The sequence below is a fragment of the Streptomyces sp. NPDC033180 genome, from assembly GCF_055577645.1.
Genome location: NZ_JBVIPU010000007.1, coordinates 1 through 56,459 on the forward strand (window position 1 = coordinate 1; position 56,459 = coordinate 56,459).

A 56,459-nucleotide genomic window follows, 5' to 3' on the forward strand; every position below is an offset into this window, starting at 1 on the left:
CATGACCACCGGGTCGTTGTGCTTCACCGAGATCTTGATGTCCCTGAAACCATGCTCCTCGAAGAGCGACGCCTCCCACAGAGCCGACTCCACCAGAGCCTCCGGAGTCGCCTTCCCGTACTTCTTGAGGAGGCGCGCATCCAACGAACCCGCGTTCACGCCGATCCGGATCGGCGTACCCGCGTCGTTCGCGGCCCGCGCGATCTCCTTCACCTTGTCGTCGAACTGCTTGATATTGCCCGGGTTCACCCGCACCGCGGCACAACCGGCGTCGATCGCCGCGAAAACATACTTCGGCTGGAAGTGAATGTCGGCAATCACCGGAATCTGCGACTTCCGCGCAATCGTCGCCAGCGCGTCAGCGTCATCCTGCGTCGGACACGCCACCCGCACGATCTGGCAACCCGACGCGGTCAACTCCGCGATCTGCTGCAACGTCGCCCCGATATCGGACGTACGCGTCGTCGTCATCGACTGCACCGACACCGGTGCGCCGCCCCCCACGGCCACCGAGCCGACCTCGATGCGCCGCGAGAGGCGGCGCTGCGAGATCGGCCGGACCGGCAGCTCGGGAAGGCCCAGTGCGACAGGCGTTCCGAGACTCATGACGTCACCCCGCGCGGTTCGCGGAGACCGTTTCGCGGGCGGCGCGGATGGACTCCTTCAGGGAGCCCATGGTGGCGAGGACGGCGGTGGGCTCGTAGCCGCAGTGCGCCATGCAGTTGGCGCACCGCGGGTCCTTGCCGCGGCCGTACTTGCTCCAGTCGGTCTCCTCGATGAGCTCCTTGTACGTCGGGACGTACCCGTCGCTCATCAGGTAGCAGGGGCGCTGCCAGCCGAAGAGCGAGTAGTTCGGGATCGCCCAGGCGGTGCACGGGAAGTCCGCCTTGCCCTCCAGGAAGTCGAGGAACAGCGGCGAGTGGTTCAGGCGCCAGCGCCGCCTGTTGCCGCCCGCGAAGGCCTTCTTGAACAGCTCGCGGGTCTGCTCGACGCCCAGGAAGTGCTCCTGGTCCGGCGCCTTCTCGTAGGCGTAGGCGGGCGACAGCATCATCTCGTCGACTTCCAGCTCGTCGTTGAGGAAGTTGAGGACCTCGATGATGTTCTGCGGCGTGTCGTTGCTGAAGAACGTGGAGTTGGTGGTCACCCGGAAACCGCGCTTCTTGGCTTCCTTGATGGCCTCCACCGCCTCGTCGAACACGCCCTCCTTCGCGACGGATTCGTCGTGCCGTTCCCGCATTCCGTCGATGTGCACGGCGAACGCGAAGTACGGGGAAGGCGTGAACTTCTCCATCTTCTTGCGCAGCAGCATGGCGTTGGTGCAGAGGAAGACGTACTTCTTCTTCGCCACCAACTGCCGCACGATCTCGTCGATGTGAGGGTGCATCAGCGGCTCACCACCGGCGATGGACACCATCGGCGCACCGGACTCAAGGACGGCGCCCACGGCCTGGGCCACCGGCATGCGCTGCTTGAGCACCCCGGCCGGGTGCTGGATCTTGCCGCACCCTTCGCACGCGAGATTGCACGCGAAGAGCGGCTCCAACTCGACGATCAGGGGAAACTTGTCACGCTTGCGGAGCTTCTGTTCAAAGAGATACGTCGCGACCTTGATGGTCTGGCGCAGCGGCATGGCCATCTGGCTCACCTCCGGGGGAGCAAAGAAGAACGGTGCCATTCGAAAAACGCGGGAAGCACGGAACGGAGAACACGGAAAGCTGATATTCCACCGCGCACCGTGCCGATGCGGACGAGTTCGTGCTGTGGGGCGTCCACGACCACCCGGACGGCGGCAACAGGACGGTCTCCCGCCCGCAGCGCGCTGTGCAGCGTCGCGGCGGATTCCATGTCCGCCGCGATCGCGCCCGTGGCGAGCAGAGCGGCCCTTTCGTGGCCGCGGATGACATGGTCGGAGCCGGTGAGCGGGCCGGTGTGCACGGTGCGGCCCGGTACGGCCCGCTCCAGCTCCTTGACCAGCAGATCAGTGCGGACACAAGGCGTGTGGCCGTCCGCGTGCCGGGTCTCGTCGGCGACGACCAGATCGCCGGGGTGCATGCCGGGGGCGAGCCCGGCACAGAAGCCGGTGGCCACGACGGCGGCGTGGCGCAGCGGTTGCCTGCCGAGGGCGCCGGTGACGGCGCGCTCGGCGTTCTTGGGGCCCATGCCCGTACGGAGCACGGTGAGCCGCCCGTGCGCGTTCCCGCGGTCGCCCATGCGCAGGGCGAGGTGCTCGATGCCGAGCGCGCAGGCGATCAGCAGCGGTGCGGGGTCCGGCGCGGCCGGGGTTCGGTCCATCAGCCCCCCTTGGTGGAGAGGCCCGCGAACGGCTCCCCGTTGACGTACCGGCCGAGCGCGGTGAGTGGGAACACCTGCCGGTAGAGGTGGTAGTTGATGGAGAAGTCCCAGGGGAAGCCGGTACCGGTGAAGTACGGCTCGTTCCAGGAGCCGTCGTCCCGCTGTGTCTCGGCGAGCCAGGCGATGCCCCGCTCCACGGCCTTGGAGTCCCGCTCGCCCGCCGCGAGCAGCGCCAGCAGCGCCCAGGCGGTCTGCGACGCGGTGGAGGCGCCGTGGCCCCGCCACTCCTCGTAGCGGTAGGAGCGCAGGTCCTCGCCCCAGCCTCCGTCGTCGTTCTGCACCGACTCCAGCCAGCCGACGGCGCGGCGCAGCGCGGGGTGCGAGGCCGGCAGCCCGGCCACGGTCAGCGCGGGCACCACGGACCCTGTCCCGTATACGTAGTTGACGCCCCAGCGGCCGAACCACGAGCCGTCCGGCTCCTGTTCGGCGAGCAGCCACTCGATGCCGCGCCGGGTGCGCGGGTCGTGCGCCTTGCCCTCGATGGCGAGCATCTCCACGACGTGCCCGGTGACGTCGGCCGACGGCGGATCGATGACCTCGCCGAAGTCGCAGAACGGCAGCCGGTTGGGGAACGGACTGGTGTTGTCGGCGTCGAAGGCGGCCCAGGCGCCGCCCCTCGACTGCATGCCCAGGGTCCAGCGCATGCCCCGCTCGACCGCGTTCTCCAGGCGCGGGCGGTCGGGGTGTTCCACCCGGCGCAGGGCCAGGATGACCTCGGCGGTGTCGTCGATGTCGGGGTAGTTGTCGTTGTGGAACTCGAACGCCCAGCCGCCGGGCGCGAGCCCGGGCCTGCGGACCGACCAGTCGCCGGGCCGTACGATCTCCTCACCGAGCATCCAGTCCGCCGCCTTGATGAGCTGCGGGTGGTCGGCGGGCACGCCCGCGTCGGCGAGCGCGATGGTGGCCAGGCAGGTGTCCCAGACCGGCGACTGACACGCCTCGATCATCCGGGCGCCGTCCTCGCGCCAGACCGCGAACCGGTCGAGCGACTCAAGGCCCGCCTTGAGAACCGGGTGTTCCAGGTCGTAGCCCAGCAGATGCAGTGCGATCACGGAGTAGACGGCCGGGGGCTGGATGCCGCCCCAGCAGCCGTCGTTCTCCTGGCGTTCGATGATCCAGCGAGCGGCACTGTTCATCGCGGCCTTGCGCACCCTGCGCGGGGCGACCTTGCGGTAGAGGTGCAGCGCCTTGTCGAGCCTCTGGAAGACACCGTCCCAACTCCCCATGGGAGCAGAGGGCTTGCTCGGGTTCGGTACGCGCGCGTCGCTGTGCAGCTCGTCCAGCGGGAAGGGCGCGGGGCGGACGGGGCGCTTGGCGGAGACGACCGTGAGCGGCACTATCGTCTGCCGCGCCCAGCACCCGAAGTCGTAGATGTTGAGGGGCAGCCACTTGGGGAAGTACATGAGTTCCGGCGGGAGTTCGGGGAGGTCCTCCCACTTCCACCAGCCGAAGAGCGCGAGCCAGATACGGGTGAAGACGCGGCTCGCGGCGATGCCGCCCTGGTCGCGGATCCAGGCGGAGGCCTTCGCCATGTGCGGGTCGTCGGGGGCGTCGCCCGCCAGACGCAGCGCGACGTACGCCTCGATGGTGGTGGAGAGTTCGCCGGGGCCGCCGAAGAAGGTGGCCCAGGTCCCGTCCTCGCGCTGCTCGCCGCGGATGAAGAGCGCGGCGGCGCGGGTGGTCTTCTCGTCGCGGATCCCCAGGAACTGACGGAGCAGCAGGTCCTCGGCGTCCATCGTCACGTTCGTTTCGAGGTCGCCCTTCCACCAGCCCTGGGCGTCCTGCTGCGAGAGCAGGAATTCGGTGGAGCGTTGTATGGCGCGCGCGGCGGTGTCACGTGGCCCTGCTGTCGTCACCGCGGGCCGGTCGAGTGGCTGGCTGGCCGAGGTTGCCCGGGGCGTCACCGCTCCGGTGCTTCCGTCGGTCGTCGCTGTCATGGCTTCCCCTTCGTGCAGTCGTCTTCTCTGCTGTGGGTCCGCCGTCGGCCGACGCGCTGGGCGCCGGCCGGCGACTGCGAGTCCTATATCTGCTCGATAGTGATCATCTCTTTCGTACGACGACGAAGTCGGCGAGCGCGACGAGCTGCGCCCGCACCCGGTCCGGCATCTGGACGGTGTCGAGGGCCTCGATGGCGATGGTGTGCTGGCGCCGGGCCTCCTCGGCGGTCCACTCGCGGCCACCCGCCTGCTCGATCAGGGCGGCTCGTGCGGCGAACTCCTCCTCGGAGAAACTGTCGAAGTCATTGCTCTTGGCGTCGGCCGCGAGCAGCTCGGCGAGCTGCTCGGACGCGGGTCCGCCCGCCGCGAGCGCGGCCACGACGGGCAGTGACTTCTTGCGCTGGCGCAGATCGCTCCAGGTCTGCTTGCCGGTGGACTCCGGATCGCCCCAGATGCCGAGCAGATCGTCCACGGCCTGGAAGGCGAGGCCGAGGTGGTAGCCGTACTTCTCCAGGATGTCGGCGGTGCGGTCGTCGGCGCCGCCGAGGACCGCACCGATGGAGACCGCGCAGGCGAGCAGGGCGCCGGTCTTGTTGCCCTCCATCTCCAGGCACTCCTCGACGGTGACCCGCTCGCGGTGCTCGTAGGAGATGTCCTGCGCCTGGCCGTCGATCAGGGCGCGGGTCGCGGTGGTCAGGCGGCGCGTGGCACGGCCCGCCTCGACGGTGCCGATCTCCAGGAGGATCTCGTTGGCGAGCGCGAAGAGGGCGTCGCCGACGAGGATGGCCTGGGCCGGGCCGTGCACCTTCCACACCGTGTCGCGGTGGCGGCGCTGCTCGTCACCGTCCATCAGGTCGTCGTGCAGCAACGAGAAGTTGTGCACCAGTTCGACCGCGACAGCTCCCGGTACGCCGACCTCCGGCGCGGCGCCGGCCGCCTCCGCGGAGAGCAGGGCGAGGGCGGGGCGCACGGCCTTGCCGCCGTCACCGTCCGACGGGTTGCCCTCGGCGTCGATCCAGCCGAAGTGGTAGGCGGCGACGGTGTCCATGGGCGGCGCGAGGCGGTCCACGGCGGACCGCAGCACCGGGGTGGCCAGCGTCCTTCCGCGCTCGAGCAGTGAGGTCACGTCCACCGTGTCGGCAGCCGATTCGGCCGAGGGCACAGTCGGCACAGTCTCTCCTCTTGTTCCGGTACTGGTTGTTCCGGTGCTGGTTTCCTGGGGACCTGACCCCAGAAGGGCTGGCTTCACGCGGCCTCCTCGACGTCGAAGAGGTGGTCACGTGGGCGGTCTAGTGCGGAGAGAGCTTCCCTTGCGGCGCTGATGCCGCTGCGGACGGCGCTCTCCATGGTCGCGGGCCACCCGGTGGCGGTCCACGCCCCGGCCAGGTACAGGCCGGGGGCCTTGGTGCGAGCACCGGGCCGCAGCCGGCCCACACCGGGAGTCGGCGCGAACGTCGCGGTGCGCTCCCGGGTCACGAAGAAGTCCCGCACTTCGGCGCCGTGCGCGGCGGGCAGCAGTCGCTCCAGCTCCGGCAGGTAGCGCTCGCGCAGCGCGGCGACGGGGGCGTCGATCTCGTCCTGGGCGGCGGACTGGGACAGGGCGACGTACTGGCCCTCGGTGAGCCCGGAGGCGTCGGTCCGGTCGAAGACCCACTGCACCGGTGAGCCGATGGCTGCGAAGAAGGGCCGCTTGAGCACCTTGCGGTCGTAGACGACGTGGATGTTGAGGATCGGCGCGGTGTCGATGTCGAGCAGCCGGTCGGGCTCGTCCAGGGCGCCGTCCGGGAGCAGATCGTGGGTCTCGTGCTGCGGCACCGCGAGCACGACGGTCTGTGCCTCGATCGTCTCGCCGGGAACTTCGACCTTCCAACCGCCGTTCTCCGTACGGGAGATGGAGGTGACTCGTGTCCTCAGTTCGGTTCGCACGCCCGCGGAGTCGAGCGCCTTGCGGGCGAGCGTGTCATGGAGATCACCGAGGGGCACATGCGCCCAGCCGATGTCGGCGGCGCCCGGCTGCGAGAGCAGCCCGGTCTTGAAGACCATCGCGGCGAGCCCCAGCGAGGAGTCCCCCGCGACGGCGTTCAGCGTGGCCACGCCGACGAGGTCCCACAGGGCCTCGATGGCACGCGCCGACTGACCGTGCGCGGCGAGCCAGCTGCCGAAGTCCTGGCCGTCCAGCTTGGGGTCGGCCGGGTCGAGTCCCTTGAGGGCGAGCGCGGCACGCCCCACGTTGGCGCGCTCCGCGAGCGACAGATGCGGGTACGTGGCGAGGCTCGCCGCCAGGTGCAGCGGCACGGGCAGCGCGGTGCGGCGAAGGCGTCCGAGCCGATTGCGGTCGGCGTCGAGGACGGGCACGTCGAGACGTTCCTGCAGGGGCGCGAGGGCCGCGCCGTCGACGCGGTCCAGGAACCAGCGGTAGGCGGTGCAGCAGCGCAGATAGACGTGCTGGCCGTTGTCGACGGTCAGCTCGCCGCGCTTGAAGGAGAAGGCGAGCCCGCCGAGGCGCGGCCGTCCTTCGAGCAGCGTCACGCGCAGCCCCGCGTCGGCGAGGGACAGCGCCGCGGTGATGCCGGCGAGGCCGCCGCCGACCACCACGGCGGCCCCGCGGCCATCATGGCCGTCGGCCTCCGCGGTCGATGGCGTGTCGTCGTCTCTCATGCGCTTTCCCCCTCGGCGGTTGCAGTCTGGGACGCCGGGGCGGAGCGGAGGGTTGCCCACCGGTCGCAGGAGGTTGCCCTACGTTCTCCGCATTCGCCTCGGATGCCCATCAAATACGCCTCCTGACGGTCTGCCGGGAGATGGTGCGCGCATCGAGACCGGAGAGACCGCGCACGGCGACGTACGCCTTTTCGCGGCCCGGCAGCGAGACACGACCGCGCAGGACCGCCTCCGGCTCCCGCTCGATGCGGTCGAGAAGCCGCCGGTAGATGCCCGCCATGGCGGCGACACAGGCCCCGCTGCGCCGGTCGAGCATGGGGAGCAGTCGATACCCCTCGGCGAACAGCGCCCGCGCCCTGCGCACCTCGAAGTGCACGAGCCCGGCGAAGTCGGAACCGGCGGGCGGCTGTGAGCCCGAGAACCCGGCGGAGCAGCCGAACTTGGCGAGATCGTCGGCGGGCAGATACGTACGGCCGCCCTCCGCGTCCTCGCGAACGTCACGGAGAATGTTGGTGAGTTGGAGTGCGAGGCCGAGCGTGTCGGCATACTCCGGCGCGCGCTCGGCATTGAGCGCCCCCCGCTCCGTGCCGAACACGCCCAGCGAGAGCCGCCCGATGGCACCCGCCACGCACCGGCAGTAGACCTTGAGGTCCTCCCACGTCTCGTACGTCTCACCGCGGACGTCCATCAGGACCCCGTCGATCAGCTCGTCGAGCCCGCCGAGCGGGATGGGGAAGTGTGTCGCGGCGTGCGCGAGCGCCACCGCCACGGGGTCGGTGTCGTCCTCGTCCACCTTGCCCTCGCGGATCCGGGCGAGCAGGGCCCGGGTCTCGTCGAGGCGCTCGGCCTTGACGTCCGGCGCGAGCGCCCCGTCGCCGATGTCGTCCACGCGCCGCGAGAGGGCGTAGAGCGCCGACATCGCGCGGCGCTCGGGCAGCGGAAGCAGCCTGATGCCGTACGCGAAATTGCGTGCCTGCTGCCCTGTGACGGCCTCGCAGTAGCTGTATGCGGCGAGTACCGGCGCGGACACGTTCGGGCCTGACTCCACGGTCCGGCTCACCCCTCTCCTCGCAGAACCGCCCCCGCCTCGCGCAGCAAACGCGGTTTGGTGGGCTTCGGCGGTCCAGGAAGTACGTCGTATCCGGCGGCGGCGATCGCAGAGACCGCCGCCCTCCCCCCAGCCACGAAACCTGCAAGCAGCACCTTCAGCCTGCCGTGGACGCTACCCACCAGGGGGGTGCCTTCATTCAGGAGGCAGCGGGCGCGTTCTGCTTCATATGCAACCAGTGCGCGCACCGACGCGCCTGCTGTCGGTGCGGCCAGATCCCGCTCCTGGACATGGAATCGCTTCATGTCCTCGGCGGGCAGATAGATGCGCCCTTGGCCCAGGTCCTCGGCGACGTCCTGCAGGTGCTCGACGATCTGGAGGCCGGTGCACACCGCGTCCGAGCGGCGGATCCGCTCCGGGGTCGCGGTGCCCGTGATACCGAGGACGAGTCGGCCCACGGGGTTCGCGGACAGCTCGCAGTAGGCGAGGAGATCGTCGTACGTCTCGTAGCGGGCGACGAGCTGGTCCTGGCGGTTGGCCGCGATCAGGCCGAGAAAGGGCTCGGGGGTGAGGTGGCAGCGCCGCACGGTGGGCTGGAGGGCACGCATCAGCGGGTGCCGCGGCGTGGAGTCGAAGACCCGGTGCAGGTCGGCCTCGAAAGCGTCCAAGAGGGTGAGCCGGTCCTCCGCGGCCTCGGGGTCCACACCGAGGTAGCGGGCGTCGGCGCCGCCGGGGGCCAGATCGCCGTCGCCGATGTCGTCGACGAGGCGGGCATAGCCGTACACGGCCATGAGATCGTCGCGCCAGGCGCGGGGCAGGAAAAAGGGCGCCACGGGGAAGTTCTCGTCCGCGGCCTTCGCGAGGACGGCGGATGCGTCGCGCAGCTGGAGATCATCCGTAGCCATTGCCGTCACATCTCCCGTTCTACACTGCCGATCCAATACATCCTATTTCGGACACGCCGCCCGGCCCTCCGCGTGGCGGACCGTGCCGCGAGCCGGGGCGCCGCGCGATTTCGCCCCACTTGCCGCGAATCAGCACCGGTACAGCTTACGTTGTACAACGCGGCGTGCATCGTCGGGGTGTTCCGCGCATCACAACAACACACCGATTGGCGTCAATCTTCCCTGGACCCAAGGGACTTGAGGCAACCAGAGGGGCAGCCGAGGACTCAGGACGCGCCAGGGCCCCGCCGGGTCGACTCCGGCGGGGCCCTGGCGCGTTCGGGCGTACGCGATGGGCTATTTGCCCGTGAACTTCTCGTACTCCTTGATGACCTCGTCGGTCGGCCCGTCCATGCGCAGCTCACCGCGTTCCAGCCACAGCACGCGGTCACAGGTGTCACGGATGGACTTGTTGTTGTGACTGACGAGGAAGACCGTGCCGGCCTCCTTGCGGAGCTCGCGGATGCGGGCCTCGGAGCGCTTTTGGAACTTCCGGTCGCCCGTGGCGAGCGCCTCGTCGATCATCAGTACGTCGTGGTCCTTGGCGGCCGCGATGGAGAAGCGCAGGCGGGCCGCCATGCCCGACGAGTAGGTGCGCATCGGCAGGGTGATGAAGTCGCCCTTCTCGTTGATACCCGAGAAGTCGACGATCTCCTGGTAGCGCTCCCTGATCTGCTCGCGCGTCATGCCCATCGCGAGCCCGCCGAGTATGACGTTGCGCTCGCCCGTCAGGTCGTTCATCAGGGCCGCGTTGACGCCGAGCAGCGAGGGCTGACCGTCGGTGTAGACCTTGCCCTTCTCGGCGGGCAGCAGGCCCGCGATGGCACGGAGCAGGGTCGACTTGCCGGAGCCGTTCGAGCCGATCAGGCCGATGGCCTCGCCGCGGTAGGAGGTGAAGCTGACGCCGCGCACGGCGTGCACCTTGCGTACGCCCCGCTCCTCGCCGCGCCTGAGGATGCGGCTCAGTGCGGAGGTGGCGCTGCCCTTGCCCGTCTTCGCGCCGTTCACGCGGTAGACGATGTGCAGCTCGTCGGCGATGACGGTGGGGATGTGCCCCTTGTCGGTGATCTTGCCTTCGTCAGCCACGGCCGTAACGCTCCTCAGCCTTCCAGAAGTACACGAAACCGACCACGCCGAACAGGACCGCCCAGCCGGCGGCGATGAACCACACGTGTTCCGGCAGGTACGACCTGCCGTAGTCGTCGATCATGGCGAAGCGGATGAGGTCCATATAGACGGCGGCCGGGTTCCACTGGAGCACGTCCCCGATCCAGCTGGGCACGCTCTCCTTGGTCGCGAGCATGGCGGGGATGCTGAACATGACGCCCGAGGCGTACATCCAGGTCCGCATCACGAACGGCATCAGCTGCGCCAGGTCGGGCGTCTTGCTGCCCATCCGGGCGAAGATCAGCGCCAGGCCCATGTTGAAGACGAACTGCAGGAGCAGCGCGGGCAGGACCAGGAACCAGGACAGGGCGGGGAAGATCCCGAACGCGCACATGATGATGACCAGCACGATCATCGAGAACAGCAGCTGCTGGAGCTGCTGCAGCGCGAAGGAGATCGGCAGCGAGGCCCGTGGGAAATGCAGGGCCCTGACCAGGCCGAGGTTGCCGGAGATCGCCCGCACGCCCGCCATGACCGAGCTCTGCGTGAACGTGAAGACGAAGACACCGGTCACCAGGAACGGCACGTAGATGTGGTGCGGAATACCCTCCCTGGCGCCGAGCAGCAGTCCGAAGATGAAGAAGTAGACCGCGGCGTTGAGGAGCGGCGTCGCCACCTGCCACAGCTGGCCGAGCTTGGCCTGGCTGTACTGGGCGGTCAGCTTCGCCTGGGAGAAGGCGAGGATGAAGTGGCGCCGTCCCCAGAGCTGGTTGACGTACTCGAAAAGTCCGGGCCGTGCGCCACTGACGGTCAGACCGTACTTGGCGGCGAGATCGGCCCGGGAGAGCCCGTCATCGGGCGACGGAGGCGCGGTCACCGCGACCCCGCCGTCATGCGTTGTCTCACTCACGAGTGGAAACTTTCGTCTTCAGATGCGCAGCCGGTCGGGCGTAGGCGTGGGCCAGGGACCGGAGTATGGCCCAGATGTTCTCAGACCCGAGCTTGTCAGATGACAGGAGGTCGGCCCAGTCGGGTCAGGCGCCACACCGTACGCCACTTCATCGGTCTGCGAGGTCCGCAGGGCGTCGTCCAGCCCTCCTTGAAGCCGCCGAACCAGGCCTTGAGCGCGGGGCGCGAGGGCTTCCTGGCCAGGGTCAGGAGCATCCACACACCAAGGTAGACCGGGACCAGGAGCGCGGGCAGGTTGCGGCGGGCCAGCCAGACGCGGTTGCGGGCGACCATCCGGTGGTAGACCGCGTGCCGCGAGGGGGCGGTCGTGGGGTGGAAGAGCACCATGTCGGCGCGGTAGTCGATCATCCAGCCCGCGTTCAGGGCACGCCAGGCGAGGTCGGTCTCCTCGTGGGCGTAGAAGAACTCGTCGGGCAGGCCGCCGACCTCGGCCATGACCTGCGTACGGACGGCGTTGGCGCCGCCGAGGAAGGTCGTCACGCGCGAGGAGTGCATCGGGTCGGAGGCGCGCAGGCGCGGCACGTGGCGGCGCTGGGTCTCCCCGGTGTCCGGGTCGGCGATGCGGAAGCTGATGATGCCGAGCTTCGGGTCGGCGGCGAACGCCTCGCGGCACAGCTGGGCCGTGTCCGTGTTGGCGAGCAGGCCGTCGTCGTCGAGGAAGAGCAGGACGTCGACGTCGGTGCCGCCGGGTCCGAAGGCCTCGATGCCGACATTGCGACCGCCGGGGATGCCGAGGTTCTCCGGCAGCTCGACGGTGCGTACGCCATTGGGGACCTCGGGCACGGGGGCGCCGTTGCCGACGACCACCACCTCGACCGGGTCGCCGTCCTGCTTGGCGACCGAGTCGAGGAGGGCGCGCAGCTCCTGCGGCCGGTTGCCCATGGTGATGATGACCGCGCCGACCTTCAGGGGCCGGCTCCCCGCCGCACTCACTTGAGCCTGCTGGAGGCGAGGATGGACACGAGGTGCAGCAGGGTCTGGAGGAGTGCGATACCCGCGAGTACGGCGACACCGATCCGTGAGAAGAGCAGGTCACCGCGGACCGAGTCCACGATCGCGAGGACCAGGATGAGCAGGGACGCCTCGATGCCGAGCACGAGCCGGTGGAACTTGAGCGCGCCCGCGGCCCTGCGGGCCAGGGCCATGCCGGAGGAGCGCGGCTCGGCGGCCGACTCCTTGACCGGCGCGAGGCCCTGCTGGTGACGGGCGACACCGACGAGGTCGGTCTCCGCCTTGATCAGGATGGCACCGAGCGCGGCGAGGGTGCCGAGGAAGGCCCACAGCCAGTCGATGCGCCCCGAGCCCCACAGGTCGGCGGCGCGCAGGCCGAAGCCGACGAGCACCGCGGCGTCGCAGAGGTAAGCGGCGACGCGGTCCAGGTAGACCCCGGCCATGGAGTACTGCTTGCGCCAGCGGGCGATCTCGCCGTCGACGCAGTCGAGCAGGAGATACAGCTGGACCATGATCACGCCGAGCACGGCGCCCGTGATCCCCGGCACCAGAAGCGCCGGGGCGGCGAGGGCGCCGGCCACGGTCATCAGATACGTGAGCTGGTTGGGCGTGATCCTGGTGTTCACCAGGTAGCGGTCGCAGCGCAGCGAGATCTCTCGCATGTACAGGCGTCCCGCCCAGTGCTCACCGCTGCGCCGGTCCTTCACCCCTGCGGGGTGAACGACGGGGCGGAGTTCAGCTACCGATGGCCTTGGCATAGTCGGCGTATGCGTCCTTGATCTGGTCGGAATTCAGATTGAGGTGCTCGAGGATCGTGTAGCGCCCGGGGCGCGTCTGCGGGGCGTACTCCACGACCTGGACGAACTCGTCCACGGTGAAGCCGATCTCCTCCGGCGTCACGGGGAGGCCGTGCCTGCGCAGGACCTCCACCATGTACAGCGACTCCTCGCGCGCTCCACGCAGGAACATCGCGAAGGCCGCGCCCAGGCCGCACTGCTCGCCGTGGCTGGCGGCGCGCTTGGGGAAGAGGAGGTCGAAGGCGTGGTTGATCTCGTGGCAGGCGCCGGACGCCGGGCGGGAGTCGCCCGACACGGACATCGCGATGCCGGTGAGGACCAGACCCTCGGCGAGGACCTGCAAAAAGCTGTCGTCGCCGACGCCGCCGGGGTGGCGCAGGACGGCCTCGCCGGCCTGGCGTGCCATCGCGGCCGCGAGGCCGTCGATGTCCTCGCCGCGTTCACGGGCGGCGAGCTCCCAGTCCGCGATCGCGGAGATGTTGGACAGGGCGTCGCCGATGCCGGAGCGCACGAACCGTACGGGGGCCTCACGGATCACGTCGAGGTCGATGACGACCGCGATGGGGTTCGGCACTCCGTACGAGCCGCGGCCCGCGTCGTTGTCGAGCGTGGCGACCGGCGAGCACAGACCGTCGTGCGACAGGTTCGTCGCTACGGCGACCAGCGGGGCGCCGACGCGCGCGGCGGCGAACTTGGCACAGTCGATGATCTTGCCGCCGCCGAGGCCGACGACCGCGTCGTAGCGGCCCTTCTTGATGGCGTCGGCGAGCTTGATGGCGTCATCGAGCGTGCCGCCGCCGACCTCGAACCACTCGGCGGTGGGCAGCGACGGTTCGAGCCGCTGGCGCAGCACGGCGCCGGAGCCGCCGCTGATCGCGATGGCGAGCTTGCCGGTGGACGAGCAGATCCGCTGGTCCGCGAGGACACCGGCCAGGTCGTTGAGCGCCCCGGGCCGGATGTCCACGACGACCGGCGAGGGGATGAGCCTCGTCAGTACTGGCACGCGATCTCCCGCCCCTTGGCGAGGTCGTCGTGGTTGTCGATCTCGACCCACTTGACGTCGCCGATCGGCTCCACGTCGATCTTGAAGCCGCGGTTGACGAGCTCCTGGTAGCCGTCCTCGTAGTACAGGTCGGGGTCGCGCTCGAAGGTCGTCTTCAGGGCGTCGGCCAGCTGCTCGGCGGCGTCGCCCTCGATGAGCGTGACACCGATGTACTCACCGGTGGCCGTCGCCGGGTCCATGAGCTTGGTGATCTTCTGGACGCCCTTCTCGGGGTCCACGATGACCTTCATCTCCTCGTCGGCGAGGTTCTTCACCGTGTCGAGGGCGAGGATGATCTTCTTGCCTTCGCCGCGGGCGGCGAGCAGCGTCTTCTCGACGGAGACGGGGTGCACGGTGTCGCCGTTGGCGAGGATCACCGTGTGCTTGATCGCGTCACGACCGCACCAGAGGGAGTAGGCGTTGTTCCACTCCTCCGCCTTGTCGTTGTCGATCAGCGTGAGCTTGAGGCCGTACTTCTCCTCGAGCGCCGCCTTGCGGTCGTAGACCGCCTCCTTCTTGTAGCCGACGATGATCGCGACCTCGGTCAGACCGATCTCCGCAAAGTTGCCGAGGGTCAGGTCGAGGATGGTGGTGTCACCGTCGACCGGCACCAGGGCCTTGGGAAGCGTGTCGGTGTAGGGGCGAAGACGCCGTCCGGCGCCGGCCGCCAGCACGAGGCCGATCATGCGGGTTCTCCTTCATCGTGTACGGCGGGTGCTCCACGTTTGTGAGCGGTCACCCAGTAGCGGATGCTCTCGACGAGCACCACGAGTGCCACGGCCACGGCGAGTGCCGTGAGCGCGACGGTGAAATCTGTGTCGGTGAGCAGAGCGGCGGCGAGAGCGACCGCCAGCGTCCTGCCCTCATGCCCGCCGATCGCCCGCACCAGCCAGTGCGGCGGCGCTCCCGCGTCGCCGCGAATGCGGTACACCGTGTCGTAGTGATGGTAGGCGACAGCGGACACCAGTCCGAAAGCCGCCGGCAGGGCACCGTTCACGTCCGCGTTGGCGGCCAGCAGCAGGATCGTGCCGTACTCGGCCGCGCGGAAGAACGGCGGAACGAGCCAGTCGAGGGCGCCCTTGAGGGGGCGGGCCACGGCGAGACCCGAAGTGATGACGTAGATCACCGCGGCGACGATCACCCACGGGCTGCCGTACGACGTGAGTCCCGCCACGCAGGCGATCACCGCACCGCCGACGAAGGCGAGGGCCGGCGCGGGCAGCGACGGACCGCGGAACCTGAGTGCCGCGAAGGCGGAGGCGAGCGGTCCGGTGTCGGCGAGGTCCGCGAGTGCCTGCGCCGCGCGGTCGGTGCGGGTCGCCCTGCGGGTCAGCGAGCGCAGAACGCGGCCCGCCGTGGTGTAGCAGGCGGCGAGGCCGCAGCCGATGAGCAGCACGATCAGCGTGATGCGCGGGGTGGTCACGGCGGTGAGTACGGCGATCAGCGCCCAGCGCTCGCCGATCGGCAGCACGATCATCCGGCGCAGCCAGACCGTCCAGCCGACACTGTCGAGCTTGTCCGAAAGGGCGGCCGTGGGGCTGGTGTTGGCCGTCGCGTCGTGGTTCGCCTCGTTGAAGGAGAAGTCCACGACGTGGCGGCAGGTCTGCAGGACCATCGCACCGAGCGCGAGCGCCCATACGTCGTCTCCGCCGCGGGCCGCGCCGAGCGCGAGGCCCGCGTAGTAGGCGTACTCCTTCGCGCGGTCGAACGTCGCGTCCAGCCAGGCGCCCAGCGTCGAGTACTGCAGGGAGTAGCGGGCGAGCTGCCCGTCCGTGCAGTCCAGGACGAAGGAGAAGAGCAGCAGGAGACCGGCCGCGACGAAGCCGCCCCGGGTACCGGTGGCCGCGCAGCCCGCCGCGATCAGGGCGACAAGGAGCGAGGCGGTGGTGACCTGGTTCGGGGTGAGGCCCCGGCGCGCGCACCAGCGGGCGATGTGGCGCGAGTAGGGAGAGATGCAGTACGTCGTGAAGAAGCCGTCCCGCGACTTGACGGCCGTGCGCAGGCGTACGGCTTCGTCGTCCACGGCGGCGACGGCCTGGCGTGCCTCGTTCCGCGTCTGCGGGTCGCTGGGCACGGTGGCGACGAGGGTGCCGAGTTCGGGTCGGTGGAGCGCGCGGCCCTCGGCTTCGATCGCCTCGGCCACGTGGTCCGCGAGTGCCTCGACCGTCACGGTGGAGCCGCCGCCGTTGCCGGAGCCGGCGGTGGCGCGCAGGGCGCGCGCCAGGTCGGCTCGGGCCTCGGGCTGAGCGGTGACGGCGCCGGGGACGGCCGACGCGGCGAAGCGCGGGTCCGTCAGGCCGAGTCGGAGCGCGTGGACGTGGCCCACGAAACGCGCGTCGACGACCGCGACCCGCTGCCCGCCAGGTACGGCGGCGAGCAGCGTTTCGGTGTCCGCGGCGTCGGATGCGACCCGGACGTCAAACCCCAGGGACCGCAGATCGCCTTCGAGCGGCGACCCGGGGACCGGCTGACCGGTCAGGATGGCGGTCGACAGACGAACTCACTCCTTGATTGCCGGCGCGGCTCGCGCCGGGCACGTGCGTGATGAGGGGCGCCCCTGGCCGGCAGCGGCCGGGCGGCACGTCGGCAGAGGCTATCGGATGATGGGAAGCGGGCGTTCACCGCCCGTTTACGGCCCGATAAGCACGGCCTGCGAGGGCCAACGCCGACTCGATCATCATGGTCGATCGGAGGCGGCGGCCACAAACCGCGCTTCATGCGACCGGCACAAACGACATAAAGTCGACGCCCATGACATGGATGATCACAGGTGGAGCGGGTTATATCGGGGCACATGTGGCGCGGGCCATGGCCGGTGCCGGGGAGCGGGTCGTCGTCCTTGACGACGTCTCGGCCGGGGTGCCGGAGCGACTCCCCGCGGACATCCCTCTCATTAGGGGCTCATCACTCGACGGCGATCTGCTGCGGCGGGTCTTCGCCGAGCACGAGGTGACGGGTGTGGTGCATCTCGCGGCCCGCAAGCAGGTCGGCGAATCCGTGGAGCAGCCGCTGCGCTACTACCGGGAGAACGTCGGCGGCCTGGTGACGCTGCTCGAAGCGGTGGCCGAGGCCGGCATCAAGCGGTTCGTCTTCTCCTCGTCGGCCGCGGTGTACGGCAACCCGCCCGCCGTGGATCTGGTGACGGAGGCCACGCCCTGCGTACCGATCAACCCCTACGGCGAGACGAAGCTCGCCGGGGAGTGGCTGGTGCGGGCCGCCGGGCGGGCGCACGGCATCGCGACCGTGTGCCTGCGCTACTTCAACGTGGCGGGCGCCGCGGCCCCCGAGCTCGCGGACACCGGGGTCTACAACGTGATCCCGATGGTCTTCGACCGGCTCACCCATGACGAGGCGCCGCGGATCTTCGGTGACGACCACCCGACCCCGGACGGCACCTGCGTCCGCGACTACATCCACGTCGCCGATCTCGCCGACGCCCACCTCGCGGCGGCCCGCCGCGTCCAGGCCCGCCCCGAGGGCGACCTGACGGTGAACATCGGCCGCGGCGAGGGCGTTTCCGTACGCGAACTCGTCACGCTCATCGGCGAGGTGTCCGGTGACGGCCGCCCGGCGCTCGTCGAGCCGCGCCGCGAGGGCGACGCCCCGCGCGCCGTCGCGGACGCCGGCCTGGCCGCCGACGAGCTGGGCTGGAAGGCGCGGCGCGGGGTACGCGAGATGGTCGAATCCGCGTGGGCGGGTTGGTGCCTCCACCACCCCGACGCGCGCCGCTCCTGATCGCGTCAACGCTCTGACCTGCGGTCATTTCCGCAGGTCAGAGCATATGACAACGGTGTTCAGTGCCGTGTTGCCGGATACCCCCCACCCGTAGTTCACTGTGGTCGCGACAGACACGCGACCGGGGAACAGAAGACCGATACCGAGCACACGGAGGCGGCTTCCATGGGGGCTGGGCACGACCACGGACATACGCACGGGGGAACGGCGACGGCGGCGTACCGAGGGCGGCTGCGCATCGCGCTGTCCATCACGATCACCGTCATGGTGGTCGAGATCGTCGGCGGCATCATGGCGGATTCGCTCGCGCTCATCGCTGACGCGACGCACATGGCGACGGACGCGTTGGGCCTCGGCATGGCACTGCTCGCGATCCAGTTCGCGAACCGCCCGGCGACGGAGAACCGCACCTTCGGCTACGCGCGCGCCGAGATCCTCGCCGCGCTCGCCAACTGCCTGCTGCTGCTGGGCGTCGGCGGCTACGTCCTGTTCGAGGCGATCCAGCGGTTCATCACGCCCGCCGAGACCGAGGGCGGCCTGACCATCGTCTTCGGCGTCATCGGCCTGGTGGCGAACATCGTCTCGCTCTCGCTCCTGATGCGCGGCCAGAAGGACAGTCTGAACGTGCGCGGCGCCTTCCTCGAGGTCATGGCCGACGCGCTGGGCTCACTGGCCGTGATCGTCGCCGCGGTGCTCATCCTGACGACCGGCTGGCAGGCGGCCGACCCGATCGCCTCGCTGGTCATCGGCCTCATGATCGTCCCGCGTACGGTGAAGCTGCTGCGCGAGACCCTGAACGTGCTCCTGGAGTCCGCGCCGAAGGGCGTCGAGATGGGTGAGGTCCGCTCGCACATACTGGATCTGCCGGGCGTCGAGGACGTCCACGACCTGCATGCCTGGACCATCACTTCGGGAATGCCGGTCCTCTCCGCACATGTGGTCGTCAGTACCGAGACGCTGAACGCGATCGGCCACGAGAAGATGCTGCACGAACTGCAGGGCTGCCTGGGCGACCACTTCGACGTCGAGCACTGCACCTTCCAGTTGGAGCCGGTCGGCCACGCGGAGCACGAGACGAAGCTCTGCCACTGACACCGGTGAGGGTGGCTTCCGGTGGTTCCTTGCCTGCGGGGCCGGTCGCGTACGGCAGACTTGAGGCTCGAAGACCGAAGCGAAGGATGGGTATGCCGACCACACCTGCCACCGCGGCGAACAGCTCGTCGAACGGCACCGGAGAAGCGATCTTGCTGGAACTCGTCGACGAGGACGGCAGGACGATCGGCACAGCGGAGAAACTCTCCGCGCATCAGGCGCCCGGGCAGCTGCACCGGGCGTTCTCCGTCTTCCTCTTCGACGAGCAGGGGCGGCTGCTGCTGCAGCAGCGCGCCCTGGGCAAGTACCACTCCCCCGGCGTCTGGTCGAACACCTGCTGCGGCCACCCGTACCCGGGTGAGGCTCCGTTCGCGGCCGCCGCGCGCCGCACGTACGAGGAGCTGGGCGTCTCGCCCTCACTGCTCGCGGAGGCGGGCACGGTGCGCTACAACCACCCGGACCCCGACTCGGGCCTGGTGGAGCAGGAGTTCAACCACCTCTTCGTGGGGATGGTCCAGGCGCCGCTGCGGCCCGACTCGACCGAGGTCGGCGAGACCGCGTTCGTGACGGCCGCGGAGCTGGCGGAGCGGCATGCGCAGGGGCCGTTCTCGGCGTGGTTCATGACCGTCCTCGACGCGGCGCGGCCCGCGATCCGGGAGCTGACGGGGTCTTCCGCCGGTTGGTGAGAGCCCGCTGGTGGAGCCGACCCGGTGAGAACCGGTTGGCGCGTCAACTCCCGTCAGGGGACACGCCGTTGGGCTTCAGGGGCAGGGCGGCCCAGATGACCTTGCCCCCGCTCGCGGTGTGCTCGACGTCGCAGGCACCGCCCGCCTCCTGGGTGATCTCGCGCACGAGGAGCAGGCCGCGGCCGCCGGTCTGGCCGTGGTCGGCCACCAGGGCGGTCGGGCGGTAGGGGTGGTCGTCCTCCACGGAGACCCGCACCCACTCGGCGCCGACCGCCACCTCCACCGCGAGCATCGGCGAGAGCAGGGCCGCGTGCCGCACCGCGTTGGTGACCAGTTCGGAGACGATCAGGAGCAGGCCCTGCACGAGGTCGTCCGACACGGGCACGCCCTGCCGGGCCAACAGGTCACGTACCGCGTGCCGGGCCTGGGGCACCGAGGCGTCCACGGCGGCGGCGGTGAACCGCCACACGCCTTCGTAGGGCACCTTTGCGGGCTCCCGGGGGAGAGGGCCGGGCCCGCTCCCGTCGTCGCCCATCGTCGGGTCGCCACCCTTGCGCTCGATTGTCACCACGCATCGAGTGTTGGGAATGTCCTGGTCCGGACCGTAGCACTGACCAGAAGTCAGCGACTATCGACGGAATTTGATCACTGCCGCCCGAGCGGTGTCAGTTGTGCGACTGCTCCTGCTCTCACGGTTTCGCTTCACGCGTTCTTCGGCTTGTACGGGTTGTTCGGGCCGCTCGGGCCGTCCGGGCCGCTCGGGTCCTTCGGGTCGTCCGCCGGCCGGTCCTTTGCGACCATGCTCACGATCCGGCGCCCGCCAAGGCCCGCGGCGAGCAGACCGAGACCGTCGAAGAGCAGCGCCAGCGAGAAGAAGCAGCCGATCACGTACTGGCTGCTGCTCGGCCAGTTGGCGAGCACCAGGATGCCGAGCAGCAGCCCGAAGGCGCCCTGCACGAGCGTCCAGCCGAACTGCGGGCCGCGCACCACCAGGCTGCCGACCAGACGGAAGACACCACCGGTCAGGAAGAGCAGCGCGGCGAACATCGTCAGCGCCTCCGCCGCCACATCAGGCCTGCGGATGATCACGACTCCGGCGGCGAGATTCAGGGCTGCCACGACCACGCCGAGCCAGAAGAAGTTCGTGCCGCGCGACTGCACCGCGTGCAGCAGCCCGACACAGCCGCCGATCAGGAGCAGCCAGCCGAAGAGGAGCATGGAGGTGAGGGTGGCGACGCCCGTGTAGACGAGGCCGACGATCCCCGCCAGCGCGAGGATCGCCCCCAGCAGGGCGAGCAGGCCCAGACTGCGGCTGAGCTGCCTGGCGCCCTGGGTGTCGGTCGTGGCGCTCTCGGATCGGGCCATCAGCGTCTCCGTCCTGCTTCCCCCGCTGCGCAGAGTTCTCAGGGCCGCCCCTTCTTGATCGTACGTTCGAGTAGTGCGGATAGCATCCTGCGCATGAAGCCCCAGCTGAGGCAGGCCGTCACCCACGGCGTCGCCACCGTCGTCATCGACCATCCGGCGAAGCGCAACGCCATGACGGCGGACATGTGGCGCCAGGTGCCGCCGCTGCTCGCCGGGCTCGCCGCCGATCCGGCCGTGCGGGCGGTCGTGCTGACCGGCGAGGGCGGGACCTTCTGCGCGGGGGCCGACATCTCCTCGCTGCGCGAGGCGCCCGGTGAGGCGCAGGATCTGGCGGTACGGGCGGAGGAGGCGCTCGCGGCCTTCCCGAAGCCGACGCTGGCCGCGGTGCGCGGCTACTGCGTGGGAGGGGGAAGTCAGCTGGCCGCCGCCTGCGATCTGCGGTTCGCGGATGAGGGCGCGCTGTTCGGGATCACCCCGGCGAAGCTGGGGATCGTCTATCCCGCGTCGTCCACCCGGCGGCTGGTGTCGCTCGTGGGGCCCGCGTCCGCCAAGTACCTGTTGTTCTCCGGGGAGTTGATCGACGCGCAGCGTGCGCTGCGCACCGGTCTGGTGGACGAGGTGCTGCCCTCGGGGGAACTGGACAAGCGCGTTGCGGAGTTCACCGGGATCCTTTCCGCGCGCTCACAGCTGACGCAGGCGGCGGCCAAGGAGTTCGCCGCGGGACACACGGACCGGGACGCGTACTGGACCGGACAGGCCCACGCGGGCGGCGACACCGCCGAGGGCGTGGCCGCCTTCCTGGAGCGCCGCGAGCCGCGCTTCACCTGGACTCCGGGCGGCGGCGCTCCCGGCGACGGTGCTACTGGCTGAAGCGGCTGCCCGCGCGGAACTTCTCGACGAGGTGCGCGGGTGCCTTCTGCGGGGACCCGGCGTCGTAGGGCGGCTGCGGGTCGTACTCCGTGAGGAGCTGCACGGTCTGGGCCTGCTCATCGCCCGCGATCCGGCCGATCAGGGCGAGCCCCATGTCGATGCCGGAGGAGACCCCGGCCGCCGTGACGTACTTGCCGTCGAACACCACCCGCTCCTCCGTCGGCTCCACGCCGAACCGCTCGAGCTCCGCGAGGGCGAGCCAGTGCGAGGTGGCGCGGCGCCCCTTGATCAGTCCGGCGGCGGCGAGCAGGAGGGAGCCGGTGCACACGGACGTCGTCCAGGTACTGGTGGCGTCGGCGGACCGCAGCCAGCCCAGGAGCGCCTCGTCCGCCATGTGATCGCTCTGGCCGGGGCCGCCGGGGACGACCACGACGTCGGGGTCGGGTACGTCGGCGAAGGCGCGGTCGGCGACGAGCGCGAGGGAGCCGTTGTCGTTGCGCACCGGACCGGGGCGCTCGGCCACGAAGAGGGTCTCGGCGCCGGGCATGCGGCTGAGGGTCTCGTACGGGCCGACCGCGTCCAGGGCGGTGAAGCGTTCGAACAGGGCGATGGCGATCTGCATGGAGTGCCTATCTGTTGAGGGCGGGAGCCCGCTGAGGGGCGAGAGGGGCGTGGAAGCGCCGCCGGTACTCGGCGGGCGCCGCGCCGAGGGTCTTGACGAAGGCGCGGCGCATCGCTTCCGGGGTGCCGTAGCCGCAGGCGCGCGAGACCTCCTCGACGCCGTGGGAGGTGTCCTCCAGGAGCCGGCGCGCGTGCTCGACGCGCACACGCTCGACGTACTTGCCCGGCGTCATCCCCGTCTCCGTCTGGAACGCTCGGGCGAAGTGCCGGGGCGAGAGCCGGGCGCGGGCGGCGAGCGACTCGACGCAGAGGTTCTCGTCCGGGTGCTCGGTGATCCACTGCTGGACCTCGCGCAGGGGCTCGCGCCGCGCGGTCTGGGCGGCGAGCTGGGCGCTGAACTGCGCCTGGTTCCCCGGGCGTCGCAGGAAGACGACGAGATGCCGCGCGACCGTCAGCGCCTCGTCACGGCTCAGGTCCTCCTCGACCAGGGCCAGGGCCAGGTCGATGCCCGCGGTCACGCCCGCGGAGGTCGCGACATGGCCGTCGCGGACGAAGATCGGGTCGGGGTCGACCTCGATGGCGGGGTGGTCGCGGGCGAGCTGGGCGCAGTACGCCCAGTGGGTCGCCACCCGGCGGCCGTCCAGGAGCCCGGCCTCGGCGTACAGGATCGCGCCGGTGCAGACCGAGACCAGGCGCCGCGCGCGCGGGGCGTTCGTCCGCAGCCAGTCGATCAGGCGGGGGTCGGCCTCACGGCTGCCCAGACCGCCCGGGGCGAGCAGGGTGTGCGGCACGGGGGCGTTCGCGAGAGAGGAGTCCGGTACGAGCGTGAGTCCGCTGGAGGTGCGTACGGGAGCGCCGTCCAGGGACGCCGTGCGGATGCGGTACGCCGGGACGTCACCGCCGCGGCAGGTGGCGGCGCCCGCGAAGACCTCCACCGGCCCCGTGACGTCGAGACTCTGGACCCCGTCGAAGAGGACGACCAGGACAGTTCGCTGCTCCATGCCATGATTCTTGGCCCTGGGCGCGATGGCCGCAATGACGGATGGCCCTCCTTTCCTGCCATCGGCAGAGCGACGCGGGGGCGGGCCGGCCGGGGTGGCGCCCCGGGCTTCACCTCATACCAACCAGTCGGTAGCGTGCGGTCATGACTTCTCTCAGGCCCTCCTCCCCGGCCGCGGCGCTGCACCCGCGCGCGGGTCGCCGGTGTCACACCGTGCTCAATTCGCTGCACTCGACGCACTACTTCTCCCCCGACGTGGGCCGGGAGCTGGGCGCGATCGGGATCACCCACCCCAGGGCCGTCAACTTCGCCGTTCGCACGGCGGCCATGGGACCGGTCGGCGCCGGCGTGGTCACGGCGGCGTTCTACAGCTACAAGCACGAGACCGTCGCCCGCCACGTGCCGGACATCTGGAGCGTGGCGTCCCCCGAGGACGTCCTTGCGGCACGCCTGCGTGCCGTCGACGCGACGCTGAGGCGCCTCCTCGGAGAGGAAGCCCTCGCGTCCCCGGAGATGGCGGAGGCGGCGGAGCTCGCGCTGCGCGCCGCCGAGGCCTGCTCCCGTTCCGCACGGCCGCTCTACGCCGCCCACGCCGACCTGCCCGTACCCGAGCAGCCGCACCTCGCGCTCTGGCATGCCGCGACGCTGCTGCGCGAGCACCGGGGCGACGGGCACCTCACCGCCCTCCAGTACGCCGAACTCGACGCCCTGGAGGCGCTGGTGAGCCACACGGCGACCGGCAAGGGCATGACGCCGAAGTGGAACTTCACCACGCGCGGCTGGAACCAGGAGGACTGGGACGCCGCAGTGGAGCAGCTCCGCGCCCGCGGACTGCACGACGGAGTGTCCGAGTTGACCGAGGCGGGCGTCGCGCTGCGCAAGGACGTCGAAGAGGCCACGGACCGCCTCGACCGGGCACCGTACGAGCACTTGGGCGCGGCCGGAGTGGAGCGCCTGACGGAACTGGGGACCGTGTTCGCGGGCGCGGCGCTCAACGCGGGGGCGTTCCCGGCGGATCTGCTCGGCAAGGAGTAGCCCCCTCCACTTGCCCCGCACAGGCAAGGCCGCGGTGCAGGCATGGACGGCGCCGTGCGAGGTACCCGTCCGTCTCCGGTCCCGCGCGCTTGGCGCAGGACCGGGCGACGAAAGGGGAAATCCCGTGTTCCGAGCGATCGCAGATGTCCTGCGTCAGATCGGCGCGGCACTCGCCACCGTGGTGACGCTGCCGTTCCGCGCCGTTGCCCGGCTCTTCGGCGGTGCCTCCAGCTCCACACGGCGAGGCGGACGCCGGTCGGGACGCCGCCCCGGGCGGGCACGCCGGGTCTGATCCCCCCGCTGTCGGTGCCACCTGCCACAATTGCCCCGCAACCCCAGTGAGAAGGCGGGAAACGTGGCACCTCTGCAGACGTCCACTCCAGCATCGATCGAAGGCAGGATCGCCGAAGAACTCGGCGTACGGGAGCGGCAGGTGAAGGCCGCCGTCGACCTGCTCGACGGCGGCTCGACGGTGCCCTTCATCGCTCGCTACCGCAAGGAAGCGACCGAGATGCTCGACGACGCGCAGCTGCGTACGCTCGAGGAGCGGTTGCGCTATCTGCGGGAGCTCGAGGAGCGGCGCGCGGCGATCCTCGAATCGGTGCGCGAGCAGGGCAAGCTCACCGACGACCTTGAGGAGCGGATCCGCGCGGCGGACACCAAGGCGCGGCTCGAGGACATTTACCTGCCGTTCAAGCCGAAGCGGCGTACGAAGGCGCAGATCGCCCGTGAGGCGGGACTCGAGCCGCTGGCCGACGGTCTGCTGGGCGACCCGTCGGTGGACCCGCTCGCCGCGGCCGCGGCCTTCGTGGACGCCGACAAGGGCGTCGCAGAACCGCAGGCCGCCCTGGACGGCGCCCGCGCGATCCTCGCCGAGCGGTTCTCCGAGGACGCCGACCTGATCGGCGAGCTGCGCGAGCGCATGTGGGTGCGCGGCCGCCTCGCCGCGAAGGTCCGCGAGGGCAAGGAGGAGGCGGGCGCCAAGTTCGCCGACTACTTCGATTTCGCCGAGCCCTTCAAGGAGCTGCCGTCGCACCGCGTCCTCGCGATGCTGCGCGGCGAGAAGGAGGACGTCCTCGACCTCGTCCTCGAACCGGAGGAGGCCACCGAGGGCCCGTCCTCGTACGAGGGGATGGTCGCCCACCGCTTCGGCGTCGTGGACCGCGGCCGCCCGGGCGACAAGTGGCTGCAGGACACGGTGCGTTGGTCCTGGCGGACCCGCATCCTGGTGCACCTGGGGATCGACCTGCGCCTTCGGCTGCGTACCGCCGCCGAGGACGAGGCCGTGCGGGTCTTCGCGTCGAACCTGCGCGACCTGCTGCTCGCCGCACCGGCGGGCACGCGCGCGACGCTGGGGCTCGACCCCGGTTTCCGTACGGGTGTGAAGGTCGCCGTGGTCGACGCGACCGGCAAGGTCGTCGCGACGGACGTCATCAACCCGCACGTCCCTGCCAACAAGTGGGACCAGTCCCTGGCCACCCTCGCGAAGCTCGCCAAGGAGCACGCGGTCGACCTGATCGCGATCGGGAACGGCACTGCGTCCCGCGAGACGGACAAGCTCGCCGGTGAACTGATCACGAAGCACCCGGAGTTGAACCTCACGAAGGTGATGGTCTCCGAGGCGGGCGCGTCGGTGTACTCCGCTTCGGCCTTCGCCTCGCAGGAGCTGCCCGACATGGACGTGTCGCTGCGCGGCGCCGTGTCGATCGCCCGGCGCCTCCAGGACCCGCTCGCCGAGCTGGTGAAGATCGACCCGAAGTCCATCGGCGTCGGTCAGTACCAGCACGACCTCTCCGAGGTGAAGCTGTCCCGCTCGCTCGACGCGGTCGTCGAGGACTGTGTGAACGGCGTCGGCGTGGACGTGAACACCGCGTCCGCCCCGCTGCTCTCCCGGGTCTCCGGCATCGGCGCGGGCCTCGCCGAGAACATCGTGACGCACCGCGACACGAACGGCCCCTTCTCCTCCCGCAAGGGCCTCAAGGACGTGGCACGGCTCGGCCCCAAGGCGTACGAGCAGTGCGCGGGCTTCCTGCGCATCCGGGGCGGCGACGACCCGCTGGACGCCTCCAGCGTGCACCCCGAGGCGTATCCGGTGGTGCGCAGGATGGCGAAGAAGACAGGCGGCGAGGTCGCCTCGCTGATCGGCGACACGGGGACGCTGCGCTCGCTCAGGGCGGACGAGTTCGTGGACGAGTCCTTCGGTCTGCCCACGGTGAGCGACATCCTGAAGGAGCTGGAGAAGCCGGGGCGTGACCCGCGTCCCGCGTTCAAGACGGCGACCTTCAAGGACGGCGTCGAGAAGATCTCCGACCTCGCGTCCGGGATGGTCCTGGAGGGGGTCGTCACGAACGTGGCGGCGTTCGGCGCCTTCGTGGACATCGGTGTCCACCAGGACGGGCTCGTGCATGTCTCCGCGATGTCCAAGACGTTCGTCAAGGACCCGCGGGACGTGGTGAAGCCGGGCGACATCGTCAAGGTGAAGGTGATGGACGTCGACATTCCGCGCAAGCGGATCTCGCTGACGCTGCGCCTGGACGACGAGGCCGCGGCGGACACCACCGGGGAGCGCCCCAAGCGCGGCGGGCGTCCCCCGCAGCAGCGGCAGCAGGGCGGCCAGCGACCCCAGCGGCAGGGCGGTGGCGGCGGCCAGCGCAAGGAGCGCCAGGGGCCGCCGCCGGCCAACGACGCGATGGCTGACGCCCTGCGACGGGCCGGACTACTGGACCCCAAGAAGCGCTGATCCAGGGAGAGTTGACGGAGGTCAGGGTGACAGCTCGGTCACCTTGCCCTCCGTCACCTCCAGACGCCTCGTGACCCGTACGGCGTCCAGCATCCTGCGGTCGTGCGTCACCAGGAGCAGCGTGCCCTCGTACGCCTCCAGGGCGGACTCCAGCTGCTCGATGGCGGGCAGGTCTAGGTGGTTCGTCGGCTCGTCGAGGACCAGCAGGTTGACGCCACGGCCCTGGAGCAGCGCGAGACCCGCCCGGGTGCGTTCACCCGGGGAGAGGGTGGCCGCCGGGCGCAGGACGTGCGCCGCCTTCAGACCGAACTTGGCGAGCAGCGTGCGGACTTCGGCCGGTTCGGTGTCGGGTACGGCCGCGCAGAACGCGTCCAGGAGCGACTCCGGGCCGTGGAACAGCGCGCGGGCCTGGTCGACCTCGCCGACGAGCACTCCGGAGCCGAGGGTCGCGTATCCCGCGTCCGTGGGAACGCGGGTCAGCAGGGTGCCGAGCAGGGTCGACTTACCCGAGCCGTTCGCGCCGGTGATCGCCACCCGGTCCGCCCAGTCGATCTGCAGCGTCACGGGGCCCAGGGTGAAGTCGCCGCGGTGCACCTCGGCGTCCCGGAGGGCGGCGACGACGCTGCCGGAGCGTGGCGCCGACGCGATCTCCATGTGCAGCTCCCACTCCTTGCGGGGCTCGTCGACGACGTCGAGCCGCTCGATCATGCGCTGCGTCTGACGCGCCTTCGCCGCCTGCTTCTCGCTGGCGTCGCTGCGGAAGTTCCGGCCGATCTTGTCGTTGTCGCCCGCCTTGCGACGGGCGTTCTTGACGCCCTTGTCCATCCAGGAGCGCTGCATCTGGGCGCGGCCCTCCAGGGCGGACTTCTTGTCGGCGTACTCCTCGAACTCGTCGCGCGCGTGCCTGCGCGCGACGTCACGCTCCTCCAGATAGGCGTCGTAGCCGCCGCCGTAGAGGTTGATCTGCTGCTGGGCGAGGTCGAGTTCGAGGACCTTGGTGACGGTGCGGGTGAGGAACTCGCGGTCGTGGCTGACGACCACGGTGCCGGCGCGCAGTCCGCGGACGAAGCTCTCCAGTCGTTCGAGGCCGGCCAGGTCGAGGTCGTTGGTCGGCTCGTCCAGGAGGAACACGTCGTAGCGGGAGAGGAGCAGCGAGGCGAGGCCCGCGCGGGCGGCCTGGCCACCGGAGAGGGAGGTCATGGTCTTGTCGAGGCCGACGTCGAGGCCCAGCGAGGCGGCGACCTCCTCCGCCCGCTCGTCCAGGTCGGCGCCGCCGAGAGCCAGCCAGCGCTCCAGGCTGAGCGCGTACGCGTCGTCCGCGCCCGGGGTTCCGTCGACCAGGCCCTGGGTGGCCTCGTCCATGGTCCGCTGGGCCTCGGCGACACCGGTGCGGCGGGCCAGGAAGGCGCGGATGGACTCGCCGGGGCGGCGGTCGGGCTCCTGCGGGAGGTGCCCCACGGCCGCGGTGGGCGGAGACAGGCGCAGCTCGCCGCTCTCGGGGGTGTCAAGGCCCGCGAGGAGGCGCAGGAGGGTCGACTTGCCGGCGCCGTTGGCACCGACCAGGCCGATGACGTCGCCGGGGGCGACGACGAGATCCAGAGCGGAGAAGAGGGAGCGGTCGCCGTGGCCGGCGGCGAGGTTCTTGGCGACGAGGGTTGCGGTCATCAGGGGGTCGAGTTTAGGCGAGCCCGAGCCCTGCCGATCCAGCAGCACGAGCGACGGCACCGCAACCGGGCCTGCCCGGCCATCCGCCCCTGCGCCCACTCCCCCGCGGTCTGCGTCGCAGGCCCCGGCCTCGGCCACCGCAGGCGCCCCGCGAGCGGCGGCTCAGGACCCTCGCGGACTCGCCCGCGGGGCGAGCAGCACGCCGCAGCCCTGCGCGCGCTACCGCACTATCGGTGCCGTCAGGACGCTGTCCGTCGTCCGGGCCACCACGAACGACTCCCCCTTTGTCGCCTTGGCGTCCAGGGCCACGCGGTGCTCCCCCGGCTCCAGGACGCCGTCGAAGACCTCGTGGACCTGGGTGCGGGAGAGCCTGTCCAGGCGGTACGCGATGAGCTGGACGCGGCAGGTCGAGGTGATCTCCACGTCCGCCGAGCCGTCCGCCGCCGCGAGGCGGGTCAGTCGGCGCTGCTCCAACGGGCTGCGGTCCAGAGCGTGTTCTATCTGCGCGACCAGGAGCGGGATGATCGGGGCCAGGCCGTCGACGTACGCGACCTGGAGTCCCGCGCCCTCGAACGCCGCGCGTACCCCCTCGCGTGTCCCCGCCGGGACGGACCGCCCGAAGGCCACCGCCCCGTACGTCCGCAGCTCGTCCGGCGGCACGCCCGCCGCGTCCGCCGCGATCTCGGCGCCGACACCGATCGTGCGCAGCGCCGCGGCGAGCTTGGCGAGGACGGCGACGCGGGCGCCGATCAGGAGCACCCTGCGTCGCGCCGCCGGTTCACCGCCGGCCAGCAACTGCCGCAGCGCCTCGCGGTATTCGGCGCCCTGGAAACAGAAGGGCCCTATGCCGTGGTAGCCGTTGAGCTTCAGGTCGGCCCGATCGGCCGTCTGCCAGGCGAAGTCCCGCCACACATAGGTGTCGGAGCCGTCCGGTGCCCGCTCGATGACCGCCGTGACGGCCCCGCACTCCAGACCTTCGCACTCGGGGCAGCCGTAGATGACGTGCCGCTCGTCGAGCAGGGGCGCTTCGGCCTCCAGGAGGAGTCCGCGCACATGGTGGGTGAAGATCGCGGGTGGTACGTCGGAGGCGAGCGGGGATACGGCGTCGAGGTCGGAGAGCTGGAACAGCAGCGGGCGCCCGTTCACGATGAAGTCGACGAAATCCCGGTGGACTTGGTAATCACCGTTGGCGAGAACTCCACCGGCGCGGATGGCCGGTGCCAGGCCGAAGGTCGCGTACTCGGCAGACATGGTGTGAGTATCCCCATCTGGGGGGCGATATGAGCACGGCATGACACATTCCGCTACGTACGCCCGCCCCCTCCCTGCTCGTGTACCAGGAGTTGGTGTCCCGGACCGCCCGGACCGGCCGCACGCATGGTCGATGGCGTACGACGCGAGACCCGGCTGGACGCGATCGGACGGGAACGCAGGAGGCGGCACACCTCGCGGACGAAGCGGCCGCCTCCTGAAGGTGGAGCGAACCCAGGGTCAACCGGAGCGAACTCAGACCGACTTGGTGGGAGTCTCCTCCTCGTCCCCGTTCTCGCTCGGGCCGATACGGATCTCGAAGTCGCCGTCGTACTGCTCGTGGCCCGCGATCACGGCCTTCTCGACGGCCTCCGTGCCGTGCTCGCCCCGGACGATCAGCGGGTCGTGGCGCAGGTCCCGCATCAGGGCGACACACATCCCGATCATCACCAGGGTGAAGGGCGCCGCCACGAGAATGGTGAGATTTCGCAGACCGGTCAGAGCGTCGTCGGAACCGTCACCGATCAACAGCATGATCGCGGCGACGGCTCCCGTCACCATGCCCCAGAAGATGACGACGAGCTTGCCCGGTTCGAGCGCGCCCTTCTGCGAGAGCGTGCCCATCACGATCGACGCGGCGTCGGCACCCGACACGAAGAAGATGCCCACGAGGATCATCACGAGCAGGCTCGTGACCGTGGCGATCGGGTACTCGTGCAGCAGGCCGAACAGCTGGGCCTCGGGCGTGGACTCGCCCTCGAGGCCGCCCCGCTCCTTGACCGTCATGGCGGAGCCGCCGAAGACGGCGAACCAGATCAGGCTGACCGTGCTGGGCACCAGGATGACGCCGCCGACGAACTGGCGGATGGTACGTCCCCGGCTGATCCTGGCGATGAACATGCCCACGAAGGGCGTCCACGAGATCCACCAGGCCCAGTAGAAGACGGTCCAGCCGCTGAGCCAGTCCGCGACACCCTTGCCGCTGGAGGCCTCGGTGCGGCCCATCAGCTGCGGGAGGTCGTCGAGGTAGGCGCCGAGGGATGTCGGCAGCATGTCCAGCATGATGACCGTGGGGCCCGCGATGAAGACGAACAGCACGAGGATCCCGGCGAGGACCATGTTGATGTTGGACAGCCACTGGACGCCCTTCTCCACACCGGAGACGGCGGACGCCACGAAGGCCAGGCTCAGCACGGCGATGATGACGACGAGCAGACCCGTGCCCGCGTCGTCCATCCAGTCGAGCACCTCGACGCCGCTGCCGATCTGCAACGCGCCGAGACCGAGCGAGGCCGCCGAGCCGAACAGCGTCGCGAAGATGGCCAGGATGTCGATGACGCGGCCCCAGCCGCCGTTGGCGCGCTTCTCGCCCATGAGCGGCGTGAACACGGCACTGATCGTCTGGCGCCGGTTGCGCCGGAAGGTGCTGTAGGCGATCGCCAGTCCCACCACCGCGTAGATCGCCCACGGGTGGAGCGTCCAGTGGAAGAGGGTGGTGGCCATGGCGGTTTCCATCGCCGCAGCAGCGTCCGCGGGGTCGGTGCCCGGCGGTGGCGTCGTGAAGTGGGCGAGCGGCTCGCTCACCCCGTAGAACATCAGGCCGATGCCCATACCGGCGCTGAACATCATCGCCACCCAGGACACCGTGCGGAACTCCGGTGCTTCACCCTCCTTGCCCAGGGTGATCTTCCCGTACCGGCTGATGGCCAGCCAGAGCGCGAAGACCACGAAGCCGCTGGCGGTCAGCATGAAGAACCAGCCGCCGTTGTGCATCAGGCCGTTGAGCATGTCCGTGGAGATGTCCTGAAGGGAATCCGTCGCCACGGCGCCCCAGACCACGAAGGCCAGGGTGAGCACGGCTGTCACACCGAACACGATCCGGTCCGTCTGTGGAGTCCGGGCGCCGGGGGCGGGAGTCATGATCGCTCCCCCTCCCCCGTCGTCCGATTTCTGCTCGTCTTGCGTCACAAGTGCACCTTTCACGGATGTCGACGACGTGCAATATCTGTACTCCGCTACCCCCTACCACATGTGACGCACCTCTCACCTACTCAACAGCCAGTGTCGGGCCGACCTGTGACGAGGTGATAGGGAGCGCGCTCGTCGAGGAGCAACGGTACGAGAGATCGCGCGGACTGCCGCATCGGCACATAGGCGCCCCCGCCGTCCCGCTTCACCTTGACGCCGTGCAGGGCGAGTTCGTCCTTTATGTCGCCGTACTGGGCTGCGTTGAGACGGTAGCCACAGGGCGGGTCCTGGATCACTTCGGACGGCTCGGCCGGGTCGTTGTCGGCTCCGCCGACATAGACAGGACCGCGGTCACGGAACCCTTCGAGGCGGGCCGCGCCCGTGGCCGCCTCCAACTGGCCGCGCCGCTCGTCGGCGTAGGCGAACAGGCCGCCGAGCGCCGAGAGTTGGGATGTCACGCGGCGCCGGTTGTTCAGTGCCTCGTCCTTCTTCTCGGCTTCCGTGAGCGGGTCGACCCGGCTCTCGATGAGCAGGCCCGCCGCGTGCTTGATGCCGGAGAGGTTGCGCAGAATGCGCTCCTGGCCGTCGCCGGCCGTCTGCTTGACGGGTTCACCGGTCACGGGATCCGTCCAGATTCCGTACGTCCCCGTCGTGTGGCCCGCCTTGTTGGCGGCGGGCCTGACGTACGCCTTGGACAGGGTCTGCGCCTCCTTGTGCACCGCCTCGTCGGTGTTGAGGTTGCGCGGCCACAGGTCGAACAGGTCTTTGTCGTAGTACTTCGGGGTTGCTCCGTACTCGTGCAGGTCGTAGATGGAGTCAGGCTGTTTGTCACGGATGACGGCGGCCATGGCGCGGGCCTCCGCGGTCTGCAGGGAGATGTGGTCGCGGTTGATGTCGACGCCGTCGGAGTTGCCGCGGGTGTTCGCGGCGCGGCCGTCCGGGTTGGCGGTGGGGACGACCAGGAGCGTGGTGCGCGAGAGGAACTTGTGGGTCTTCTTGTCCTTCGCGTAGGCCAGGTCGCGGATCGTCGACAGACAAGCGTCGCGGCCCGACGGCTCGTCACCGTGCTGGCTGCAGATCAGCAACACCGTGTTCTTCGTGGGGCGTGCACCGATGCGGACCAGCTGGACGGGCCGGTCCTGCTTGGTGGTGCCGATGCGGGACACCGAGACCCGGTCGCTCGCCCTGTCGACGGCGGCGAGGAACCTCTGCTCCGCCGGCTGACTGGTCCAGCGTGCGCCGTTGCTCTCCTCGAATCCGGTGCGGGGCGGGGACGGCGTCGCCTGCGCCGGCGCGGTCAGGAGCGGTGCGGCGAGCGCGGCGGTGGCGCAGGCGAGCGCCACCGTGCGGATACGGGGCGTGAGGCCGGTGCGGGCTCTCATGAAGTGCTGCCTCCAGGGACGGGGCGGAACGGACGCGGCGGGGCCACGCCGTCGAGACGGGACTCGTGGGGGGTGACGGTCTTGGCGGTACGGAACGCGTCGGCGCCGCCGACGAGCGGCACCTTCGCCGACGTACGGGACAGGTCGATGGCGAGCGTCGGGGTGTCGGCGGGGGGATCGATGAGGTCCTTGTCGGTGCCCGCGACGATCAGCGCGAGGCGGTGCCCCTTCGGTACGACGTGGTCGCTCGCAGCCAGGTCGAGGGTGATGGTGTGCTTCTTGCCCGGCGTGAGGGGACGGCCCTTGTGGTCGTCGGCCCAGTTGCCGAGGTCGGCCCAGCCGCGGCTGAAGACCGTGTAGTCGACGTCGGCGGCCTTCGCCTTCGTCTCCTTGAAGCAGGAGCTGTCACCGCCGGTGCTCGGGCCCCAGCAGGTGCGTTCCGGGAGCGTGGTGATGCCCTCGCCTGCGCTCGCGTAGTCGCGGATGGTGTCGGGGCCCAGGTCGACGAGGACCGCGGAGAGGTGGGCGGTGCGGGTCGTCGGGGTGGCGGTGACGGTCACTTCGGAGGAACCGGACAGACGCAGGTCGCGGCGCAGCGGCTTGCTGATGAATCCGGCCTTCGACGGCGTCGAGGTGTCGATCTGCGCGGCCCAGTCGGTCTCGCTCAGCTTCGGGTCGTCGGTGAAGGTCTCGCTGCCGGTGCCGCGGCGAGTACCGAGGGTTCCGACGCCGGGTGAAGTCCCCTTGTTGGGGCGGAGCTTGACCGTGTCCGTGGCGCGCGGGGGCCAGACCCGGTCAGTGGTCCACCGGTCGGGCGCGCGCTCGATGTCGGCCATCGGTTCGCGGTCGATGCCGTTGTCGTAGCCGAGGAGTTCGTGGTCGAACCAGCGGTGCAGGGTGCGCACCCACTCTGCGCGGCGGAAGTCGAAGGGGTCGACGTGCCCGGTCTGGCTGAGCCACACCTTGCGGTCGACGCCCGCGTCGGCCAGCGCGTCCCACCACTGGCCGAAGTGCTTCATCCGGACGTTCAGGTCCTGCATGCCGTGCACGGCGAAGACGCTGGCCCTCACCTTGTCCGCGTCCGGGACGTGGTCGCGCTCGCTCCACAGCCGGGTCCAGTCCCCGGTGCGGGGCGCCTCGTCGATCAGCCGCTGCTGTACGGCGCCGCAGCGGGCCCGCGCCTCGGGGCTCTGCACGTAGTCCGAGAGCCACTCGGGGCCGCTGTCGTAGAGCGGGGCGCCCTGGGCGAAGTAGTAGTCGTACCAGGAGGAGATCGCGCCGATCGGCACGATGGTCTTGAGACCTCGCACTCCAGTGGCGGCCACGCCCTGCGCGACGGTGCCGTCGTAGCTCTTGCCGATCATGCCGGTGGCGCCGTTCGTCCAGGACGCCTTGGTGCTCTTGCCCCCGGTGCGGGTGGTGTAGCCGCGGGCCCTGCCGTTCAGCCAGTCGACGACGGCCTTGGCGGACTGGATGTCGGAGCGGCCCCCGACGTCCACGCAGCCGTCGGAGCGGTTCGTTCCGGCAAGGTCGACGGCGACGAATCCATAGCCGCGCGGGACGAAGTAGTTGTCGTAGTAGAGCGGGAACTGGACGGGGTCGCCGTCCGCGTCGTACGTCTTCTTCTGGCTCTCGTTGCCGCGCCCGCAGCAGGAGTAGTACGGGCTGGCATCCATGATCACGGGAATCCTCCGGCCCTGCGCGGCCGGTTCGCGGGGCCGGACGATGTCGACGGCGACGCGGTCGGACTTCCCGTCACCGTCCCCGTCGATCCTCGTGTCGACCCAGACGGATTCACGGATCGCGCTCTCGTACGAGTAGACGGGCTTGCTCTCGCGCGGGGCGCTCGGCGCCCCTTGTGCGGCACCCGGGGCCACGAGCGTGGCCAACAGGGCGGCGATGGCCGCCGTCAGCAGTGCTCTCCAGATCAAGCGTGTGCGTCGCGCACGTATCGGCATGGCGCGGAAGGTACACCGGTCAACTCCCGCGCGACAGAGGGCGGTACGCACCGATGACAGGCTCATGGGGCGTTTTGGCACATGTCGGCCGAATGGCGATCGTGTGACAGCAGCGACCATGGACATGACGCGTGGCCACGGGGCTCAATAAGGTCGGACGCATCTACTGAAGTGCCCCTACGACTTGTACGACTTGGAGCTCTTGTGCACCGCAGACTCATCGCACCGGGCGCGCTCGCGGCCTCTCTCCTGCTGGCGATCCCGGCATCGGCCGCTGACTTCACGCCCGGGGCCCCGGGTATCGGCGACCCCTACTACCCGGCAAGCGGCAACGGCGGCTACGACGTCTCGCACTACGACCTGCGGCTGAAGTACCAGCCGAAGACCGACCTGCTCGAAGGCACGGCGACCATCAACGCCACCACGACGCAGGACCTCTCCCGCTTCAACCTCGATCTCGGCCTGAAGGTCAGCGAGGTGCGCGTCAACGGCAAGAAGGCGGCCTTCAAGAAGTCCGGCGAGCAGGAGCTGGAGATCACTCCGGCGGCAGGACTGCCCAAGGGCACGCCGATCACCGTCGTCGTCCGTTACGCGGGCAAACCGTCCGAGGTGAAGATCAACGGCTTTACGGCGTGGGCGCGTACGCCGGACGGCGGCGTCGCGGCGCAGGAACCGGAGTCGGCCGCCTGGTGGTACCCCTCCAACGACCACCCGCTCGACAAGGCGACGTACGACGTCTCGGTCTCCGTGCCGGACGGCTCGCAGGCCATCTCCAACGGCGTGCTGCAGTCGCAGAGTTCGAAGCTCGGCTGGACGCGCTTCAACTGGCGCTCGAACAAGCCGCAGGCCAGCTATCTGACGACGCTCGCCGTCGGCAAGTTCGACATCACCACGGACAAGACCGCGGACGGCCTGCCCGTCCTGAACGCCTACAGCAAGGACCTCGGCGACAACGCGGGGGCCGCGCGGGCGAGCATCGAGCGGTCGGTCGAGGTCACGGAGTGGCTGGAGACGGTCTTCGGCAAGTACCCCTTCAACGCGCTCGGCGGGTACGTCCCGAACGTGACGAGCGGATTCGCCCTGGAGACGCAGACGCGGCCGTTCTACAGCCCGAAGCAGTTCGCGAACGGGTCCAACGTGTCCGTCGTGGTGCACGAACTGGCCCACCAGTGGTACGGCGACAGCGTGTCCGTCGACGGCTGGAAGGACATCTGGATCAACGAGGGCTTCGCGCGGTACAGCCAGTGGCTTTGGTCGGAGAAGGAGGGTGAGGGGACGGCGCAGGAACTGGCGGACTACGTGTACGCCCAACACCCCGCCGACGACCCGTTCTGGAAGGTCAAGCCGGGTGATCCGGGTCCGGAGAACCAGTTCGACATCGCCGTGTACGACCGCGGGGCGCTGGCCCTGCAGGCGCTGCGGAACGAGATCGGCGAGAAGTCCTTCTCGGCGATTCTGAAGGGGTGGCCGAAGGAGCACGCGTACGGGAACGCGAAGGTGAGTGACTTCGTGAAGTACGCGGAGAAGGTCTCCGGTCAGCCGCTGGCCTCGCTGTTCGACGCGTGGCTCTTCCAGCCGTCGCGACCGGATGCTCCCGCTGCGCGGGGGGCGGGGATTGCTCGGTCCTCGGGGGTTCCGGCTGCCGCGCCGAAGTCGTGGAAGTCGATCGCCGCGACGAATGGTGTGCACGGGCACTGATACTGAGCCGCCGCTTCGCGGCGGATGTCTCCCACCCACCCACCCGATCACCCGGCGGCAAGCTGCTGGGTAGGGCGGGGGTGGGTGGGATTCCGCGCGTCGGATGGGGGTGGGCGGGGAGTCGGCGTGCCTGGTGGGACGGGTGGGTGGGGAGATCAGCCCGTCCGGCGTTTGAGGACGAGCATGGCGGAGCCGGTGAATCGGGAAGATCAGCCCTTCCGGCGTTTGAGGACGAGCACGGCGGAGCCGGTGAATCGGGGGGATCAGCCCGTCCGGCGTTTGAGGACGAGCACGGCGGAGCCGGTGAATCGGGAAGATCAGCCCCGGTTGAGGTGCGGCTTGGCGGGGGCGGTGGGATTGCTGCGTGCCCGGGCTCGGCGAGCCAGGGGCATGTACCGCAGGCGTTCCGGCAACCGCGGGACCACCGTGCGCACGACCCGGCCGAAGCGGCGCAGCCGCCGCTCCTGAGCGGCGGTCCACGGCAGGCCTATGGCCGCCCTCGCGTCCGGCGGCATCAGGCCGATCGTGATGAAGCGGCGGAAGCGCGCCAGGGGCGGCAGGAGCAGCGGCCACAGGGCGCGCAGGGACACTCGGAGCAGGTGGGGGCCGCGGTCCGGTGGTGGGACCGGGCGGTCCGTGGCGACGAGGTCGCGTACCACCTCGGTCTCCTCCAGCTCATCGGCGAGGACCTTCGCGTAGTACGGCCAGAACTCCTCCAGCGTCTGCGGCATGTCCCGGTCGTGGATGCCGAGGATCCGGCCGACCTGGAGCCACTCCGCGTACAGCTGCCGCTCCTGCACCTCGGTGAAGGGGCGGCCCAGGTACGTCTGGGCGTGGCGGTAGACGGGGAACCCGGTGGCGTGGACCCACGTGTAGTAGGCGGGCGTCAGCGCGTGGTAGTCACGGCCGTGCGCGTCCGTGCCCCGGATGTGCTTGTGCAGGTCGCGCAGCCTGCGCCCCTCATCGGCCGCGCTCTGACCGCCGTACACCCAGGTCTGCAGCGACCGCAGCGACCGCTCGCCGCGCCCCCAGGGGTCGGTGCGGAAGACGGAGTACGTGTCGACGCCGGCGCCCACCGCGGGGTGCGCGACCTGCATCGTGAGCGCGGCGGGCAGGGCGAGCAGGGCGCGTACGTCGCCCGCGATGTCCCACAGGATCCCGCCGGGCGGGGGCGGCTCGGGAGCCTGGCGGCGGTCTTGCATCACACGGCTCACAGGGTCGGCGGGCCCGTCGGTCGGTGCCCGGTTCGTGTGTGTTCCAGTATGCGACCGCCGAGGTCACGGTGACCCGCGGGGGGTGGCGGCACCAACGCCATCACGAACGCCATCACGCCCCGAACGAGCCGTGTGACCCGGCGCAGGGCCCCTCCTGGCACAGCGCCCAGGTCAACATCTGCGGGCCGCCGTGGTGTCGACGGTGTACGGCGGCATCAGTGAGGTCCGGCGGGACACCATCGGGAAAAGCCAGGGGCCGCCGTACTCCTGGGCCGCCGTACTCCTGGAGCTGTAGCCGGGCTGCGAGCGGCGGCTGCTTATCGCACCGTGGCGTATGCCTCCAGGACCAGGTCCGTTACCGCGGCCGGCTCGCGCAGGGTCGGGAAGTGGTCGCTGTCCCGCAGCCGTACGAGGCGGCAGCCCGGGATGCGTGCCGCCATCTCCTCGTTGCAGCGGACCACCTCGGGGTCGTCGTGCTCCCCCAGGGCGAGGACGCACGGCACGTCGAGCTCGCCGAGCCGGTCGAAGGCGGGCGGGTCGGGCACGTGGTGGCGGTGGACGGCGAACCAGGCCGGGATCACCGAGCGGATGAGCGTGTCCGCCGCGTGGTCGTCCTCGGCCCCCGCGGCGGCCGAGGTGCGCTTGACCAGGGCCACGATGCCGTCCATGTCGCCCGCCTCCGCGAGACGGCCCACCTCGGCGGTGAACTCCTCCATGGCGAAGTCGGGGTTGCCGGTGATCCCGGGGACCAGCAGGGCGAGCCCCGCCACCCTGGCGGGGTCACTCAGCGCGAGACCGATGGCCGTGGCGCCGCCCATGCTCGATCCCGCGAGGAACGCCCGTGCGACGTCGAAGTGGTCCAGGACCGCGATCAGGTCCTCGACGAGCGAGAACGACGCCGTGGGGTCGGGAGACCTGCCGTACCCCCGCGCGTCGTAGCGGATGACCCGGCGCCCCTCTGCCAGGCGCGGCAGGACCCCGTCCCAGACACGGGAGTCCGCGACGCCCGGGTGCAGCAGGACCAGCGGCAGTCCCTCGCCGCCGGAGTCCTGCGCCCATACTTCGCCGTCCTTGACCGGCACCATGAGTTCCATGGTGGGAGCGTGCCGTGGGGGCGGCCCGCACACCAGACGGAACTCGGCCTGTCTGCGGCGGGGCGCCTGCCGTCTAGCGGCCCGAAGCCGTTGCCGTCGGGAGCGGCTCTCCCACGATCCTGCTCGCGAGGGTCGACGCCAGCTCGGGGACCTGAGCCCGCAGCTCCCCTTCCGTCGACACACGTTCCGCCCTGATTGCGGCCTGGCCCGCGGTGAGCATCTCGTCGCGTTCGCGTACGCCGTCCTCACGGGCGGCGGCGATCAGGACGGCGCCCTCCTCCCGGGCCCGCTGCCGCACCTGCGCGGCCTCGTGACGGGCCTCGGCCAGCGTCGCCTCGCGCTCGGTGCGTATCCGCTCGGCCTCGCGGCGCAGCTCGGCCGCCGGTCCGCCGGTTACCCCATCGAGGATCGCGGCGCGCTCTTCGAGTACGCGGTTGACGCGCAGGATCATGCGCCTGACGAAGAAGTAGAGGGAGCCGAACAGCACGGCTCCGACAGCGAGATTCTCGACGTCCGGGTTGATCGGCCCCAGCGGCATGGGAATGAGGTGCATGCCGCTGATCCACCCGCTCATGCGTGCACAACAACGCACGCCTGTACGGAAGTTGAGTGCCCCTCGCCACTCGCCCGCTGCCCGGACGTGGACTCAGCCCCCGAAGTCGTACACCGTCACCGCGATGCCCCGCTCCACCAGGCGCCGGGTTATCAGCGGCTCGACGCGGGACCACTTGCCGCCCGCGAGCCCGCAGCCGATGCGCGGCATGTGCACGGAGGCGTCCAGTTCGGCCGCCTTGTCGGCGAGCGCGCCCAGGGCGGTGTCGATCGCCTCGTACCGCACGGGGACGCCCTTGCTGCCGGTGCGCATACCGTGCTGGCCGATCATGTTGGCCACCCATACGTAGGGGCTGACCTCGACGAACTGGACGGCGCCCAGGCCGAAGTCGTTCTTGGCGCGCTCGCGGTGCCACCGGCGGTATGCCGACTCCGGCTCGGGCCAGCGGCGCGAGAGCGCGACGACGAAGCCCTTGCCCCAGCCCCCGAGGTCGTTGCAGACGTGGGCGATCAGCTTGACGCCCTTGCCCAACGGCGCGGTGGCGTCACCTCGGACATATGTGATCTCCGACATGACGCCACCGTAGGCGCTGCCACTGACAGTCGCCCTTGACCTGCTGGTTCGTGCGGCTACTTGGTGAGGCTTGCCGCCTCGCGGTCCACCCTGCGGCGGATCCCGTACCAGCCGGCGACCAGCGCCGCCGCGATGATCGGGATGAGGTAGAGCGTCTTGCGGCCGATCTCCGGGTCCTTCCACATCAGGACGAGCACGGAGAGCAGGAAGACAATCGTGACGATCTCCGTGACCGGGCTCCAGGGGAGCCGGAAGCCGGGCCTGGTGATCAAGCCCTCCTTGGCGCGGCGGACGAACGCCAGGTGGCAGATCATGATGATCACCCACGTGCTGATGATGCCGAGGGACGCCACGTTCAGGACGATCTCGAAGGCCTGGCTCGGCATGAGGAAGTTCAGGCCGACGCCGAGCACGCACACCGCGGAGGTGAGCAGGATGCCGCCGTAGGGAACCTGGCTCTTGTTCATCCGCGCGGTGAACTTCGGCGCCGAACCCGCCATCGCCATCGAGCGCAGGATGCGGCCCGTGGAGTACAGGCCCGAGTTCAGCGACGACAGCGCCGCCGTGAGGACGACCAGGTTCATCACGTCACCGGCCGCGGGGACGCCGATCTTGGAGAGGACCGTCACGAACGGGCTCTGGTCGGCCGAGTACACCGACCCCGGCAGGAGCAGGGCGAGCAGGACGACCGAGCCGACGTAGAAGAGGCCCACGCGCCACATGATGGAGTTCACCGCGCGCGGGACGACCTTGTGCGGCTCGGCGGTCTCGCCCGCCGCGACACCGACCAGCTCAAGCGAGGCGTACGCGAAGACGACACCCTGCATGACGATCACGACCGGCATGATGCCGTTCGGCAGGAAGCCGCCGTTGTCGGTGATGACACTCAGGCCCGGCGTCTGCCCGCCCACGTCCTGCTGGGTGACCAGCAGGAAGATACCGATCAGCATGAAGGCGACCAGGGCCGCGACCTTGACGATCGCGAACCAGAACTCCATCTCGCCGAAGTACTTGACGGAGATCATGTTGATCACGAGCACGACGGCGAGGGCGATCAGCGCGAGCACCCACTGGGGAATGTCGGTGAAGAAGCTCCAGTAGTGCGTGTAGAGCGCGATGGCCGTGATGTCGGCGATGCCGGTGGTCGACCAGTTGACGAAGTACATCCAGCCGGCGACGTAGGCGCCCTTCTCACCGAGGAACTCACGCGCGTAGCTGACGAACGAACCCGACGAGGGCCGGTAGATGACCATCTCGCCGAGGGCGCGCACGACGAAGAAGGCGAAGATGCCGCACACGAGGTACGCGACGGCGAGCGCGGGGCCCGCGGAGTGCAGGCGGCCGCCCGCACCGAGAAAGAGTCCAGTTCCGATCGCGCCACCGATCGCGATCATGTTGACGTGACGGGCCTTGAGGTCCTTGCTGTAACCGGCGTCGCCCGCGTCCGCGGGGGCCTGGGACGCATCTGTGCGGGATGCGTCCGCAGCGGCCGTGTCTACGGCTTCCTTGCTCACGTGGGGGGTCTACTCTCTGGTGCCCGGAAAACTCCGGTGTCCGGATGTGCTCCGGTCCACGGCACCCCTGACGTGTACGTGGACCGACGCGACACCTTCCCCCAGAGATCGCCCCACATGCGGTGGCGCAGGTCACATAGCGGCACTTCTCACATGGTGGTCGGGGGGTGTACACACCATGATCACAAGGTGTACAGCCCGTTGATGGCCTCCGCGTACTTCTCCCTGATGACCCTGCGGCGCAGTTTCAGGGACGGCGTCAGCTCCCCGGTGTCGGGCCCCCACTCCTCCCCGAGGAGCCGGTAGCGCTTGACCTGCTCGGTGCGGTTGAGGCGCGCGTTGGCCTCGTCGACGGCCCGCGCGACCTCCTCCTGTACGGCCTCGCTCGCCATCAGGTCGCCCGTGATTCCCCGGGCGGCGGCCCACACGGGGGCCATCTCGGCGTCCAGGACGAGCAGCGCCACCAGGTAGGAGCGGCCGTCGCCGTGGACCAGGGCCTGGCCGATGAGGGGGTGCTCCTTGAGGGTGTTCTCGACGAGCGCGGGCGAGACGTTCTTGCCCGTCGAGGTCACGATCAGTTCCTTCTTGCGGTCGGTGAGCCAGAGGAATCCGTCCTCGTCCATCCGCCCGACGTCGCCGGTGGCGAACCAGCCGTCCGCGTCGCAGGCCGACTCGACGCCGCCGTCGGGCAGGAGGTAGCCGTCGAAGACCGTCGCGCCGCGCACCAGGATCTCGCCGTCGTCGGTGGTGCGGATCTCCAGGCCGTCCAGGGGCTTGCCCACCGAGCCGAGCCGGAAGTCGGCCGGAGTGTTGATGGTGACGACCCCGGTCGTCTCCGTGAGCCCCCACGCGTCCATGATCACGATGTCGAAGCCCGCCCAGAAGCGCACGACGTCCAGGGGCATCGACGCCGCCGCGCTCGCGGTCCACACCAGGCGGTCGAATCCCGCCAGGGAGAGCAGCGGATCGAGGATCTTCTCCTTGGCCTCGCGGTACGCCGTCTCCACGTCGGCCGGCGGGGTCTCGCCGCGCTCGACGTACTCCACGCGCGCGCGTGTCGTCTCGTTCGCCGCCTCGATCGACTCGCGCTGCTGCTCCGGCAGCCCGGCGAGCACGGCCTTCACGGACGCGGCCAGCTTCTCCCACACGCGCGGGACGCCGAAGAACTGCGCGGGACGCAGCTCGCGCGCGGTCGCGGCGACGGCGGTCGGATCCGCGCACAGGTGCACGTGTGAGGCGCGGAACACGGGCAGGTAGATGCCCAGCATGCGCTCGGCGACGTGCGCGAAGGGGAGGTAGCTGATGTGCTCCACGAAGTCGGGGAGCTCGACGACGGCGTCCAGGGCGACGCCGTTGAGGACGACGTTGCGGTGCGTGATGCGAACGCCCTTGGGGTCGCCGGTGGTGCCCGAGGTGTAGACGACGGTGAGCGGATCGTCGGCCCGGGACTCGCGCCAGCCCTTCTCGAAGGCGTCCGGGTCGAACAGCCGGCCTCCTGTGGCGTGCAGGGAGCCGTACGTGCGGTGGGGGCCCGCCTCTGCCGCGTCGACGACCACCAGGCGCTCGATCGGGGCCTCGGGGTCCGACAGGAGGGGCTCCCAGCGTTCCAGCTCACGGGCGCCCTCGACGATCGCGAAGCGGGCGCGGCTGTGCCGGGCGATGTGCGCGATCTGCTCGGGGGCCGACGTGCCGTACACGGTGATGGGGATCGCGCCGATGTGCACGAGGGCGAGATCGCTCAGCCAGTGTTCGGGGCGGTTGCCCATCATCATCAGGACGTGCTCGCCGCGCCGTACGCCGAGGGCCGTGTACCCGGCGGCGAGAACGGCGACCTTGCGGCGTGCTTCGCGCCAGGTCAGTGTCGTCCATTCCCCTTCGGGGGTGGCACGCCAGGAGAGCGCGGGACGGTCGCCGTGGTCCTCGGCGTTGCGGAGCAGCAGGGCGGGGAGGGTGATGGCGGTGGGTTCCCCGGGGAGTCGCAGGATCGTGGTCATGACCGCCTCCTGGCGTCATCGACGAAGCAAGTGACTGGCCCGGACGCTTTCACAACAGTGGTGAGACAGCAATACTGTTGCACCTGATCGGTGCATGACTGACGGTGCGCTGCTGTGGGTGCTCGACGGCTGGTGCACAACTGGCGGTGCTCAACTGTCGGTACTCACTGCCGGTGCTCAACTGGGGAGGCGAAGCGCTGCCATGACGATGACGACGACGTCGGGCACGGACGAGCCGACGCTCACGGTCGACGAACTGGCCGCGCGCGCGGGCGTCACCGTCCGCACGATCCGCTTCTACAGCACCAAGGGCCTGCTGCCGCCACCGGTGATCGGTCCGCGCCGGGTCGGGCACTACGGCCAGGAGCATCTGTCCCGGCTCGGGCTCATCGAGGAGTTGCAGCACCAGGGCATGACGCTGGCCGCGATCGAGCGGTATCTGGAACAGCTGCCGCCCGATCTGAGCGCCCACGACCTCGCCATCCACCGCGCGGTGGTGGCCTCCTGGGCCCCCGACTCGGCCGAGGACACCGACCACGCGGAGCTGGAGCGCAGGGCGGGCCGTTCGCTGACCGCGGCGGACCTGGACCGGCTCTCGGCGATGGGCGTCGTCGCGCCGACGGGGCCCCAGGGGTCGTATCGCGTCGACCCGGGGCTGCTGCGGCTCGGCGTGGAGCTGCTCGACGTGCCCATCGCGCACGAGACGATCCTGGCGGCGCGCACCGTCCTGATGGAGCACACCCGTTCGGCCGCCGTCGAGCTGTCCCGGCTCTTCCGCGACGAGGTGTGGGGGCCCTACCGGGACCGGGAGTCGGACCCGGAGCACGTGGCGGCGATGCGCTCCCTGTCGGCCCATATGCAGCCGATGGTGGTGCAGGCCCTGGTGACGGCTTTCCAGCGCTCCCTCAAGGAGGAGCTGCGGGAGTGGCTCGACGAGAGCTGAGCCACTCCCGCGGCCCTTGGCAACTCCCTTGCTACACCTTGACGTTGGCCGCGGTCGCGGTGGGCGTCTCGCCCCGCGTGGCCTGCACGAGACGGGTGGCGAAGACCTCGGCGAGGGTCGCGAGGTCCTTGCGTCCGGCGGCGTTACCGGCGGTGTCCCGCAGTTCGATCGTGCCGATGTACCTGCCCTGGAAGATCACGACCGTCTGCGTGTTCTTCTTCGCGGCCGTCTTGTACGCGTAACTGATGCTCGCCTCGCCCTGCGGCGGCCCGTCGAGGATCTTGAGCTCGTGCTTGTTGTTGCGGGCGTAGCTCTCCCAGGCGGCGAAGGCACGCTCGGCGGCCCGCTCGTTGCGGTAGACGATCACGTCGTAACTCGCACCCCCGGCCTTGTCGTCGGTGCGGTAGCCGACCTGGCCGTTGGCGACGGCGTTCTTGCACTTGCCCCCGGGGTCCTGGCACACGGACGGGGCCTTGGCGCGGCTGTGCAGCTCCGTGCTGACGTTGCGCAGGGCGGCGGGCATGGTGTCGGTGGGCGGCAGGATCGCCTTGGCGTCCTGTGCGCCGCTCAGGGAGCCGCCGCTCTTCCCCGCGGACCCGCCGCCGGTCGCGCCGCCGATGGTGCGGCTGTGCGACGACCCGGAACCGGACTTGCTCTTCTTGTTCTTCTTCTTGCCCCCGCAGCCCGTCAGGGCCAGCGAGAGGACCAGCACTCCGACGCCTACTGCTCGCGTCGTTCCCCCAGTTGTGAACCGCACAGCGGTCATCCTCCGTTTGTCGTGATCATGCTCTTCGGCAGGATACGACGCGCGGGTGAGGCCCCGCGGTTCCGCCCGCGCACACGGGCGGAACCGTAGGTGACCGAGGGTCAGGCGTCGCTGAACTGCTCGCCCTTGTCCGCCTTCTCGACGAGGAGGGCGGGCGGCGTGAACCGCTCCCCGTAGCGGTCGGCCAACTCACGCGCGCGTGCCACGAATCCGGGCAGGCCGCCTTCGTAACCGTTGATGTACTGGAGCACGCCACCGGTCCAGCCGGGGAAGCCGATGCCGAAGATGGAGCCGATGTTGGCGTCCGCGACGGACGTCAGGACGCCCTCCTCCACCAGGCGCACCGTGTCGAGCGACTCGGAGAAGAGCATCCGCTCCTGCATGTCCTCGAACGGGATCTGTGTGCCCGGCTCGGTGAAGTGCTCGCGCAGGCCCGGCCAGAGCCCGGCTCGCTTGCCGTCCACGTAGTCGTAGAAGCCCGCTCCCCCGCTCCTGCCGGGACGCTCGAACTCGTCGACCATGCGGTCGATGACGGAGTCCGAGGGGTGCCCGGCCCAGGTGCCGCCCGCCTCCTCGACGGCGCGCTTCGTCTCGTTGCGGATCTTGCGGGGCAGGGTGAGGGTCAGCTCGTCCATCAGGGAGAGGACCTTCGCCGGGTAGCCCGCCTGGGCCGCGGCCTGCTCGATCGACGCGGGCTCGATGCCCTCGCCGACCATCGCGACGCCTTCGTTGATGAAGTGCCCGATCACGCGCGAGGTGAAGAAGCCACGCGAGTCGTTGACGACGATCGGCGTCTTGTTGATCTGTCGTACGAGGTCGAAGGCGCGCGCGAGCGCCTCGTCCCCGGTCCGCTCGCCCTTGATGATCTCGACGAGCGGCATCTTGTCGACCGGCGAGAAGAAGTGCAGGCCGATGAAGTCGACGGGCCGCGTGACACCCTCGGCGAGCTGCGTGATCGGCAGCGTCGAGGTGTTGGAGCACAGCAGCGCGTCCGGCTCGATGACGTCCTGGATCTCCTGGAACACCTTGTGCTTGAGGGCGGTGTCCTCGAAGACGGCCTCGATCACGGCGTCGCAGCCCGCGAGGTCCTGCGGGTCGGCGGTCGGCGTGATGCGGGCGAGCAGCGCGTCGGCCTTCTCCTGGGTCGTACGTCCCCGCTGCACCGCCTTGGCGCACAGCTTCTCGGAGTAGGCCTTGCCCTTGGCTGCGGCCTCGGCGGACACATCCTTCAGGACGACCTCGATGCCCGCGCGGGCGCACGAGTAGGCAATGCCCGCGCCCATCATCCCGGCGCCGAGGACGGCGGCCTTGCGGACCTGGCGTGCCTCGATGCCCTTGGGCCTGTTGGCACCGGAGTTGACGGCCTGGAGGTCGAAGAAGAACGCCTGGATCATGTTCTTGGCGGTCTGCCCGGTGACCAGCTCGGTGAAGTACCGGGCTTCGATGGTCAGCGCGGTCTCGAAGTCGACCTGCGAGCCCTCGACGGCGGCCGCGAGGATGTTGCGCGGGGCCGGGTAGGGGGCGCCGTTGATCTGCTTCTTGAGGTTGGCCGGGAACGCCGGCAGGTTCGCCGCGAACTTCGGGTGGGCCGGGGTACCGCCGGGGATGCGGTAGCCGGGCCTGTCCCAGGGCTGGGCCGACTCGGGGTTGGCGTCGATGAAGGCGCGGGCCTTCTCGATCATCTCGTCGCGGGTAGCCGCCACCTCGTGGACGAGGCCGTTCTCCAGGGCGCGCTTCGGTGAGTACTGGGTGCCCTGGAGGAGCACCTTGAGCAGCGCGTCGGCGATGCCCATGAGGCGTACGGTGCGGGTCACGCCGCCGCCGGCCGGGAGCAGGCCGAGGGTGACCTCGGGCAGGCCGATCTTGGACCCGGGCGCGTCGAGCGCGACGCGGTGGTGGCTGGCCAGGGCGATCTCGTAACCGCCGCCCAGGGCCGCGCCGTTGATGGCGGCGACGACCGGCTTGCCCAGGGTCTCGATGCGGCGCAGGGAGCTCTTGATGGCGACGCCCGCCTCGAACGCGTCCCGCGCGTTCTCGGGGCCCGCCTGCATCATGTCCTTGAGGTCACCGCCCGCGAAGAAGGTCTTCTTGGCGGAGGTGTAGATGATGCCGCGAAGGGAGTCCTTCTCGGCCTCCGCGCGCTCGGCGATCGCCGCGATGGAGTCCTTGAACCCCTGGTTCATGGTGTTCGCGGACTGGTTGGGGTCGTCGAGGACGAGGGTGACGATGCCGGTGTCGTCCTGTTCCCAGCGGATGGTGGTGCTTTGGGTCATGGTCTTTTCTCCGTGAAGTCTGTTGGCGGGGGGCCGTGCGCGGCTACGGGGGTGGACGGTGCCGTTCGTCGCCGACTGGCGGTGGGTGGGGGCTGGTCGCGCAGTTCCCTGCGCCCCTGAGATGCGCACTGCGTGCGCCATCTCAGGGGCGCGTACCGGGGAAGGCCGCGGCGGAGCCGCATGCCTTCAGGGGCGCGGGGAACTGCGCGACCAGCCACGAAGCACCCGCAGTCGGCGACGTACAACAGCTCCTACGGCGCTCAGCCGGAGATGCGTTCCACGATCGTGGCGATCCCCATCCCACCGCCGACGCACAAGGTGGCGAGCCCGTACCGCAGGTCACGCCGCTCCAGCTCGTCCACAAGCGTCCCCAGGATCATCGCCCCGGTCGCACCCAAGGGATGCCCCAACGCAATCGCGCCGCCGTTGACGTTGACCTTGTCCAGGGACAGGCCCATGTCCTTGACGAAGCGCAGCACGACGGCCGCGAAGGCTTCGTTGATCTCGACGAGGTCGATGTCGTCGATGGTCAGACCGGCCTTGGCGAGTGCCTTGCGCGCCGCGGGCGCGGGGCCGGTGAGCATGATGGTCGGCTCGGAGCCGGAGACGGCCGCGGAGACGATGCGGGCGCGCGGAGCGAGGCCGTACCGCTCGCCGACCTCCTTGCTGCCGATGGCGACGAGCGCGGCGCCGTCCACGATGCCCGAGGAGTTGCCCGCGTGGTGGACGTGGTCGATCTTCTCGACCCAGTGGTACTTCTGCAGCGCGACGGCGTCGAAGCCGCCGAGGTCCCCGATGTCCTTGAAGGACGGCTTCAGCTTGGCGAGCGAGTCGGCGGTGGTGCCGGGGCGCATGTACTCGTCGTGGTCCAGGACGACCAGGCCGCTGCGGTCCTTCACCGGCACGACGGACTTCTCGAAGCGACTGTCCTTCCAGGCGGCCGCGGCGCGCTCCTGGGACAGGGCGGCGTACTCGTCGACGTCACGACGGGAGTAGCCCTCCACCGTGGCGATCAGGTCGGCGCCGATGCCCTGCGGCACGAAGCCGGTCTCGTAGTTGGTCATCGGGTCGGCGAACCAGGCGCCGCCGTCCGAGCCCATCGGGACGCGCGACATCGACTCGACGCCGCCCGCGAGGACGAGATCCTCCCACCCCGAACGCACCTTCATCGCGGCCATGTTGACCGCTTCGAGACCCGAGGCGCAGAAGCGGTTCTCCTGGACGCCCGCGACGGTGTCGGGCAGTCCGGCGGCGATGGCCGCGACGCGCGCGATGTCGGAGCCCTGGTCGCCGACGGGGCCCACGACGCCGAGGACGATGTCGTCGACGGCGGCCGGGTCCAGGTCGGGGAACCGCGCGCGGATCTCGTGGATCAGGCCGACGACGAGGTCGATCGGCTTGGTGCCGTGCAGGGCGCCATTGGCCTTGCCGCGTCCGCGCGGGGTGCGGATCGCGTCGTATACGTACGCTTCGGTGGTCAAGACAGCAGCCTTTCGCAAAGAACTTTGCAGGTGAGGGTAGGGAAGGCTCAGGCGAGCAGGGAGCGGCCGATGATCTCCTTCATGATCTCGGTCGTGCCTCCGTAGATCGTCTGGATGCGGCCGTCGGTGAAGGCCTTGGCGACGCGGTACTCGGTCATGTAGCCGTATCCGCCGTGCAGTTGCAGGCACCGGTCGGCGACGCGTTTCTGCAGCTCGGTGGCCCACCACTTGGCCATCGAGGCGTGCACCGCGTCGAGTTCCCCGTTCGAGTGATCCACGATGCAGCGGTCGAGGAACGTACGGGTGACGGCGCACTCGGTGGCCATCTCGGCGATCTCGAAGCGGATGTGCTGGAGCTTGGAGAGCGGGCGCCCGAAAGCCTCGCGCTCCTTGACGTACGTCTTGGTGATCTCCAGGAGGTGCTCGGCTGCGGCGATCCCCGCGACGGCGATGCCCATGCGCTCCTGCGCGAGGTTCGTCATCAGGTGGATGAAGGCGCCGTCGAGCTCGCCGAGGAGGTTCTCCTTGGGGACACGTACGTCGTTGAAGAACAACTCGGCGGTGTCCTGGGATTTCTGGCCGATCTTGTCGAGGTTGCGGCCCCGCTCGAAGCCGTCCGCACCGCGCTCGACGACGAGGAGGGACAGGCCCTTCGCGCCGCCCTCGGGAGAGGTCTTGGCGACGACGACCACGAGGTCGGCGAGGATGCCGTTCGAGATGAACGTCTTGGAGCCGTTGAGCAGCCAGTGGTCACCCTGATCGGTGGCGGTGGTGCGGATGCCCTGGAGGTCGGAGCCCGCGCCCGGCTCGGTCATCGCGATGGCCGTGATGATCTCGCCGGAGCAGAAGCCGGGCAGCCAGCGCCGCTTCTGGTCCTCGGTGGCCAGGGAGGTCAGATAGGGGCCGATGATGTCGTTGTGCAGGCCGAGCGCGAGCCCGGCCGCGCCCGCGCGGGTGAACTCCTCGGCGAGGACGGCGCTGTAGCGGAAGTCTGTGTTGCCGCCGCCGCCGTACTCCTCGGGCACGGCGAGCCCGAGCAGCCCCTGCTTGCCCGCCGCGAGCCACGCGTCACGGCTGACGATCCCGTCCTTCTCCCACTCCTCGTAGTGGGGCAGCACCTCCTTGGCCAGGAAGGTGCGGACGGTCTCGCGGAACGCCTCGTGTTCGGCGGAGAAGATCTGTCGCTTCACTTACGGCCTCCTGGAGCCCTAGAGCCAGCCCTTGACGGTCTCGATCAACTTGGCCGGCTCGGGGCCGACGGGAATGACGTTGAGCATGGTGACGCCCGCCTCGCGGAAGGCCTCGACACGCTCGCGGACGTAGCTCTCGGGTCCGCACAGCGACATGAGCTCGCAGAACTCGTCCGGGACGGCGGCCTCGGCTTCCTTCTTCTTGCCCGAGAGATACAGCTCCTGGATGCGCGCCGCTTCCTTCTCGTAGCCGTACGCGACCGCGAGGTCGTTGTAGAAGTTCTTCCCCGGGGCGCCCATGCCGCCTACGTAGAGGGCGATCTGAGGCCGGGCGAGATCCCGTACGGAGGCCGCGTCGTCACCGATGGCGAGCAGTCCGCCCGCCACCGTCCGCAACGGTCCGAGCCCCGAATCGCGCTTCTCCTTGCCCTCGGCGAGCGGAGCGCCCCACACCTGGTGGGCCTTTTCCGGGATGAAGAGGGTGGGCAGCCAGCCGTCGGCGATCTCGGCGGTCATGCGGACGTTGGCCGGGCCCAGGGAGGCGACGTACAGCGGCACTTCCGAACGCACCGGCCTGGTGAGGATCTTGAGCGGCTTGCCCAGCTTGCCGCCCTTCTCCGGGGGCAGCGGCATGTCCGTGATGCCGTGGTGGTCGATGACCTCGCGGCGCAGGATGCGGCGAGTCAGTTCGATGGCCTCCCGGGTGCGGGCCAGGGGCTTGTCGTACGGCTTTCCGTGCCAGCCCTCGACGACTTGCGGCCCCGAAGCGCCGAGCCCCATGATCGCCCGGCCGCCGGAGATCGCGTCGAGTCCGGCCGCCGTCTGGGCGATGAGGGCCGGGGTGCGCGAGTAGACGTTGAGGATCGCGGCGCCGATCTTCATACGCTCGGTGCGCGCGGCCAGGTAGCCCATGATGGTGGGCGAGTCGAAGCCGTAGGCCTCCGCCACCCAGACGGCGTCCAGACCTGCGGACTCCAGGGCCGCGATGTCGTCGGCGGCCTGTCGCGGGTCGCCCGCGTAGGCGAGAGGTGCGGAGAGTTGCATCAGTCGTCTTCCTTGGTGGGTGTGTCGGACTGCTGGAGGGCCGGTACGTCCCAGTCGCGGGCCACGGCCTCGGTGTCCGCGCCCGGCTTGGCGGGGCCGCTCCGGACGTCCGTGGGCGTCGCGGAGAAGCGCGGCGCGGGGGCGGGCTGGGTGATGCCGCCGTGGTCGACGAAGGTGCCGCGGGCTGCGAGATGGGGGTGACCGGGCGCTTCGCGCAGCGAGAGCACGGGCGCCACGCACGCGTCGGAGCCTTCGAAGACGGCCGTCCACTCCTCGCGCGTCCGCTCCTTGAAGCGGGCGGCGACCGCCTCGCGCAGCTCACCCCAGCGGGCGAGGTCCTTGCGCGCGGGTGCCTGTTCCGCCAGGCCGAGCAGCTCGATGAACTCATCGTAGAACTGCTGCTCAAGTGCACCGACGGCCATGTAACCGCCGTCGGCCGTCTCGTAGTTGCCGTAGAACGGGCAGCCGCCGTCCAGGAGGTTGGCTCCGCGCCGGTCCTGCCAGCCGCCGGCCGCCAGCATGCCGTGGATCATCGACGTGAGGTGTGCGGTGCCGTCGACGATCGCGGCGTCCACGACCTGCCCGGCGCCGGTCGCGCGGGCGTGGTGCAGGGCCGCGAGGATGCCGACGACGAGATAGAGCGAGCCGCCCGCGTAGTCGCCGACGAGGTTGGCGGGGACGGTGGGCGGCTCACCGGGGTTGCCGATCATGCCGAGGGTCCCGGTGATCGCGATGTACGCGATGTCGTGCCCGGCGCGCTGGGCGAGCGGCCCCTCTTGGCCCCAGCCGGTCATCCGGCCGTACACGAGCTTCGGATTGCGGGCGTGGCAGGCACCCGGTCCGACACCGAGGCGCTCGGCGACACCGGGGCGGTAGCCCTCGATGAGGATGTCGGCGCGGTCGGCCAGGTCGAGGACGCGGCCGGCTCCGTCCGCGGCCTTGAGGTCGACGATCACGGAGCGTTTGTTGCGGTTGGTGACGTCGTACTCGGGGTTGATCGCGAGGCCGCCGCCGCCCGGCCGGTCGACGCGTACGACGTCGGCGCCGAGGTCGGCGAGGAGCATCGCCGCGAACGGGCCGGGGCCGATGCCCGCCAGCTCGACCACGCGCACTCCTGCGAGCGGCCCGTGAACGCCCTTGTCCGGAACTGCCATTGAGCCCCCAGCGCTATGGCACAGCTATGACACAACTGATGTAACACCAGTGATGCTAAGAACGTGTTCCACTCCGCACAAGACCCTAGCAAGCAAGCGCTTAGGCAATTTCGGGGACAGGACGCGCGACGCTTGGCCTCGGCTAGCCTCGACGCATGGATTCCGTACTGGTCAGCGCGTGTCTACGCGGGGTGCCATGCCGTTTCGACGGCCGGGACAAGGCGTCGTCCGAGGTCGACGAGGCGGTGGCGGGACGCGCGGTCGTGTCCTTCTGCCCGGAGGCGGCGGGCGGTCTGCCGACACCGCGCCGCCCTGCCGAGCTCGTCGGCGGTGACGGTCATGACGTGCTCGACGGCACGGCGCGCGTCGTCGACGACACGGGCCACGATGTGACGGCCGAGTTCGTCGAGGGCGCTCGGCGGGCCCTGGCCGCCGCGCGGAACGGCGGCTGCACCGAGGCGCTCCTGATGCCGCGCAGCCCCTCGTGCGGGCGGGGCGTGGTGCACGACGGTTCGTTCGGCGGTGAGCTGGTGGCGGGCGACGGCGTGACGGCGGCGCTGTTCGAGCGGAACGGGGTCACCGTGCGGTCGGCGCCCGGGGTGTGAGGCTCACCGGTCGGCGCCCGGGACGTGGGGCCCTTCCCGGAGGCAGGCGCGGTCGGTCACGTGGCGCGGGCGTCCAGTTCGGCGACGAGCTTCTTCGTGGCGATCGTGCGGTAGCTCTCCTCGACCCAGTCGCAGAGCAGGTCGGCGTCCGGTGCGCCTTTCTCCTCCAGGGGGACGCTCACCCAGCCCGCCTTGCCCAGTCCGTACCCGGCGGGCTCGGCGCCCGGCGCCGTCAGGGCATGGGCGTGCGCCGCCTCGTCCGTGAGCTTGAGGGTGATGCCGAGGGGGTAACTGCCGTCGTCCGTCCCGAGGAAGACGAACACCTTCTTGTTGACCTTGGCGACGGTCTCGCCCCACGGGAAGTCCTCGGTCGCGCTCGGCATGCCGAGCGCGAACTCGCGCACCCGCTCCCACTTCCTCAGGGCACTCTTCGGGACAGCCATGGGGTACCTCCTGGTAACCGCTGCGACCCCTCACGCTAGCCTCGGCCACCGACATCGGCGCGGGGTGCACGGAAGAGAGGTGCCATGACCAGTCGGAACGGCAACGGCAAGGAGCGTGCGGCGGACCGCACGTACGACATCGTGCTCTTCGGGGCGACAGGTTTCGTCGGCGTACTCACCGCGGAGTACCTCGCGGCCCACGCCCCCGAGGGGCTGCGCTGGGCGATCGCGGGGCGTGACACCGGGAAGCTGGAGCGGCTGCGGGAGCGTCTCGCCGGCGCCCACCCGGCCTGCGCGAAGCTCCCCCTCGTCCGCGCGGACGTGGCGGACCCGGCGTCCCTGCGGGAGATGGCGGGCCACGCGCGCGTGGTGGCCACGACCGTCGGGCCCTATCTCGAGTACGGCCAGGAACTCGTCGCCGCGTGCGCCGAGGCGGGCACGGACTACGTGGACCTCACCGGTGAGCCGGAGTTCGTCGACCTCATGTACGTGCGGCACGACGCCCGCGCGCGGGAGACGGGCGCGCGCCTCGTGCACTCCTGCGGCTTCGACTCGGTCCCGCACGACCTGGGCGCGTACTTCACCGTGCGGCAGCTCCCGGAGGGCGTGCCGCTGCGCGTCGACGGGTTCGTGCGCAGCAACGCGACGTTCTCCGGGGGTACGTTCGCCTCCGCCCTCGCCCAGTTCGCGCGCGGACCGCAGATGCTGACCGCCGCGCGTGACCGGCGGCGGCACGAGCCGCGCCTGGTGGACCGCAAGGCGTACGCACCGCCGAGCGCGCCCCGGTACGCGGGCGAGGTCGGCGCCTGGGCCCTTCCGCTGCCGACGATCGACCCGCAGGTGGTGCAGCGCTCGGCGCGTGCGCTCGAACGCTACGGGCCCGACTTCCGCTACCGGCACTACGCGGCCGTGCGCACCCTGCCGTTCGCGGTGGGCGGCGCGGCGGCCGTCAGCGGTCTGGTGGCCGCGGCCCAACTGCCGCCCGTGCGGCGGTGGTTGTCGTCACGTCTGAAGCCGGGCGAGGGGCCGAGCGAGCAGCGGCGTGCGGAGAGCTGGTTCTCCGTGCGGTTCGTCGGCGAGGGCGGCGGCAAGCGGGTGTTCACGGAGGTCTCGGGCGGCGATCCGGGGTACGACGAGACGGCGAAGATGCTGGGCGAGGCGGCGCTGTGCCTGGCCGTCGACGACGAACTGCCGGACGTGGCCGGGCAGGTGACCACCGCGGTGGCGATGGGCGACGCGCTGACGACGCGGCTGATGGCAGCGGGGCTCAGCTTCCGGGTGGCGGCGTCGCGCTAGTCGGGGCCTGGGCGGTCGCCTCGCTCAGGGCCCGGCGGCACAGGGCGTCCGCGCGGCGCGTCGACTCCGGGATGCGGTAGCGCGGCGTCAGCCGGAGCGTGTGGGCGCAGGCGTTGTCCAGGCTCACGCGGTGGCCGACGGAGACGAAGACCGGCTTGACGTCCTCGCGGGTGCGCAGGGCGCGGCCGATCTCCTCACCGCCGTCCAGGAGCGGGGCAGCGCTCCCCCGCGGCGCGTCGGGAGCCTGGTACGTGAACGTGAAGGGGTTCTTGGCCACGCCGATCGTGGGCAGCCCCGTGAGGACTCCGAGGTGGCTCGCGAGGCCGAACCTGCGGGGGTGCGCGATGCCGTAGCCGTCGCAGACGACGAGGCCCGGGCCGGCTTCGAGCGCGCCCAGGGCGGCGAGGACGGTGGGGATCTCGCGGAAGGCGAGCAGGCCCGGCACGTACGGGAAGGCCACGCGGCCCACCGCGGTGGCCTCCTCGACGACATCGAGCGTCACGGCGTCAAGGACGACGACCGCGGCGGCGACGATGTCGCGCTCGTCGTCGTAGGCGACGTCGACGCCCGTGACGTGTCCCGTGCCCGGCTCGGGGCCCGCTTCGTCGAGTACGACCCGGGCGCGGAGGGCGTCCTGGACCGCGCGGGCGGTCGGCTCGTCGGCGGGCCAGTCGGCGGGGATGTGCGCGAGGGCGGCGGCGTGGGTCGTCATGGTGCGGTCAAGACTAGGCCTTCGGCCTTCCCCACCCCGCCCGCCCGGCGGTGCGCTACTTGGCCGCGAACTTCCAGATGAACGGCTCGCCGTCCTCCTCGGACCAGTGGATCTCCAGGTCCTTCGCATCCTTGGGCACCAGGTAGGTGTCGCACAGGACGTGGGTCTCGCCCTGCTTCCAGCCCTCGATGGACGAGGGGTCCTCACAGCCCGGCGCGTCGTCGGCGGCGCCGATGACCAGGGTGCCGCGCTGACCGTCCGCCCAGACCGTGGTGGAGTCGTTGGCGTCGGGGGACTCCGTGAGGGCCGCGCCGGACTTGTGCGTGTACTTCACGTAGGCGATGGCCGGGACCAGGCCCTTGGCCTCCTTGGGGTCCGCCACCATCTTCTTGGTGTCGGCCTCCGTGCCGAGCTCGACCTTCTGCGCGGTGATCTCGTAAGTGACGGACGCGTCGCCCTCCTTCACCTTGCCGGTGGCGCTCTCGCCGGTGCCGAGCTCGCCACCCGACTCGGGCTTCGGCTTGGCCTTCGGCTCGTTCGCCCCGGCCTTCGGCTTGTCCGCCGAGTCCTTCTTGTCGTCGCCACCACCGCAGGCGGTCAGCGCGAGGGCGAGCACGGCCACGGGAGCGGCAACACGCAAAGCGGTCTTCCTGTACAGCAAAGTGAACTCCAGGCAGAAATGGGCCGGCGCGCAGCACGAAGTCACCCCATGGCGCGGCCGGTTGAGCGGTCAGCATAA

50 protein-coding genes are annotated in these 56,459 nt (G+C 70.2%); 11 read left to right on the forward strand and 39 right to left on the reverse strand.

Features of this window, described 5'->3' with window-relative positions:
• The 15 genes from ACZ5WE_RS20340 to ACZ5WE_RS20410 form a co-directional block, all read right to left on the reverse strand.
• On the reverse strand, positions 1–606 hold a 606-nt coding region (locus ACZ5WE_RS20340), incomplete at its 3' end, for a flavodoxin-dependent (E)-4-hydroxy-3-methylbut-2-enyl-diphosphate synthase (protein WP_467690954.1).
• Positions 607–610: 4 nt separating this feature from the next.
• The gene (hpnH, locus tag ACZ5WE_RS20345) at positions 611–1,636 is read right to left on the reverse strand and encodes an adenosyl-hopene transferase HpnH (protein ID WP_399391421.1); all 1,026 of its coding nucleotides are present in this window, start codon (positions 1,634–1,636) and stop codon (positions 611–613) included.
• 5 nt (positions 1,637–1,641) lie between these two features.
• Complete coding sequence (locus ACZ5WE_RS20350) at positions 1,642–2,292, reverse strand: phosphorylase family protein (RefSeq protein WP_467690956.1); 651 nt, start codon at positions 2,290–2,292, stop codon at positions 1,642–1,644.
• Positions 2,292–4,289 carry a squalene--hopene cyclase gene (shc, locus tag ACZ5WE_RS20355; RefSeq protein ID WP_467690958.1) on the reverse strand — a complete coding sequence of 666 codons (1,998 nt, stop codon included), beginning with the start codon at positions 4,287–4,289 and terminating at the stop codon, positions 2,292–2,294. Before shc ends, ACZ5WE_RS20350 begins: the two co-directional genes overlap by 1 nt.
• A gap of 103 nt (positions 4,290–4,392) precedes the next feature.
• Entirely contained in the window at positions 4,393–5,538 is a 1,146-nt protein-coding gene (locus ACZ5WE_RS20360) for a polyprenyl synthetase family protein (RefSeq protein ID WP_467690960.1), read from the reverse strand.
• Positions 5,535–6,947 (reverse strand): hydroxysqualene dehydroxylase HpnE, encoded by a 1,413-nt coding sequence (gene hpnE, locus ACZ5WE_RS20365; RefSeq protein WP_467690962.1) that lies wholly within the window; start codon positions 6,945–6,947, stop codon positions 5,535–5,537. Before hpnE ends, ACZ5WE_RS20360 begins: the two co-directional genes overlap by 4 nt.
• 109 nt (positions 6,948–7,056) lie before the next feature.
• Complete coding sequence (gene hpnD / locus ACZ5WE_RS20370; RefSeq protein ID WP_467690964.1) at positions 7,057–8,007, reverse strand: presqualene diphosphate synthase HpnD; 951 nt, start codon at positions 8,005–8,007, stop codon at positions 7,057–7,059.
• Positions 8,004–8,900: a squalene synthase HpnC gene (gene hpnC, locus ACZ5WE_RS20375; RefSeq protein ID WP_467690966.1), complete on the reverse strand. Its 897-nt coding sequence runs from the start codon at positions 8,898–8,900 to the stop codon at positions 8,004–8,006. Before hpnC ends, hpnD begins: the two co-directional genes overlap by 4 nt.
• Before the next feature lie 336 nt (positions 8,901–9,236).
• Positions 9,237–10,025: an ABC transporter ATP-binding protein gene (locus tag ACZ5WE_RS20380; RefSeq protein WP_467690968.1), complete on the reverse strand. Its 789-nt coding sequence runs from the start codon at positions 10,023–10,025 to the stop codon at positions 9,237–9,239.
• On the reverse strand, positions 10,018–10,956 hold the full coding sequence (locus ACZ5WE_RS20385) for an ABC transporter permease (RefSeq protein ID WP_467690969.1): 939 nt from the start codon (positions 10,954–10,956) through the stop codon (positions 10,018–10,020). Before ACZ5WE_RS20385 ends, ACZ5WE_RS20380 begins: the two co-directional genes overlap by 8 nt.
• Positions 10,957–11,051: 95 nt before the next feature.
• A complete protein-coding gene (locus ACZ5WE_RS20390; RefSeq protein ID WP_467691358.1) occupies positions 11,052–11,924 on the reverse strand; it encodes a glycosyltransferase family 2 protein in 873 nt (290 codons plus the stop codon).
• 20 nt (positions 11,925–11,944) lie between these two features.
• Positions 11,945–12,724, reverse strand: coding sequence for a CDP-alcohol phosphatidyltransferase family protein (locus ACZ5WE_RS20395; protein ID WP_467690971.1), 780 nt, complete (start codon positions 12,722–12,724; stop codon positions 11,945–11,947).
• Positions 12,702–13,766: an iron-containing alcohol dehydrogenase family protein gene (locus tag ACZ5WE_RS20400; RefSeq protein WP_467690973.1), complete on the reverse strand. Its 1,065-nt coding sequence runs from the start codon at positions 13,764–13,766 to the stop codon at positions 12,702–12,704. Before ACZ5WE_RS20400 ends, ACZ5WE_RS20395 begins: the two co-directional genes overlap by 23 nt.
• The gene (locus ACZ5WE_RS20405; protein ID WP_467690975.1) at positions 13,754–14,491 is read right to left on the reverse strand and encodes a phosphocholine cytidylyltransferase family protein; all 738 of its coding nucleotides are present in this window, start codon (positions 14,489–14,491) and stop codon (positions 13,754–13,756) included. Before ACZ5WE_RS20405 ends, ACZ5WE_RS20400 begins: the two co-directional genes overlap by 13 nt.
• Complete coding sequence (locus tag ACZ5WE_RS20410; RefSeq protein WP_467691360.1) at positions 14,488–16,299, reverse strand: DUF5941 domain-containing protein; 1,812 nt, start codon at positions 16,297–16,299, stop codon at positions 14,488–14,490. Before ACZ5WE_RS20410 ends, ACZ5WE_RS20405 begins: the two co-directional genes overlap by 4 nt.
• A gap of 257 nt (positions 16,300–16,556) precedes the next feature.
• Here ACZ5WE_RS20410 and galE point away from each other — a divergent pair, with 257 nt between their 5' ends.
• The 3 genes from galE (at position 16,557) to idi (ending at position 19,318) form a co-directional block, all read left to right on the forward strand.
• Complete coding sequence (gene galE / locus ACZ5WE_RS20415) at positions 16,557–17,540, forward strand: UDP-glucose 4-epimerase GalE (protein WP_467690976.1); 984 nt, start codon at positions 16,557–16,559, stop codon at positions 17,538–17,540.
• Between the two features lie 165 nt (positions 17,541–17,705).
• Positions 17,706–18,632 carry a cation diffusion facilitator family transporter gene (locus tag ACZ5WE_RS20420; RefSeq protein WP_467690977.1) on the forward strand — a complete coding sequence of 309 codons (927 nt, stop codon included), beginning with the start codon at positions 17,706–17,708 and terminating at the stop codon, positions 18,630–18,632.
• Positions 18,633–18,724: 92 nt separating this feature from the next.
• The gene (idi, locus tag ACZ5WE_RS20425; RefSeq protein WP_467690979.1) at positions 18,725–19,318 is read left to right on the forward strand and encodes an isopentenyl-diphosphate Delta-isomerase; all 594 of its coding nucleotides are present in this window, start codon (positions 18,725–18,727) and stop codon (positions 19,316–19,318) included.
• A 43-nt stretch (positions 19,319–19,361) separates the two neighbouring features.
• Here the strand turns inward: idi and ACZ5WE_RS20430 are convergent, their stop codons facing one another.
• A complete protein-coding gene (locus tag ACZ5WE_RS20430; RefSeq protein ID WP_467690980.1) occupies positions 19,362–19,889 on the reverse strand; it encodes an ATP-binding protein in 528 nt (175 codons plus the stop codon).
• Positions 19,890–20,020: 131 nt separating this feature from the next.
• On the reverse strand, positions 20,021–20,683 hold the full coding sequence (locus tag ACZ5WE_RS20435) for an HdeD family acid-resistance protein (RefSeq protein ID WP_467690981.1): 663 nt from the start codon (positions 20,681–20,683) through the stop codon (positions 20,021–20,023).
• 93 nt (positions 20,684–20,776) lie between these two features.
• Here ACZ5WE_RS20435 and ACZ5WE_RS20440 point away from each other — a divergent pair, with 93 nt between their 5' ends.
• Entirely contained in the window at positions 20,777–21,553 is a 777-nt protein-coding gene (locus ACZ5WE_RS20440; protein WP_467690983.1) for an enoyl-CoA hydratase/isomerase family protein, read from the forward strand.
• Here the strand turns inward: ACZ5WE_RS20440 and ACZ5WE_RS20445 are convergent.
• Positions 21,543–22,175, reverse strand: coding sequence for a DJ-1/PfpI family protein (locus tag ACZ5WE_RS20445; RefSeq protein WP_467690985.1), 633 nt, complete (start codon positions 22,173–22,175; stop codon positions 21,543–21,545). The two genes, ACZ5WE_RS20440 and ACZ5WE_RS20445, sit on opposite strands and share 11 nt — an antisense overlap.
• Before the next feature lie 7 nt (positions 22,176–22,182).
• Entirely contained in the window at positions 22,183–23,175 is a 993-nt protein-coding gene (locus ACZ5WE_RS20450; RefSeq protein WP_467690986.1) for a GlxA family transcriptional regulator, read from the reverse strand.
• A gap of 143 nt (positions 23,176–23,318) precedes the next feature.
• Here ACZ5WE_RS20450 and ACZ5WE_RS20455 point away from each other — a divergent pair, with 143 nt between their 5' ends.
• The 3 genes from ACZ5WE_RS20455 to ACZ5WE_RS20465 all read left to right on the forward strand — a co-directional run bounded on the left by ACZ5WE_RS20455 (position 23,319) and on the right by ACZ5WE_RS20465 (position 26,949).
• Positions 23,319–24,209: an SCO6745 family protein gene (locus tag ACZ5WE_RS20455; protein ID WP_467690987.1), complete on the forward strand. Its 891-nt coding sequence runs from the start codon at positions 23,319–23,321 to the stop codon at positions 24,207–24,209.
• Positions 24,210–24,333: 124 nt separating this feature from the next.
• Complete coding sequence (locus ACZ5WE_RS20460) at positions 24,334–24,501, forward strand: LPFR motif small protein (protein WP_367046715.1); 168 nt, start codon at positions 24,334–24,336, stop codon at positions 24,499–24,501.
• A 63-nt stretch (positions 24,502–24,564) separates the two neighbouring features.
• Entirely contained in the window at positions 24,565–26,949 is a 2,385-nt protein-coding gene (locus tag ACZ5WE_RS20465; RefSeq protein WP_467690989.1) for a Tex family protein, read from the forward strand.
• Positions 26,950–26,970: 21 nt separating this feature from the next.
• Here the strand turns inward: ACZ5WE_RS20465 and ACZ5WE_RS20470 are convergent, their stop codons facing one another.
• From ACZ5WE_RS20470 to ACZ5WE_RS20490, 5 genes are all read right to left on the reverse strand, one after another.
• Positions 26,971–28,614 carry an ABC-F family ATP-binding cassette domain-containing protein gene (locus ACZ5WE_RS20470; RefSeq protein WP_467690990.1) on the reverse strand — a complete coding sequence of 548 codons (1,644 nt, stop codon included), beginning with the start codon at positions 28,612–28,614 and terminating at the stop codon, positions 26,971–26,973.
• A gap of 219 nt (positions 28,615–28,833) precedes the next feature.
• Positions 28,834–29,865, reverse strand: a complete 1,032-nt coding sequence (locus tag ACZ5WE_RS20475) for an oxidoreductase (RefSeq protein WP_467690991.1) — start codon at positions 29,863–29,865, stop codon at positions 28,834–28,836.
• A gap of 255 nt (positions 29,866–30,120) precedes the next feature.
• Complete coding sequence (locus tag ACZ5WE_RS20480) at positions 30,121–31,833, reverse strand: BCCT family transporter (protein WP_467690993.1); 1,713 nt, start codon at positions 31,831–31,833, stop codon at positions 30,121–30,123.
• Between the two features lie 83 nt (positions 31,834–31,916).
• The gene (locus ACZ5WE_RS20485; RefSeq protein ID WP_467690994.1) at positions 31,917–33,215 is read right to left on the reverse strand and encodes a M14 family metallopeptidase; all 1,299 of its coding nucleotides are present in this window, start codon (positions 33,213–33,215) and stop codon (positions 31,917–31,919) included.
• The gene (locus ACZ5WE_RS20490) at positions 33,212–35,173 is read right to left on the reverse strand and encodes a Xaa-Pro dipeptidyl-peptidase (RefSeq protein ID WP_467690995.1); all 1,962 of its coding nucleotides are present in this window, start codon (positions 35,171–35,173) and stop codon (positions 33,212–33,214) included. The genes ACZ5WE_RS20485 and ACZ5WE_RS20490 overlap by 4 nt, the downstream gene beginning before the upstream one ends.
• Before the next feature lie 204 nt (positions 35,174–35,377).
• On the opposite strand from ACZ5WE_RS20490, the gene ACZ5WE_RS20495 reads away from it, so the two are divergent.
• Positions 35,378–36,871 carry a M1 family metallopeptidase gene (locus tag ACZ5WE_RS20495; RefSeq protein WP_467690996.1) on the forward strand — a complete coding sequence of 498 codons (1,494 nt, stop codon included), beginning with the start codon at positions 35,378–35,380 and terminating at the stop codon, positions 36,869–36,871.
• A gap of 317 nt (positions 36,872–37,188) precedes the next feature.
• Here ACZ5WE_RS20495 and ACZ5WE_RS20500 read toward each other — a convergent pair whose 3' ends face one another.
• The 6 genes from ACZ5WE_RS20500 to ACZ5WE_RS20525 form a co-directional block, all read right to left on the reverse strand.
• On the reverse strand, positions 37,189–38,073 hold the full coding sequence (locus ACZ5WE_RS20500) for an oxygenase MpaB family protein (RefSeq protein WP_467691362.1): 885 nt from the start codon (positions 38,071–38,073) through the stop codon (positions 37,189–37,191).
• A gap of 329 nt (positions 38,074–38,402) precedes the next feature.
• Positions 38,403–39,179 (reverse strand): alpha/beta fold hydrolase, encoded by a 777-nt coding sequence (locus ACZ5WE_RS20505; RefSeq protein WP_467690998.1) that lies wholly within the window; start codon positions 39,177–39,179, stop codon positions 38,403–38,405.
• Between the two features lie 73 nt (positions 39,180–39,252).
• A complete protein-coding gene (locus ACZ5WE_RS20510; RefSeq protein ID WP_467690999.1) occupies positions 39,253–39,732 on the reverse strand; it encodes a F0F1 ATP synthase subunit B family protein in 480 nt (159 codons plus the stop codon).
• A gap of 93 nt (positions 39,733–39,825) precedes the next feature.
• Positions 39,826–40,305, reverse strand: a complete 480-nt coding sequence (locus tag ACZ5WE_RS20515) for a macro domain-containing protein (protein ID WP_467691000.1) — start codon at positions 40,303–40,305, stop codon at positions 39,826–39,828.
• A gap of 56 nt (positions 40,306–40,361) precedes the next feature.
• Positions 40,362–41,819 (reverse strand): amino acid permease, encoded by a 1,458-nt coding sequence (locus tag ACZ5WE_RS20520; RefSeq protein WP_399391356.1) that lies wholly within the window; start codon positions 41,817–41,819, stop codon positions 40,362–40,364.
• A 182-nt stretch (positions 41,820–42,001) separates the two neighbouring features.
• On the reverse strand, positions 42,002–43,813 hold the full coding sequence (locus ACZ5WE_RS20525; RefSeq protein ID WP_467691001.1) for an AMP-dependent synthetase/ligase: 1,812 nt from the start codon (positions 43,811–43,813) through the stop codon (positions 42,002–42,004).
• Between the two features lie 208 nt (positions 43,814–44,021).
• Here ACZ5WE_RS20525 and ACZ5WE_RS20530 point away from each other — a divergent pair, with 208 nt between their 5' ends.
• Positions 44,022–44,756: a MerR family transcriptional regulator gene (locus ACZ5WE_RS20530; protein ID WP_467691364.1), complete on the forward strand. Its 735-nt coding sequence runs from the start codon at positions 44,022–44,024 to the stop codon at positions 44,754–44,756.
• A gap of 31 nt (positions 44,757–44,787) precedes the next feature.
• On the opposite strand, the gene ACZ5WE_RS20535 is transcribed toward ACZ5WE_RS20530, so the two are convergent.
• From ACZ5WE_RS20535 to ACZ5WE_RS20560, 6 genes are all read right to left on the reverse strand, one after another.
• Positions 44,788–45,513 carry a hypothetical protein gene (locus ACZ5WE_RS20535; protein ID WP_467691003.1) on the reverse strand — a complete coding sequence of 242 codons (726 nt, stop codon included), beginning with the start codon at positions 45,511–45,513 and terminating at the stop codon, positions 44,788–44,790.
• Positions 45,514–45,623: 110 nt separating this feature from the next.
• Positions 45,624–47,795 carry a 3-hydroxyacyl-CoA dehydrogenase NAD-binding domain-containing protein gene (locus tag ACZ5WE_RS20540; protein WP_467691004.1) on the reverse strand — a complete coding sequence of 724 codons (2,172 nt, stop codon included), beginning with the start codon at positions 47,793–47,795 and terminating at the stop codon, positions 45,624–45,626.
• A gap of 260 nt (positions 47,796–48,055) precedes the next feature.
• Positions 48,056–49,276, reverse strand: a complete 1,221-nt coding sequence (locus ACZ5WE_RS20545; protein WP_467691005.1) for an acetyl-CoA C-acetyltransferase — start codon at positions 49,274–49,276, stop codon at positions 48,056–48,058.
• A gap of 47 nt (positions 49,277–49,323) precedes the next feature.
• The gene (locus tag ACZ5WE_RS20550; RefSeq protein ID WP_467691006.1) at positions 49,324–50,466 is read right to left on the reverse strand and encodes an acyl-CoA dehydrogenase family protein; all 1,143 of its coding nucleotides are present in this window, start codon (positions 50,464–50,466) and stop codon (positions 49,324–49,326) included.
• An 18-nt stretch (positions 50,467–50,484) separates the two neighbouring features.
• On the reverse strand, positions 50,485–51,510 hold the full coding sequence (locus ACZ5WE_RS20555; RefSeq protein WP_467691008.1) for an LLM class F420-dependent oxidoreductase: 1,026 nt from the start codon (positions 51,508–51,510) through the stop codon (positions 50,485–50,487).
• Positions 51,510–52,664, reverse strand: a complete 1,155-nt coding sequence (locus ACZ5WE_RS20560) for a CaiB/BaiF CoA transferase family protein (RefSeq protein WP_467691009.1) — start codon at positions 52,662–52,664, stop codon at positions 51,510–51,512. Before ACZ5WE_RS20560 ends, ACZ5WE_RS20555 begins: the two co-directional genes overlap by 1 nt.
• A gap of 155 nt (positions 52,665–52,819) precedes the next feature.
• On the opposite strand from ACZ5WE_RS20560, the gene ACZ5WE_RS20565 reads away from it, so the two are divergent.
• Entirely contained in the window at positions 52,820–53,269 is a 450-nt protein-coding gene (locus ACZ5WE_RS20565; RefSeq protein WP_467691011.1) for a 2-thiouracil desulfurase family protein, read from the forward strand.
• Between the two features lie 56 nt (positions 53,270–53,325).
• Here the strand turns inward: ACZ5WE_RS20565 and ACZ5WE_RS20570 are convergent, their stop codons facing one another.
• Positions 53,326–53,712, reverse strand: coding sequence for an MmcQ/YjbR family DNA-binding protein (locus ACZ5WE_RS20570; RefSeq protein WP_467691013.1), 387 nt, complete (start codon positions 53,710–53,712; stop codon positions 53,326–53,328).
• Positions 53,713–53,796: 84 nt separating this feature from the next.
• Between ACZ5WE_RS20570 and ACZ5WE_RS20575 the strand changes: the two genes are divergently transcribed.
• A complete protein-coding gene (locus ACZ5WE_RS20575) occupies positions 53,797–55,008 on the forward strand; it encodes a saccharopine dehydrogenase family protein (RefSeq protein ID WP_467691015.1) in 1,212 nt (403 codons plus the stop codon).
• Here the strand turns inward: ACZ5WE_RS20575 and nfi are convergent.
• Both nfi and ACZ5WE_RS20585 read right to left on the reverse strand, forming a co-directional pair.
• A complete protein-coding gene (nfi, locus tag ACZ5WE_RS20580; protein ID WP_467691017.1) occupies positions 54,980–55,720 on the reverse strand; it encodes a deoxyribonuclease V in 741 nt (246 codons plus the stop codon). The two genes, ACZ5WE_RS20575 and nfi, sit on opposite strands and share 29 nt — an antisense overlap.
• A 55-nt stretch (positions 55,721–55,775) precedes the next feature.
• Complete coding sequence (locus ACZ5WE_RS20585; RefSeq protein ID WP_467691019.1) at positions 55,776–56,381, reverse strand: hypothetical protein; 606 nt, start codon at positions 56,379–56,381, stop codon at positions 55,776–55,778.
• Positions 56,382–56,459: the final 78 nt, after the last annotated feature.

What these genes read in the sequence shown, in the direction of transcription:
- hpnH (WP_399391421.1), bottom strand. Translation starts at nt 1,636, where the DNA reads ATGGCCATGCCGCTGCGCCAGACCATCAAGGTCGCGACGTATCTCTTT.
- ACZ5WE_RS20350 (WP_467690956.1), bottom strand. Translation starts at nt 2,292, where the DNA reads ATGGACCGAACCCCGGCCGCGCCGGACCCCGCACCGCTGCTGATCGCC.
- shc (WP_467690958.1), bottom strand. Translation starts at nt 4,289, where the DNA reads ATGACAGCGACGACCGACGGAAGCACCGGAGCGGTGACGCCCCGGGCA.
- hpnE (WP_467690962.1), bottom strand. Translation starts at nt 6,947, where the DNA reads ATGAGAGACGACGACACGCCATCGACCGCGGAGGCCGACGGCCATGAT.
- hpnC (WP_467690966.1), bottom strand. Translation starts at nt 8,900, where the DNA reads ATGGCTACGGATGATCTCCAGCTGCGCGACGCATCCGCCGTCCTCGCG.
- ACZ5WE_RS20395 (WP_467690971.1), bottom strand. Translation starts at nt 12,724, where the DNA reads ATGCCAAGGCCATCGGTAGCTGAACTCCGCCCCGTCGTTCACCCCGCA.
- ACZ5WE_RS20405 (WP_467690975.1), bottom strand. Translation starts at nt 14,491, where the DNA reads ATGATCGGCCTCGTGCTGGCGGCCGGCGCCGGACGGCGTCTTCGCCCC.
- galE (WP_467690976.1), top strand. Translation starts at nt 16,557, where the DNA reads ATGACATGGATGATCACAGGTGGAGCGGGTTATATCGGGGCACATGTG.
- ACZ5WE_RS20420 (WP_467690977.1), top strand. Translation starts at nt 17,706, where the DNA reads ATGGGGGCTGGGCACGACCACGGACATACGCACGGGGGAACGGCGACG.
- idi (WP_467690979.1), top strand. Translation starts at nt 18,725, where the DNA reads ATGCCGACCACACCTGCCACCGCGGCGAACAGCTCGTCGAACGGCACC.
- ACZ5WE_RS20435 (WP_467690981.1), bottom strand. Translation starts at nt 20,683, where the DNA reads ATGGCCCGATCCGAGAGCGCCACGACCGACACCCAGGGCGCCAGGCAG.
- ACZ5WE_RS20440 (WP_467690983.1), top strand. Translation starts at nt 20,777, where the DNA reads ATGAAGCCCCAGCTGAGGCAGGCCGTCACCCACGGCGTCGCCACCGTC.
- ACZ5WE_RS20445 (WP_467690985.1), bottom strand. Translation starts at nt 22,175, where the DNA reads ATGCAGATCGCCATCGCCCTGTTCGAACGCTTCACCGCCCTGGACGCG.
- ACZ5WE_RS20450 (WP_467690986.1), bottom strand. Translation starts at nt 23,175, where the DNA reads ATGGAGCAGCGAACTGTCCTGGTCGTCCTCTTCGACGGGGTCCAGAGT.
- ACZ5WE_RS20455 (WP_467690987.1), top strand. Translation starts at nt 23,319, where the DNA reads ATGACTTCTCTCAGGCCCTCCTCCCCGGCCGCGGCGCTGCACCCGCGC.
- ACZ5WE_RS20470 (WP_467690990.1), bottom strand. Translation starts at nt 28,614, where the DNA reads ATGACCGCAACCCTCGTCGCCAAGAACCTCGCCGCCGGCCACGGCGAC.
- ACZ5WE_RS20475 (WP_467690991.1), bottom strand. Translation starts at nt 29,865, where the DNA reads ATGTCTGCCGAGTACGCGACCTTCGGCCTGGCACCGGCCATCCGCGCC.
- ACZ5WE_RS20485 (WP_467690994.1), bottom strand. Translation starts at nt 33,215, where the DNA reads ATGAGAGCCCGCACCGGCCTCACGCCCCGTATCCGCACGGTGGCGCTC.
- ACZ5WE_RS20490 (WP_467690995.1), bottom strand. Translation starts at nt 35,173, where the DNA reads ATGCCGATACGTGCGCGACGCACACGCTTGATCTGGAGAGCACTGCTG.
- ACZ5WE_RS20500 (WP_467691362.1), bottom strand. Translation starts at nt 38,073, where the DNA reads ATGCAAGACCGCCGCCAGGCTCCCGAGCCGCCCCCGCCCGGCGGGATC.
- ACZ5WE_RS20505 (WP_467690998.1), bottom strand. Translation starts at nt 39,179, where the DNA reads ATGGAACTCATGGTGCCGGTCAAGGACGGCGAAGTATGGGCGCAGGAC.
- ACZ5WE_RS20510 (WP_467690999.1), bottom strand. Translation starts at nt 39,732, where the DNA reads ATGCACCTCATTCCCATGCCGCTGGGGCCGATCAACCCGGACGTCGAG.
- ACZ5WE_RS20515 (WP_467691000.1), bottom strand. Translation starts at nt 40,305, where the DNA reads ATGTCGGAGATCACATATGTCCGAGGTGACGCCACCGCGCCGTTGGGC.
- ACZ5WE_RS20525 (WP_467691001.1), bottom strand. Translation starts at nt 43,813, where the DNA reads ATGACCACGATCCTGCGACTCCCCGGGGAACCCACCGCCATCACCCTC.
- ACZ5WE_RS20530 (WP_467691364.1), top strand. Translation starts at nt 44,022, where the DNA reads ATGACGACGACGTCGGGCACGGACGAGCCGACGCTCACGGTCGACGAA.
- ACZ5WE_RS20540 (WP_467691004.1), bottom strand. Translation starts at nt 47,795, where the DNA reads ATGACCCAAAGCACCACCATCCGCTGGGAACAGGACGACACCGGCATC.
- ACZ5WE_RS20555 (WP_467691008.1), bottom strand. Translation starts at nt 51,510, where the DNA reads ATGCAACTCTCCGCACCTCTCGCCTACGCGGGCGACCCGCGACAGGCC.
- ACZ5WE_RS20560 (WP_467691009.1), bottom strand. Translation starts at nt 52,664, where the DNA reads ATGGCAGTTCCGGACAAGGGCGTTCACGGGCCGCTCGCAGGAGTGCGC.
- ACZ5WE_RS20565 (WP_467691011.1), top strand. Translation starts at nt 52,820, where the DNA reads ATGGATTCCGTACTGGTCAGCGCGTGTCTACGCGGGGTGCCATGCCGT.
- ACZ5WE_RS20570 (WP_467691013.1), bottom strand. Translation starts at nt 53,712, where the DNA reads ATGGCTGTCCCGAAGAGTGCCCTGAGGAAGTGGGAGCGGGTGCGCGAG.
- ACZ5WE_RS20575 (WP_467691015.1), top strand. Translation starts at nt 53,797, where the DNA reads ATGACCAGTCGGAACGGCAACGGCAAGGAGCGTGCGGCGGACCGCACG.
- nfi (WP_467691017.1), bottom strand. Translation starts at nt 55,720, where the DNA reads ATGACGACCCACGCCGCCGCCCTCGCGCACATCCCCGCCGACTGGCCC.